A 52,905-nucleotide genomic window follows, 5' to 3' on the forward strand; every position below is an offset into this window, starting at 1 on the left:
ACACCGTCACATCAAAGGAATGCGCCAACTACTTCACCGAGGCCGGCTATGTCCCAACCTAAAATCATCGCGCTCTAGCGCGCCGCTTGTCTCTTGGCTTGCACGGCGACGGCGGTAAGGAAAGCCGTTGCGGCAGTATCGCACGCCGCTCGGGACGGGCTATAGGCGAAAAGGATCAGTTCGGCAGCCCTTGTCGTAAGGCCGTGCTTTTTAGCGAAAGCAGTTATTTCGTAAGGCCTGTCGTGGTCTATGGCCAGTTCGTAGTCCTCATTCATTGCTTCCTCCCGTTGCGACGTTCCTCGCCTTGGCCCCCTCCGCGGCGCAAGGATTAACTTCCCCGGCCTTGAGAGAGTCTACCAATTAGAGATTGCAAAAGGCCTGCGGCGCAAGTCCGCTGCTTTTTTCGCGGCCATTCTGCCAACGGAACCAAGAGCAGCGGGCCAGCATGGATGATCACTTCGGCGCTAGCCGTGTCGATCTGTTCATCAATCCGCCTGATACGGCCGTCTTGAGGGGCAGCCCCATTTTGTCCGCTGCACATCAAAAAAGATTATATGATGGCGCTGATATCGCAGGTGGTCGACGCAAGCCAATGCCGATCTTTTCAGTCAAGCACACGACCGTCTATCGCTATACGCAGCCGGTGACGTTCGGCGAGCACCGGCTGATGTTCAGGCCGCGCGACAGTTTCGATCAGCGACTTCTGGATCACGCCCTGTTTGTCGACCCCGAGCCGAAAGAGATTGGCTGGATCCATGACGTTTTCGGAAACTGCGTTGCGGTAATCGATTTCAACGGCTCGGGCGACGAACTGCGTTTCGTGACAGACATCCGGCTCGATCACACGCCGCAGCATGCGCCTGATTTCCGTATCGATGACGCAGCACTCAGCTATCCATTTTCCTATGATCCCGACGAGGCAACCGACCTCAGCCAAACCATCGAGCGCCATCACCTCGATGACGGCGACGAGATCGGCAAATGGGCACGACAGTTCGTGAGCGCCAAAGGGCGCACCGAGACCGGCAAATTGCTGATGACGCTTTGCTACGCGATCCACGAGAGCTTTGTTTATTCGCGTCGAACTGAATCAGGGACGCAACCGCCTCTGATGACCTTGCACCTGCGTCGAGGCACATGCCGGGATTTTGCGCTGTTCATGATGGAAGCGGTTCGTTCGCTCGGTTTTGCCGCCCGTTTTGTGACCGGATATGTCTATGTGCCGAACCGCGACAGCGGTTCTGTCGTCGGCGGCGGGTCGACGCATGCCTGGTGCCAGGTCTATTTGCCTGGCGCGGGTTGGGTCGAGTTCGATCCCACCAACGGCATTGTCGGCAACCGGGATCTGATCCGGGTGGCTGTGGCCAGGCATCCTGGGCAAGCCATCCCACTTTCGGGAAGCTACTGCGGCAGCGCGTCGAGCTTTCTCGGCATGACGGTGGAGGTCAAGGTGGTGAGGGGGGCCGGCAATCACCAGCATCGATAAAAATCAGCATCTTCCAATATATTCGGAACTGTTCGCGGGAGTTTGCTCGCCGGTGTCTGTCGGGATTTTACGCATTTCGCAATTCCACGCCGTTGCATGACTGTTCCAGCGCGATATTGCACCTTCTATCTCTGCCATCGGGATATCGGGAAGGCGCCAGCCCGCCGCGCCTTTCGGCATGACGGGCTTCAGCGCGAGGGGTCACGTCAGTCGTAGACCTTCACAATCTTGCGGGTACCTGGATCGACCAGGACAGTTCGGCCCTCGATGACGACGTAGCGGTACTGAACGTCCGGCACCTCGTAAAGCTCGACTGTTTCGGGCAAAGCTGTGCCGATGTTGAGTTCGACGCCAGGAAGGCTGAGTGATGCCACCGGTTTCTTTTTCACGTATTCGCGGATCACGGTGTCATGCTCGGGTTGAATAATGACGTCCTGAGCGGCAGCGGCGCTGACACCGACGAGCAGAAGCATGCCTGCCGCAGCCAATGTAAGTTGCTTTCCCATAATAGCCTCCAAGCAACCTTTAGCTGCGGTGCTTAATTGCTGCCGCGGCGGGTTGCCTAATCATCTCAACGATGCGGAGCAATTCTTGTTCCACCGGCGGTGCGCGAACCGGCTGCCACGGCCTATCGACGCCGATGTTTGGCAGCGCCCGGGAACGCCCGCTCAAGGCCTGGTTTCTTCTTGAGGCGGCGCGTTTGGGACTGGACAATCAGACTGTGGCCATTCTTCACACGCAGAGGGCCTGTCGCCGGCGTCGCCATAACGTTCCACGAGTTTTGCGAAGCCGTAGGCGAAGGCGGAAAGCAGCGCCAGGATAACCACTATGCGAGCGGCCATACGGGATTATAGCAGGCTCCCGCTCAGGATGATCCAGCATAAGCTGCGCTCGGCAGGCCGGCGACGCGCAAGTCCGCTCGGGAACCTGCGGCCCCATCGTCGCGGACGATGTGCGCTACCAGCCTGGTTCCGCCGTGAGACCGAGGCGCCGCTATGCTGCTGCCCAGAGGCGTCTAGGGGGCCGCATCGAAATCGATCGCAAATCCCGCGTCGATGGCGCTTCGCGCAATGAGATCGCCAATTTGCCAATCCGTGAGTTCGCAAAGTGGAAACATCTTCTTTACGACGATGGTCACTTCGACTATCGAGACGCTCGGATTGTCGACATGATCGATCAGGTAGCGGACAATCGCCTGCCGAACATCCAATGAATTTGGCTTCTGCAGCGGCGCGGACATTTCCGGCCTACGAATGGAGCCGTGGTTCTGGGCCATCAGCTGTTTTGGCGTCGAAAGCGACGGGCACACCGTGCACCACGCATGCTGCCGCCAGCATCTCCTCCAACTCGTGGTTTGTGGCCTTGCAAGCCGGCATGAGTGTTCGAATGGCGCGGATCGCCTGCGCGATCGAGAGATACCGAGCCTTGCCTCTGGAAAGGACATAGGCCTCCGCCGCGCCTTCAACGGTGACTGTGTGAAAAGTGTGGCTCATCAACAGTTCCTCCCTGCCAACACTACGACTTTCGTCTAACATGCGGCGGCCTTCAAGCTTATGTCTGATTTCGGACAATCAGGCAGAGCGCGTCGCGTTTGACCGGCCCCCATGCGACGCGCGTCAGGTTGTTGTTTTCATGCATGTGGTAATCGGAAAACCGCTGCACGCCCTTGGGTCAGGCCCTGGGTCAGTCCCGGAGGGGCATGCTTTTGCGCGACATGCATTAGCCGAAGTGACGGTGCTCCTCGTCGCCATAGGCACCGTGTGTGAGCTTTATCATTCCGGCACGGTCGACGATCGTGATCTCGCCGCGCCTGGCGTGAACCAGCCCCCGATATTCCAGCATTTGCAGGGCGGTGGTAACGCCGGGGCGCCGAGAGCCGAGCATGGTCGCCAGAAATTCATGCGTCAGCTGGATTTTGTTTCCCTCGGTCCGGTCGTGGACCATCAGCAACCAGCGGGCCAGCCGTTCCTCGATCTTGGAATGGCCATTGACCAGTGCCGTCCGCGACGACTGGACAAGGAAGGCGTGGGCATAGGCAAGCAGCGACGCGCCAAGCGACTGGCTCTTTGCCACCTCAGACCGAAGATTCTCAACCGGCAGGCACCACCCATTGCCTGCGACCTGGATGTAGGTCTCATTGGGAGAACTGTCCTGGCCGAGAATGACGGCAACGCCTGTCATGCCATCATAGCCAATGATCCCGACTTCACTCTGCCGCCCTCCAGTCATGGTGGCGACCACCGAAGCGATACCCGCTTCTGGAAAATACACATGCTCAATCGGCTGATACGGAACCTCCAGCTGGGCTTTGAGGTCCAGTTGGACATGATGCATCGACGGCAGCAGCAGCGCGAAATCCTCTGCGGAGAGGGCTTTCAGCAGATGATTGCGAGGAAGCGACACGGCTCTCTCCCGGACGGGCAAGAGCACGTACCCTCTTACTGTCGGCTGCATCCGCAGCACTGGCGGCCGATATCGAAGCATAGGCTGCAAACACGCGATTGGCAAAACCTTCGCCACCCGCGGCCGAACTCCAAACTGAGACAAGGTGGCGGCGGTCGATCCGGCGCACTCGCGCATCCCCGTGCGCTGGCCCCGCGCAGATGCGCCCAGGGCGGCATAGAAGCCCTTCCAGAAAGCCTTGAAACTGGTGCTGCGAGAGAGGATCGAACTCTGAGTCGCTGTAATGGAATCAAAAGCAACAGTTTACGAGCTTTTGTAACACTGTGACGTTCATCAAATGACCCAGGCATCAGATCGAACGCTGAGCGGCGCGAAGCGACTGGCATGACCCGGAAATGAGAGCCGGTCAGAGAACTCGATCGAGCCGCCGCTGTGATCTCGCCTCTACCAAACAAGTGAGCATCCCCTAATTATTCATCATGAGACTCCTCAGGTTCTCTCCCTCCGTCTACGTGAAGGCGAAACGTGTCGAGGGAGCCGCTCAGGAACTCGTGGCGTGGGACACAAAGGCTCGAAATGGACGAAGGCGGTCTAATCATGCGTTGACGCGTTCGAGGGCAGAGTGTCCCCCCAAGAGGTCCGTGAAGCCTTTGAGGCGGCGGCCAAGGAGGCGAGCGTATATCTCTCGCCTGAGTAGGAGGTATCATGGCAACCCTTTGGTTCGTCCCTCCGGTGTTCGTGAAGACTGAAACGGAAGGTGCCAGGCATGGCTGCAACAATGCGAGGGCAGCCCTTGAGCAGCTCAAGACGTGGACCCGGAGAGGACCTCACTGGCACAAGGCGTGGACCCTCTGCCTGTCAGCACTGGAGGGCGATCCGATTGACCCTCACGTGATCCGAAAGGCTTTCGTGGCTGCCGCTAAAGAGGCGGAGATGTATCTCTCGCCTGAGTAGGAGGTATCATGGCCATCCATTGGTTTCACCCTCCGGTCAACATCGAGACCGACCGACCTGGGCTGACATACGGCTGCAACAACGTCTAGGGTGCCGCTGCGGAATTCATGAAGTGGACCAAGCGGGGACCTAAGTGGAAAAAGGCAGTTAAGGCCTGCATGGCCGTCCATGAGGGCGAGGGCACAGCCGACGACGTAAGGAAGGCCTTCGAGGTTGCTGTCAAGGAGGAGGATTTGCTACGCTCCTCATTGGCTCACTTTGCGTGGACGCTGTTGAACACCGGATGCCGCAGAGTGAGCTGCGCTATTTGCGTGCGAGCACGACGTGAGCCTCTTGGGGGAACATCAGCTCCCCTCCAGTTGAATAGATTGCCAGCGAACAACTTACATCTCCCATAGTCGCTGCGATGACTGCGTCGCGGTGTCCGGCATCGATTCCGCTGACCAGCCCTGCCTGCGGAGTCGCTGCCAGCTGTAGTCGCACATATTCCTTTGACGAGGGGAATCGGATGTTCTGAGTCGTCGTGTGGATGGTCACCTGACGAAATCCCGCCCCGGCCACCAATCGGTAAAGCTCGTCCGCATCGGCGAGTGAATGCTCGGACCGTTTCGTTGCCGAAGCGCCTGGACCGAGGTGTCGATCCAAGGCGTCCACCAGCGCCTTTGCCGCAGGAGTGCGCTCAATAGCGCTGAAAACGCTAAGGCCAGTCGGCCGTCAGGCACCAGCACCCGGAACATCTCACGCAGCGCACTCGACCGGTCCGGAAAAACTGCAGTCCGAGCTGGCAAAGAACCAGATCGAAGGTGGCGTCAGGGAACGGCATTTCGAGCGCGCTTCCCTCGTGCCAGTCGATACGCGGTCCAGCGCCTGCCGGGAGGGATCGAGCAACGGCAAGCATGCCCGTGTTGATGTCGAGGCCGACGACCTGCCCACTTCCCATACGCTCGGCCGCCAAGCGTGCCACCACGCCGGTGCCGCAAGCTACGTCCAGAACCCGCTCACCAGATTGAGGCGCAGCACGATCCACCAGGTCGGCAGCCCACAGGGCTGTGATTGCCGGGACCAGGTAGCGCTGGTAGAGTTCCGCGGCGCTGCCTTGCAGCTGCCACTGCTCCTGCTGGGCCATAGCGTCCCTCCCGCACAACGAGCCGCTGCAAAGGCCCAATCGGCGCTTCAAGCAGCCAACATAAGCGCGTGTCTGTCAAACAAGCAACCGGGCCAACCGCCGGTTGGTAGACGCGACGCAGCCGGCCGCCTAGGATTTTTCCACGATCCGCGAACCGGGCAAATCCCGACGCACCCGCGCTCGGTGACCGCTTGATCGCCCCGTCGCTCTCCTGTGCGGCGGGTTTTTTTGTTTCCTATGGAACACCGGCATAGGCAGGACGTTCACCTCCTGCAGCATCTTCTGTGCTGCGAGACCGGTGTCCCCTCCCGATCAGCCCGCGTCCTTCCCCTCCGTGGGGCGCGGGCAACTTCAGATGGATTGGAGTAGTCACGTCATGCCGTCGACCTCGATACACAAAACGGAATCCGGAGCGCAAAGTCCTCTCGGTGTGGTTCGTGGCCAGCGGTAAATGCTACCAGTTTGACGACGTGCCGCCGGAGACCTTCGCCGAGTTCCAAGCCGCCTTCGCCAAGGGCCGCTTCTTCAACGGCCACATCCGAAATCACTTCCGCTACCGTCTGGTTGGACCCGCGGTCGACTGAGCTGCATCAGCGGACGATCTCTCTTTTGGCAGGGATGCGGCTCATTCGTCGCGGCCGTCCGGCCAGCTTTTGCGAGGGCAAGGTCGGACATCGGAACGAAAGGCGGATTCGCGAATTTCTACTGCTAGATAATCGGAATCGTCGCCCATGAGGCTCGCGACCCTCCACCTTGAAACTGCGAGATACGGCGATGTATATCGCGCGGAAAGGCTCGCGCGGTTGAGGCAGCAAATGATCCGGCACATCAAGCGCACTGACGCCTCGGCTCAAAAAGTCGAGCTTGCGCTGGCTAGTTTGGCCGAAGCAAACGCACGCATGGACCGGCTCGCGCGGCATCAGTAGGGCCGCGCTCATGCGGGCCTCCGCATCGGCACGACGTGCGGCGGGTTCGGTTGCTGCATGTGGCGCTCTCACCGCATCCGTTTCGTGATGCCTGTCCTTAGCCCCTGGGGCCGCAGAATTGTAGACATGTGGACACGACCGCACGTCCACATGTCATTATCTATCGGTGTTGGGGGCACTCAAGCGTCCGCTGTTAGACTAGGCGACACCTTGTAGATTGGAACGACACCCTGGAGATTCGAAACATGGCGCTCAAGCGGATGGACAACGTAGGAATCGTCGTCGAAGATCTCGGAGGGACGATCGATTTCTTTCGCGAACTCGGCCTCGAGCTCGAAGGGCGGTCCACGATCGAAGGAGAATGGGCCGGACGTGTCACTGGACTGGGCGATCAGCGTGTCGAGATTGCCATGCTGCGCACACCGGACGGCCACAGCCGGCTCGAGCTCTCCCGCTTCCTCACGCCGCCTGTCGTCGCAGATCACCGGAACGCCCCGGTCAACGCCTTCGGCTATCTCCGCGTCATGTTCGCCGTGGACGACATCGACGAGACGCTTGAAAGGCTCCGCACGCGCGGCGCGCAGCTCGAAGGCGAAGTAGTCCAGTATAAAGATGCGTATCGGCTCTGCTACATCCGTGGGCCTGAAGGGCTCCTCATCGGACTAGCCCAAGAACTCAGCTGAGCGCAATACGAAGACAAATGGCCAAGAGTGACCAATGCCAGGGAGCGCGTCCGAGGCCGACCCGCCTGTTCGACGTCCATCCCTCCACGGTCGGCCGCGTTACACGCATGCAATTATCGCAACGTGGGCATGCTGCCACGAAACGGCGCCTCGCGGGCTCGACCGCATCGACGTCCTTGGATCTTGGCGGCGGTTAAGGCCTGCATGGCCGTTCGCGTCGGGCAGCGGCGCCCTGAATTCACAATGATGCAACCACCGCCACGTCTTCGCGTTTAACCGCCTTCACTCCTGGGGAGCGACGAAAGTGACGGCATTTGTCCCGATTACAATCTACCTGAATCACAGGCCGATGGTGGTCGCGTCGATAGCCGACGCTGCGAAAGCGCTTCAGCAACCATGGCCATTCATGGACAAGCCGTCCCGGCTTGAAGCAGTCCGAATGATCGAGGAATGCCTGGCCGGGCATTGCAGTCACCAAGCTGCGTTCGCCGCCTTCAAGGCGGCCGCAACTGAACAGGGACTTCATAAGCAGAAGCCCCCAAGCGAAGGCCTCAAGAAATTCGACGGGGTTGCTGAAGATCTGATGTCTTGGAACCGCTGACAGGCCTCACCCGGGCGGACTTGGTCAGCCGGGATTGCGGACCACCCGCAAATCGAGGAATGGCGGTGGTCTCTTGCTGCGCATTCCCTAGCTAACGACCATTCCAATTGCCAGGAACGCGATGGAGACGGCGAAGACCGGAGCGAGTGACCAGCGGGCTTGATGGACGCTATTTTCCATGGGCTCCTCCCGTGAACTCACAGTGAGCAACGACTACGGGCAGCCGCGGTTCCGGATGGTGCGATGTCCAGTCTGTTACGCGAACAGGTGAGACTTGGGTCCTGTCTGAGATCCGCCCGAAGCTCCCAGCCAAAGGAACTTTTGCAGCTGCCGCGGGTTCGATGAGTATCGCGCGAAGACGATGCTGTTCGGCGCGACAGGACTCACATAGGAGGCAACTATGAAAATGCGACTTTCCACTGCAGCCGCGGGTTTTCTGCTGCTGGCAGGTATCGGCGCTGCTGCCGCTCAGGACGTAGTCATCGAGCCTGAACAGGAGACCGTCATCCGGGAATATGTGAAGAAGCAGCCGCTCGCATCGGTGAAGGTCCCTGGGATAGAGCTCAATATCGGCTCAACGCTGCCCGAGACGGTCGAACTCCATGAAGTCCCTAACACGAAATACCGCACCGTTGTCGTCGACAACCGGACCGTTGTCGTTGATCCGGGCACGCGCAAGATCGTCAAAGTCATCGAATGACCTAAGCGACTGCGAGGTCAACCCGCCGGCCGAAAGGTATAGCAGGACACTAAATCTGGAAGTCCCTCTGATCCAACAGACCATTGCCTGTCTTCTCCCGTAGGCAATGGTCTGTCGGCCATCCGGTAAATCAAGTTCTGTTCACACGGGAGAATGCCAGCACTGCCGGACCTCACTTTGTTTCGGAACCGATTCGAAACGGAGATATTGATTCAAATCGAAGTGTCTGGAGTGCGGGTGCATGCTTACCGAGCCTGGCGTTGGCCGGCTTTCTTTCATTGAATTCCAAATGCCCACGCTGGTCGAGAAGCCGCCCAAGGGCGATGGATGGATTCACGAAATCAAATACGATGGCTATCGGACCCAGCTGATCATCCAGCGGGGCAAGGCGCAGGCCTTCACCCGAAGGGGCTTCGACTGGACCGACCGATACGGCCCGATCGTCCGCGCTGCGGCTGAGCTGAAAGCAAAGCGCGCAATCCTCGATGGCGAGGCGACTGTGTTAGGCGCTACCGGGCTTCCTGACTTTCAGGCACTACGCCGCGAGCTTGGAAAAGCTGAGTCAACGAAGCTGATCTTCCACGCTTTCGATCTGCTTCACCTCAACGGCAAGAATCTGCGGGACGCTCCGCTGCTGGAGCGCAAGCGCGCCTTGCAACGTCTCTTGGAGGGCGCGCCGCCGGCGCTGGTCTATGTCGATCATTATGAGGGCGACGGCCCGACAGTGTTCGAGCACGCCTGCGAAATGGGCCTGGAGGGGATCGTGTCGAAGCGTGCAGATTCCCGCTACCGCTCCGGCCGGCAGGAGAGTTGGCTCAAGCTCAAATGCATCAAGAGCGACAACTTTCCGATCGTCGCCTTCGTCGAGAAGCTGGGGGCGAAGCCGCGCAGGATTGCCTCGCTTTATCTCGGCCGCCGCGAGGGGAATCGCGTCCACTATGCCGGCAAGGCGCAAAGCGGCTACAGCCTGCGCGATGCACGCGAAGTGCGCGAACGATTGGACCCACTGATTGTGGCGAAATCTCCACTCTCGGAACCGATAGACAAGCCCAAGGCAACTTGGGTGCACCCAGCAGTCGAGGCCGAAATCCAATATAGCGGGATCACCGATGACGGATTGCTGCGTGAGGCGGTGTTCAAGGGGCTGCGCGATGATCTGAGCCCACCAGCCCGCGCGCCGCGTTTAGCCCGCAAGCGGCCGCCGTCCGATGAAAGTTTGGGCGTCCCGCCCGAAAACATTCTGCAATTGCTGCCCGACGCCGTCGTGCCCTCGAAAGAGGATCTGATCGGATATTGGACGAAGGTAGCGAGGAAGGCGCTCGTCCACCTTGGCCGACGCCCGCTCAAGCTGGTTCGCCACTCCCACGGCGTCACGTTCTATCACAAGGGCAGATTGCCCAAAGTTCCGGATGCCGTGCATCAGCTGCGAGTTCAGAAACGCGAAGGTGGCGAAGGTGTGAGGCTGTGGGTCGATGACCTTGATGGGCTTCTTGGCTTGGTGGAAATGGGCGTTGTCGAATTGCACCCATGGAACGCCACCATTGATGATATCGAGCATGCCGACCACCTCGTAATAGATCTGGATCCTGGCGAAGGAGTCGAATGGGAGCTAGTTGCCGGCACGGCTTTGGCGCTCCGCGATATGCTGCGTTCAGCAGGACTCGACAGCTGGCCGAAGGTGACTGGCGGCAAAGGCGTGCATGTGATGGCGCCGCTGAACGCTGCGATCACCCACGATGCGGCCCGGCAGTATGCACGCAGGCTGGCGCAGCAGCTGGTCAACAAGTATCCCGATCGCTACCTGTTGGCGGCTGCGCCGTCCGCCCGCGTAGGGCGGATCTTCCTGGATTATCTCCGAAATGGGCGAGGAAACACGGCGGTCGGTGCGTATTCGCCAAGAGCCGGACCACACTTTCCGATAGCAGCTCCCGTAACCTGGAGCCAGGTCGAAAAGGGAATTCTGCCAGACGCGTTCACGCTGCAAAGCCCATTTCGACCGACGCCGCAGACAAGCCTGCGGAAAGCGGGTCGCGCTCGTGCCAATTTTTCAGATCGCCCAACGTGAACGAAGACCAGAGACTCTATAATCAGTCGGCGGATCTGGAGATCGTGGCTCGACCAACGCCAATCTTCCGCACGCGTCAAAGTGGATTGGAATAGGGTCGCAGATTGTCCCCGAAAACCGCTCCTCCGGACCCGAAATGAAGGCAAGTAGATAGTCCTGGTCACCATGTGTAAGAAGGCGCCCGGTATATATCTCGCAGTCGGGTGTGCCGTATAGGAATGGACCGTCCGCCGGTTTCCATGGCCCCAAGGGATGATCGGCAGCAAGATAGTGGATGCCCGCTACCGGCTCTCCCGGATAGTTGCGTTTGAATTCTTCCGACCAACATTGTGAATGTGTGCAGAAGAGGCAGAACCATTTGTCGCCCCGCTGGAAGATTTGGGGGACCTCGATTTCCCCGAAAGATCCGACAAAAACCGGAGGCTGAAGCTACCAATTTACAAGATCGTGCGAATAGGCAACGCCAATTGCACCAGAGGCATTGGTATCCGATGGCATCGGCGATCGGGCCGTGAAATACATCAGCCAGCCAGAGCCCTCGGGCTCACGTATCACCCAAGGATCCCGCAGCGAGCAGTCCTTCCAGCGCCGCGGAACGCAACCCTCGTAATACTCGGCATTCTCACCGGTGCGCTCGAGCGCAAGGCCCTGCCTTCTCCAATGGACTAGATCGGCGCTACTAGCGCGTCCGATCCGTTGTATTTTGCCCTCTTCAGCGCGTGATGTCCCGGTATAGAAGAGGGTCCATGAATTCCTGTCGTTCCGCACAACGCAGCCGGTCCAGATCGTCAGATCATCAAAAGACGGAGTTTTGCTCGGCCGGAAAACCGTTCCCCGATACGTCCATTTGCGCAGGTCAGGACTTGTGGCAAGGCCCCAGGTAACATTCCAGTGTCGCAGTTCGGGATTCCCTCGCGAGCGACCGGCCTGCAGAAAGAAGGCATGCCAGAGTCCCTGATCATCCCGGCAATACCAGCTGTCCCATATCCATTTTCCTTCGACGGTCAACATTGGATGCCTCTGACGTCGCATTGCCAACCACTGCTGAAAGAAAACCATCAGCGCACGCTAACGTTCCGCTTCAAGGCTTACGGCCGGGGAGGCAACCGGACTAATCTTCATTCCAAATATCGTGCGAACTTGGTTTCGGACTTGGTTGCCCAACGCGCGGTTCAGGTTGACCTTGTCGGCGGCCTGTCTGCCGGCCTTTAGCCGTCGGTCGCTACGCGGGCCGATGCTCGACACACCAGCCGTATTTCGGGATGGGTTCGCGCGAACTCTTTCTCGTGTGGTGGGTCTTGACCAGGATCAGGCCCCTTTCCACGGGGGCGAGCTCTTCCAGGCGGTCGTTCAGACTGGGCCAGGCCGACCTGGAACGATCGGGTCAGGTGCCGACGGCGAAGCGATCCCCGATAGGCGCGCCTCTGCTTGAAGCGCCGGCTTTCGACGTCGCGGTAGCGGGGTCGGTCCACCTTCACGCGGTGGACGGGGGCGCAAGTGTAGGTCGTTGCAGACCCGCGTTCAGGGCGATCTGGCGATCTTCTAACTACCGTCATAGGACCCAAAGGGGAGAAACCTAGCAGGCCCGCGCCGAACCAAGGTGTGAGCGTTCACCTCGATACGCAAACGGAATACGATCCGGAACGCAGAACCCTCTCGGCGTGGTTCGTGGCCAGTGGTAAATGTACCAGTTTGAGGACGTGCCGCCGGAGACCTTCGCCGCGCTCAAAGCCGCCATTGTGAATGCTTCAAGACCACATCCGCAATCCCTTCCGATCCGGTGTGGTTACGACCGGCGACGGTGCAGGATGACATCGTATGGACCAAGCGCGTCATTCAGGCTGGTGGCGACGCTATGTGGTGGTAGAAGACTCGTCCGACGACCCCGGCAAACGATCGCGAATGGCTTCCTCGGTTCGCTTTGCGGTCGATTCAACAACTTTGCCGACCTTGCCTGCTACGGTGCCGGCATCTCCACCCGAGCCTTGCCGGTCGGCCTCTTCCTTGACCGTTTCGTAGGCCTCGGCGGCAACTTGCTTTGCTTGCTCCAGGCCCGTTTCGAAAACCTCCTCCGCACTGTCGCGAATTTTGTCGCGGTAGGCGCCAAGTTGCTCGTCCTCTGTGGCTGTGTGGGGCAGCATCACCCCGATGGCAGTGCCCAGCGCAAGGCCGACTGCGGCGATAGCCAGCGGTTCGCGCTCGAAGAGGTCTTGTGCCGATTGGCGCGTTCGAGCCGCCATCTCGCTGGCGCTTGAGCCGAGCTGGCCGGCGGTGTTTGTCATCCTCTCCTTGGCGCCCGTTGCAGCGTTTGCCGCAGCTTCGGCCGCGCCGCTTGCTGCCGATGTAACCGAACCGGCGGTATCGGAAAGCATCGCCCCGATTCCGGACCCTTCGTTGCCCTGGCTGAAATCATCGCCGCGCAAGTTAGAGAAAGCGTCAGGAGCTGTGCCTGTCCGATAGGCGGCGGCAGCTGAGTTGGTTGCCGACGTGCCGTCGCCCAGCATCAGCCAGGCCAGGCCGGCTCCAATCAACGTCAATGGCAACGGGTTGTCCCTGACTTGCGACTTGAGATTGCCAAGCATGGCAGATCCCTCGCCACCGGCGAACATCCCGGTAAATTCGTCGATCAATTGACCCGGTGTCATCTTGCTGCGGATCGAATCGGCGGTGTCTGCTACTTTAGCACGGGCGATGTCGGCATCGCGTTCGAGCTCGGCTGCGGATTTTTCGCTCATCTTATTTGATCCTTGATCACGCGCGCGTCGCGCTTGAGTTGGTCTTGTGTGCGATCAGGCGTTAGCTCAGAAGGAGCCATGCTTTTCGTGCCGGAGCGCAAGAGAATGGTCCCCAGTATCGCGACGACGATTCCAACCAGCAGCGAGGACCATCCCGCTCCCAGGCCGGCACTCGCCAGGGCGATTACGAGCGCTTGCAAAAGCACCATCAAGGCCGCGAGAAGGCATATGGCGCCGGCCAGAACCTCGGCGGCGCCTGCGCCGGCCTTGCTGATTTTCTCCGACATTTCCGCTCGCAACAGCCTACTTTCGGTTTGAAGCAGGCTTGTGACCTGCTGTGCCAGATCGCTGACGAGGGTTGCGAGGCCGCGACTTTCCTGATTGTTGGTCATGGGTTCTGCTCCAGGCTTGCGCCTGCCAAATCCCTGTCGTCTCTGGGCTGATTGAAGGGGGGCGGCGTAGTGTCAGGTGCCTCTGCCGATCGCGTAGCGGACTGATCCGAGTTCGAAACCGTTTCTGAACCCCCGTCTGTTTGCGATCGACTCGGTGTCTCGGTCCGGGCAGATGGCGGCGTGCTCTTGATAAACCGCCCCAGCGCCAAGCCTGCCAATACTGAGCCGGCTATCAGCGCCCCTGAGTTTTCGCGGCCGAAAGACCGCATCTCGCCAAGAACATCTTCGAATGGTTTGTCTTTCAACGAAGATGAAAGGCGTTCAAGCGAGCCGGCGGCATCGAGGGTGAACTTCGAAGCGGTCCGTTGATTGTTATTGGCCAGATGCTCGCTTGCTGCTCGCAAGGCTCCGCTAAAGGCCGTAAGGTTAGAGCTGATATCGCGCTGTGTTCCCTCGGCTTTGTCGAACAACGCCTGCTTCGCTTCAGCAGCGTAGTCGCCCGCCTTCCTGGCGAGTTCGTCGCGAGCGTCGTGTAGCGCCTCTGTCGCGGTCTGCGTTTCCTGCTGGAACCGTTCGGACAGTTCGCTTTTGGCTGTTTCGAAATCGGCCGGCTTACGGCCCTGATCGTCTTCGCGCTGCATGGTATCTCCTAATGGAATCCGAGGAAGGAGAGGATCGCAAGCACGACTACGACAAGGCCAATGAGATAAATTACACTGTTCATGGTGGCAATCTCCTCCATTGCCTAACGAACTTGGCGGGGGCAAACAGGTTCCATCACTTCCAGCTAAATTAGCAGTAAGAATTCGGTGCCATAACCGGCGTCCCTCGCATGGACTTCTAGCGACAGCGCGCCTATGGCGTGGGTCCATGGGAATATCCAAATGAACCAGGGCATCAATAGGCACCTCCGAAAGCTGACCTGTTCAAGATGGCTGCCGGGAACCAGCCTTCGCAAGACACGTTGCTGAGTCACCGAACTTCTCAAAAAGGATGCTTGCTATGGCGAAAGAGATACCTCGCGAGGAAGAGCAACGCGGCACAGGAAGGGTCCTCATGTGGGGCGCCGTGATCGCCGCTGTGCTTTTTGTTGCCCTACTGGCCACATTTGTCCTCGGGCCACTCTGATCTGAGATACTCACCGCCCTAACCTCTGGAGCTTGTTCCTGCGGCGACCCAAAGCTGCCGGCCGGCGCCTACCAGGCAACAGCCACTGCTCACAGAGCACTATTAGCTGACGCTAATGTTGCGCTTCAAGGGGCTTTTGGCCGGGAAGGCAGCGACCTGCGGGACGGGTTGTCGTGGTCACCGCCGGGTATCGACTGCGCTTTGCAGGCGATCGGAACTAACGGTCTGTGGCGGCGTTGCGATGGCAGTAAGACAATGCTGACCAACGGAGAAAAACATGACAGACTCCAAGGAACGTCTGGTGCAGTGGCTTCGCGACGCTCACGCCATGGAAGAACAAGCCGAGACCATGTTGAGCGGCCAAATCGAGCGTCTCGAAAACTATCCCGAGATTCGCGATCGGATGAACATGCATCTCGAAGAAACGAGGCAACAGGCAAAACGTCTTGAACAATGCCTCGATCGGATCGGCGACGGATCTTCGACGCTGAAGGACGCCGGCGGTAAGCTAATCGCCATCGGACAGAACATCAGCGGCATGTTTGCAGGCGACGAGGTGATGAAAGGATCACTGGCTAGCTACACATTCGAGCATATGGAAATCGCCAGCTACAAAATGCTCATTGCCGCAGCCGGCGAGGTCGGCGACTCCGAGACCCAAAGAGCGTGTAAAGAAAACCTCCGCGAAGAAGAGGCGATGGCAGATTGGCTGGAAAACCAACTCGGCACGGTCACCAGCGAGTTCCTCAGACGCGACGAGCGGGATGCTGACACCGCGAAACGGTGACATGCCTAAAGTCTTGCCATCGCGTTGTAGAAATCGTTCGGCGGCACGAGGCTGATCGACGTCAAACCCGGTAGGGCTTCAGACGCGAAGGAATGGCGGATTGGTTGACGTTCTAAAAGAAACCGCTCCCTCTCGGCGCGATGTTCGAAGCAGAACCTGCGCGAGGCTTGCCCAAGCCTCGCGAAAATCCCAGCCGGCATGGTTTGTGCAGCCAGGATGTTCGCACGCATGGCTAATTCCCGGGCGCTATGACCTGTTCTGGCCGTGGGAGCCTGAATTTCGTCGCACATCACCTTCATCGTACGGGAATGGATACACGTCGATGTCAAGGCGCTGCGCTTGTCGATCTTGTGCCAACCAATTCCGTTGAAGGAATCTGCAGCGATCACGAGACCCTTGCGTGTCAAGGGCTTGAGCGATTTCAAGGGGATAAACTGGTGCTGCGAGAGAGGATTGAACTCTCGACCTCTCCCTTACCAAGGGAGTGCTCTACCACTGAGCTACCGCAGCCGCTGATGGCGGGGCTTCTGCCATATCGAACCGGCAAGCGCAAGGCCAAGTGCAAGCCATCTGTGAAAGCCCGCTCCGACGGCTTTTGCGGACATGGCAGCGCCACAATGTTGGCTATCCCTGAATAGCGGGTCAGCCGGGACGGAACCATGAACGACAAGGCAATTCCATCTGACAAGGAGGGTCCACCCGACAAGGAGGGCCCATTTGACAAGGGCGGGCCGTCGACAAAAGCTGACCGCAAGACCCGGCTCGCCGAGCAATTGCGCGCCAATCTGCAGAAGCGCAAGGCGCAGTCGCGCTCGCGACGCACTGGCGGGGCCGACAAGCGGCCGGACGGGCTCGAAAGGCAAAAGGATTGACCTATTATCGACAGCCACGGCGCAGGAACCCTGTTTCTTGAACCAAGCCGGCCAATGGTTTAGACCGGCCGGGGTCTAGACCGGCCACAACAGACTCAACCGATTAAACCGGCCTTTCGGCCGAGGGGACGTTCTTCCATGGATCGCATCAGAATTGTCGGCGGCAACAAGCTTGCCGGAAGCATCCCGATCTCGGGCGCGAAGAACGCCGCGCTGCCGCTGATGATCGCTTCGCTGCTCACCGACGACACGCTGACCCTGGAAAACGTGCCGCATCTGGCCGATGTCGAGCAGTTGATCCGCATCCTCGGCAATCATGGCGTCGACTACTCGGTCAACGGACGCCGCGAAAAGCAGCAGGAGGGCTATTCGCGCACCGTCACTTTCTCCGCCCGCAACATCGTCGACACAACGGCCCCCTACGAACTGGTGTCGAAGATGCGCGCCTCGTTCTGGGTGATCGGCCCGCTGCTTGCCCGCATGGGCGAGGCCAAGGTGTCGCTGCCCGGCGGCTGCGCCATCGGCACGCGGCCGGTCGATCTTTTCCTGGAAGGCCTCCAGGCGCTGGGCGCCGATATCGACGTTGACACCGGCTATGTCATCGCCAAGACCAGGAACGGCCGTCTTGTCGGCAATCGCTACGTCTTCCCGAAAGTGTCGGTCGGCGCCACCCATGTGCTAATGATGGCGGCGTCCCTGGCCAAGGGCGAGACAGTGCTCGAAAACGCCGCCCGCGAGCCCGAGATCGTCAACCTCGCCGAATGCCTCAACGCCATGGGCGCCAGGATTTCCGGCGCCGGCACCGCGACCATCACCATCGACGGCGTCGAGGCGCTGTCGGGCGCGCGCGTGCGGGTGATACCCGACCGGATCGAGACCGGCACCTATGCGATGGCCGTCGCCATGACCGGCGGCGATGTCGTGCTCGAAGGCGCGCGGGCGGACCTGCTGCAGAGCGCGCTCGACGTGATTTCCCAAACCGGCGCCGAGATCACGCAGACCAATTCCGGTATCCGCGTCAGGCGCAATGGCGCCGGCATTGCGCCGGTCGACGTGACGACAGCGCCGTTCCCGGCGTTCCCGACCGACCTGCAGGCGCAGTTCATGGGCCTGATGACGATGGCCAAGGGCAAGTCGCGCATCACCGAGACGATCTTCGAAAACCGCTTCATGCACGTCCAGGAACTTGCCCGGCTCGGCGCCCACATAACATTGTCCGGCCAGACGGCGATCGTCGACGGCGTGCCGAAGCTGAAGGGCGCCCCGGTGATGGCGACCGACCTTCGCGCTTCGGTGTCGCTGGTCATCGCCGGCCTGGCGGCCGAAGGCGAGACCACGGTCAACAGGGTCTATCATCTAGACCGCGGTTTTGAGCGGCTGGAAGAAAAGCTGTCCGGCTGCGGCGCGGAGATCGAGCGGATTTCGGGGTGATAGGTGACAACTGCGCGAATTGTCGATCTCGGCGCCGCCCCTCATCTGCCTGCCGGCATCTTCTCCCCGTATAGTGACGGGGAGAAGGGGCTGGCCGCAGCCTCAGCGCCCTTCCTGCAACGCTGGTAATTGCCGAATCCTCTGCAGGCGTCTTTCTCCCCGTCACCATACGGGGAGAAATGCCCGGCAGGGCAATGAGGGGCGGCGCCGACCTCAGCGATTGCCCAGCCGAACCTCAGGCGCGGTTGCACGAGCTGGAAAGACCGCCTAACAGAAGGTCGAATAGTCAACTCGCAGGTGCGAACTCCGCATGAACCTTCTCAAGCTTGTCGCGCTCGACGATCAGGATCTGAGCATCGTCTCGGCCCATGTCCAGGACGCCGTGCTCAAGGTCGGCGACCTCGAATACATGCCGGCGGTCAAGCGCTTCGTGATGACGATGAACCGCTTCGTCTGGGAGGCGAAATCGGGGCTGTTCCGCCAGCACAATGAACGGCGGCAAAGCGTGCTGCATTTCGACCGGGTGCTGGGCGCCAAGACCAGCGGCATTGCCCGCGACAAGCCGGACGAGGTGCTGTCGCTGCTGGCGATCAGCTTCGTCGCGCTCGACAAGCCGGCCGGCATTGTCGAGCTGATCTTTTCAGGCGGCGGCGCGATCATGCTCGATGTCGAGTGCATCGAGGCGCGGCTGGCCGACACTGGCGGCGCCTGGGAAGCGACGTCGCGCCCCTTCCACAGAGCCTGAGCACACAAGATGGCCATCACGCTTCGTCTGTCCGATGCCGATTTCGAGCAGCGGTTTGCCGCGTTCCTTTTGACCAAGCGCGAGGCCTCGGAAGACGTCGACGCGGTGGTGCGCGCGATCATCGCGCGGGTCCGCGCCGAGGGCGACGCGGCGCTCATCGACTACACGCAGAAATTCGAAAAGGCCGACCTGAAACGCCTCGGCATTGCCGTGTCGAAAGACGACATCGCCAAGGCCTACGATGCAGCCGACCCGCAGACGATCGAGGCGCTCAAATTCGCCCGTGACCGCATCCGTTCGCATCACGAGCGGCAGCGGCCGAACGACGACCGCTATACCGACGCTGCCGGCGTCGAGCTCGGCTCGCGCTGGACCGCGATCGAGGCGGTCGGGCTCTATGTGCCGGGCGGTACGGCGAGCTATCCAAGCTCGGTGCTGATGAGCGCCGTGCCGGCCAAGGTCGCCGGCGTCGAGCGCGTCGTCATGGCGGTGCCGGCGCCCGGCGGCATCATCAATCCGCTGGTGCTGGTGGCGGCGGACCTGACCGGCATAACCGAGATCTACCGCGTCGGCGGCGCGCAGGCGATCGCAGCGCTTGCCTACGGCACCGAAACGATAAAGCCGGTCGCCAAGATCGTCGGCCCCGGCAATGCCTATGTCGCGGCGGCCAAGCGCCAGGTGTTCGGCACGGTCGGCATCGACATGATCGCCGGGCCATCGGAAGTGCTTGTCGTGGCCGACGGCAATAACGATCCGGACTGGATCGCCGCCGACCTGCTTGCCCAGGCCGAGCATGACGTGTCGGCGCAGTCGATCCTGATCACCGACGATCCTGTCTTCGGCGCGGCGGTCGAACAGGCGGTCGAACGCCAGTTGCAAAACCTGTCGCGCGCCGGGACGGCGGCGGCGAGCTGGCGCGATTTCGGCGCCGTCATCCACGTCCCCCGAATCGAGGCGGCGCTGCCGCTGGTCGACCGCATCGCGGCCGAACATGTCGAGCTTGCCATCGACGAGCCGGAAGCCTTCCTGGCGCGGATGCGCAATGCCGGCGCCGTCTTCCTCGGCCGCCACACGCCGGAAGCCATCGGCGACTATGTCGGCGGCTCCAACCACGTGCTGCCGACGGCGCGCTCGGCGCGCTTCTCGTCCGGGCTTTCGGTGCTCGATTTCGTCAAGCGCACCTCGATCCTGAAGCTCGGGCCGGAGCAATTGCGGGCGCTGGCGCCGGCGGCCATCGCGCTGGCCACAGCGGAAGGCCTCGACGGGCATGGACGCTCCGTCGCCATCCGGCTGAATATGTAGCTGACATGGCGGACTACGATCGAACCCGTGCCAGGCTGATCGATGTCGAACTCGACGAATCGATCGGCCGTTCGACGCCCGACGTCGAGCATGAGCGGGCGGTGGCGATCTTCGACCTGATCGAGGAAAACAGCTTCCAGCCGGTCAATGACGACGGCGCCGGGCCCTACCGGCTAAAACTGTCGCTGGCCGAATCCCGCCTGGTCTTCGCGGTGACGCGCGAGGATGGCGCGGCGGTCGTAACCCACATCCTGTCGCTGACGCCGCTCAGGCGCATCGTCAAGGACTATTACATGATCTGCGAAAGCTATTACGATGCCATCCGCAGCTCGACGCCCAGCCAGATCGAGGCGATCGACATGGGCCGGCGCGGCCTGCACAATGAGGGCTCGCAGACACTGATGGACCGGCTGGCCGGCAAGATCGACATCGATTTCGACACGGCGCGCCGGCTGTTCACGCTGGTCTGCGTACTGCACTGGCGAGGCTGAACTGTCAGTCCCTCTGCCCCGCTCGATCCTGCCTCGCTCGATCCTGTTCGTCTGCGCCATGAACGCCGTGCGCTCGCCGATGGCCGAACTGCTGGCGCGCAAAGTGCTTCCGGCCGCGACCTTCGTCGCGTCGGCCGGGGTGCGCGGCGGCGAACGCGACCCGTTCGTCGACGCCGTGCTGGCCGAGGACGGGCTTTCGCTCGGCGACCGGCACCCGAGGACACTGGACGATCTCGAGGACGACTATTTCGACCTGATCATCACGCTGTCGCCGGAAGCCCATCACACCGCGCTCGAGCTTACCCGCTCGCTTTCCGTCGACGTCGAATATTGGCCGATGCCGGACCCGACTGGCGTCGGCGGCACGCGCGAGCAGATCATGGCCGCCTATCGCGAGGTGCGCGAACGGCTGAAGGCGCGGATCGGCCGCCGTTTTCTGGCGCCGGAAGCAGAGAAACCGGGCTGATTTAAGCATGTTCACAAGCGCACGATTATCATATAGGTTCCGCCCAAATTCCGGCTAGAGTCGGATGATTTCAGGTCTGTTCGACCTGAAATCTGAATCCGCCTCTAAATCCAAGACGTAGAGCATGATGTCGTCCGAAAACCGCTTCACACTTTTCGGCATCATGCTCTAGGCGCTGGGAATCCATCCAAGCAAAGGTATCGAATGCCGAAGGAAGAAGTCCTCGAGTTTCCGGGTGTCGTCACGGAATTATTGCCCAATGCGATGTTCAGGGTGAAGCTTGAAAACGAACACGAAATCATCGCCCACACCGCCGGCCGCATGCGCAAGAACCGCATCCGCGTGCTGACCGGCGACAAGGTCCTTGTCGAGATGACACCCTACGACCTGACCAAGGGCCGCATCACCTACCGTTTCAAGTAAGATCGTCAGAGCTCGGCCGGGATCGCGATGAGCATTTTGCAGAAGCTCGTGCTTGCCTCGGGTTCGCCGCGCCGAATCGAGCTGCTGCAGCAGGCCGGCATCGAGCCGGACCGCGTGCTGCCGGCCGGCGTCGACGAAACGCCGTTGCGCGCCGAGCATCCACGCTCGCTGGCCAAGCGCCTGTCGAAGGAAAAGGCCGAAAAGGCGCTGGCCTCGCTGCAGACGGAAGAGGATTATGCACCGAGCTTCGTGCTGGCCGCCGACACGGTGGTCGCCGTCGGCCGGCGCATCCTGCCCAAGGCCGAAACGTTCGACGACGTCGTCAATTGCCTCGGACTGCTATCCGGCCGTTCGCACCGGGTCTATTCCGGCATCTGCCTGGTTACGCCGAGCGGCAAGCTGCGCCAGCGGCTGGTCGAGACCAGGGTGCGTTTCAAGCGGCTGCCGCGCGCCGAGATCGACGCCTATGTGGCCTCGGGAGAATGGCGCGGCAAGGCCGGCGGCTACGCCGTCCAGGGTCTGGCCGGCGCCTTCGTCGTCAAGCTTGTCGGCTCCTACACCAACGTCGTCGGCCTGCCGCTCTATGAGACGGTGGCGCTGCTGGCCGGCGAGGGCTTCAAGGTACATGCCAACTGGCAGTCAGTTCGGCCATGAACTCGGGTGCGGACGACAAGGTCACGCCGCTGCGCCCCAAGCGGCCCTGCCCCGAATGCGGCAAGCCGTCGGCGCGCGAGACCTACCCGTTCTGCTCTGTGCGCTGCAAGGACATCGACCTCAACCGCTGGCTCAAGGGCGCCTATGTCATTCCGGGCCGCGACGACGAGGACGAAACGGACAACGACCCTCCCAAATGAAGCTGTTCGGCACGGCTTGGTGACTTCGACCGCGTCCCATGAATCGAGCTGTCCAGTGATTGCTCGTTTGCCGCTTGAAATCAACGCTTAGGCGCTGGACAGGCCGGATTCCCGTGCTATAACCCACGCGCTTTCAAGGGGCGCCTGCGGCGCTTTCAAGAAATCCGGCGTGCAGAACTGCCCGCGTGCCGGAACAGGCCCAGATAGCTCAGTTGGTAGAGCAGCGGACTGAAAATCCGCGTGTCGGTGGTTCGAATCCGCCTCTGGGCACCATCCCCTCTTCTCCCGAGACTCGCTTCCGCCGAACCTTCTACGCTTCAGTCTCCGCAAATCGCTGAATTTGCGTATGTTTTCGGCACGAAAGATGCGCTTGGGCGAATTTCATCGCGGTTCAGCAAATTTCGTCAAACGGGGCGAGGTGTTGGTATTTTTGTTGGTATCGGAGAACCTGTTGGTATCGAAGCGCCCAACAGGAGGTCCCACAATGGCTCTCTCCGACGTGAAATGCCGCAACACCCGGCCCGCGTCCAAGCTCCTGAAACTATCCGACGGCGGCGGGCTTCAGCTGTGGGTCCAGCCATCGGGAACAAGGCTATGGCGCCTCGCCTATCGGTACGACGGGAAGCAGAAGCTGCTGTCCCTGGGCAGCTACCCTGTCATTTCTCTCGCAGATGCCCGCCAAGCGCGCGATGAAGCCAAACGCCTCCTCAAGGCTGGTGCCGACCCAGCGCAGGAGCGCAAGTTTCACAAAGCCAATTCGCAAAAAGACACCTTTCGCACAATAGCGGACGAATATGTGGACAAGCTGAAGAAGGAGGGACGTGCCGACCGGACGATCAGCAAGGTGAAATGGCTGCTCGACTTTGCCTATCCGACAATCGGCGACAAGTGCATTCGGGAGATCGATACGGCCACCATCCTTACTGTCCTTCGTCGCGTAGAGGTTCGCGGTCGATACGAATCGGCCCGGCGACTGCGCTCCACCATCGGCAGTGTGTTTCGATACGCAATCGCGACCGCACGCGGCGAGGCAGATCCGACGATCGCTCTGAGGGGCGCGCTCATTAGTCCGACGGTTACGCCGCGAGCTGCGGTTACCGATCCCGAGGACTTGGGCGGCTTGCTGAGGGCGATCGATGCATTTGATGGACAGCCTACAACCCGAGCCGCCCTGAAGCTGATGGCGCAGCTGTTTCCCCGCCCCGGCGAGCTACGCGCGGCCGAATGGAAAGAGTTCGATTTCGAAAGCTCGGTGTGGACCATCCCTGAAGGACGCATGAAGATGCGACGGCCGCACCGCCTACCCCTTTCAAGGCAGGCCGTCAGCGTTCTGACTTCACTTAGAGAAATCTCTGGTGGTGGATCGCTGCTGTTTCCTAGTGTTCGATCGGGTTCACGTCCGATTTCCGACAACACGCTTAACGCCGCCCTGCGCCGCATGGGCTACGGTAAGGAAGAAGCTACCGCGCACGGTTTTCGAGCAACGGCATCAACTCTGCTAAACGAATGCGGAAAGTGGCATCCGGACGCCATAGAGCGGCAGCTGGCCCATGTTGAGAACAATAACGTTCGTCGCGCCTACGCCCGGGCAGAGCACTGGGAAGAGCGCGTAAAGATGATGCAATGGTGGGCCGATTATCTGGATGAACTCGAGAGCAAAAATGCGCGGGTGAAAATTCCCGGCGGTTGAAGACCCCTAAACTGGTCGACCTATGGTCTGGCGAACCCATGACAAAGACGAATGGTGACTTGAAGCGCTATACCACTGCACTGAATCAAACTCTGCGAGAGGATGGCCCCTCCCGCTTTCGGGACACATTAACACTGCCCAAATTTCCAGTGAAGCCAAGCATTCCTCCTCGAATTTCGGCCCATGCATGGCGAGAAGTGAAAATGACCTTTGCGCCTCATGCCAGCCGTATACGCAAACATGCCTATGCCTGAAAGCGGACGTTCCGGCTGACTGGATGGCTCAGCAATGCGCAACAAACTAGCTATCTGACAAGTCAAACATCGGGACGTAGCTCAGTTTTCATAGGCGGCACGAGGGCGCTGCGCCAAAAGTTCGCACAGGTCGCACGCCGTGCTGGCGCGTGCTCAAACAACGGCCAACCACTGCTCGATCAGTGATGCAGCCTGAAACGCGGTTTGCTCAGCCCGATCATCGTCAACGATAGCGCCGAGCGCGCTGCGAAGCCCGCCGGGGATGCGATGGCGAAGGCTTTCCACCTGCTCGATAGCGGGCGCATAGCTTGCTTGCTGCTCAGTTCGTGGCACCTTGCCGGCGAGATCCATCAGGCCACGCGCGATGGCGACATCGCGCGCCGCACCGCCAAACGCGCCGAGGACGATCAGCGGCTTGCCCGCATCCAGTGTCAACACCGCCTCCTCTACGATCCCCGGCATCGCCCCGCCATACCAATCGGCTGGATCGGCCAGCACGCCCATCTTTCCGCCCAAAATCACGCGCGCATCGGCGCGTGCCGTCACCATACGCCGCGCACCGCTGTGGGCTTGTGCGGGCGAGAGGTTTGGAACTGCGGCAAACCAGGCGGCAAGCTGCGCATGGTTCTTTACGATCTCCTCGCCGATCCGGATGCCACCACCGCCGGGTCGGGCCGCAACGAGTGCGTCCCCGCGCGCAATAGCCGTCCGCACTATGCTCCGCCCCTCGTTCAGGATTGCGTAGAGGTCCTCATAGCGTGTCAACCGCGCCACAGGGTCGGGGATGAAATGGTGGAACGGCGCATCAGCCGGCTGTTATTCGAGCAGCGATCTCGAAGCTCGAAGCTATTGATGCCATCACGATCCCGATCGATATAACGGCAGAAGAGATACGGAGGGCCAACTACGCATGGCTGTCGCGGTTTGTTCATGTCGACTATGCCGCTCATGTGGTCGCAGCACATCCTTCATATCCCGATGGAAGCATGCAGCGACTGGCGATGCTGGGCAATGTCGGTGAGACATCGAAAGCCAAGCTCGCGCATAGCCTCGTGTACCTCTGGGTCAGCTTGCTCCGGCTTGAGAAGCTGCTGTTCGAGAAGCACGGCTGGGGACGACTGCGACGGGATCGCAGCCGCTCGTGGTTTCAATACCGCTGCCGTGCGCTCGACAAGCTCTTTCTTGCCTATCTGCCGAGGTTCTGGGAAGAGAACCCACCGCATGGCCTAGACTAACAGTGTGGCGCCCGCTGATGAGATTTGTCTCGGCATTGCTCAAAACTACGGTATACGACAGATGCGTGAGGCGTGGATTTTCACTGTTGTAGGAGCGAATACCTGATACCTGACCGATCAAAACGGAGCCGAAACGGCCGATCTGGTAGGCCTGACTGCAGATATTGTCTCAGCCTACGTTAGCAAAAATCCACTACCCGTCGCCAAGGTTTTCAGAACTAAAATACTTGCCGTTCCAGGATCAAGAGGCATACAGCGCGCTCCAACGTTCGGCTGCCTCGGCATGGGCACGGCGTCGAGCCTCGCTGCGCCAGTAGCTATTTCAGGAGGTCTTTCAGGCTCATATCCAATTTGACGCTGAAGACCTTTGAAATCTTCTCCAGCAAGCCCTCCGCCGGCCGGACGCGCAATGTACTGCGCACCTTTCGACCATCAGAAGTCAGGTTTTCGCTTTCGAACTCGGCCTCTAATGTCAAACCTTTCGCGCGAAGCTCTTCCATAATATCGGGGATTTCCGCAACGTCGGGAATGATGGCGTTCTGTGACAGCTGGTGACCATCTCGCTCAGCAAGCTCTAAGCCGCGCGCAACCATCTCGGGGGTGTTCATTCCGCGATCGATAAGACCGAGCGTCAGCGTGTCCTTTGGCGGGAAAAAGTATTGATAGACGCCGAGCGCTCGCAAGCGCTCCTGTACATCCTCAATTCTCTTGCCCTGCAAAAACATCTCCCAATCTGCATCACTCAGCTCGTAGATCGGGATCGGGCAAATTCCCTGCTCGCGGTCTTCGGCCAAATTGTCGAGATGCTGAAGCTGCTCGAAGAAGAATTGTCCGAAGCGAATTAGCCCATCGGTCTCTTCCGTGGCCGGCATGTCCCTCAGCCTCATCCAGTCAATCGATGCGGCTTGCTGAATGCCGTTCATAATGTGAGAGAGGATCGGCAAGTTGCTCCGGCCCATGGCATGCAGAAAAGGCGCCAAGGCCGGGCCATAGGTTTGCTTTAGCGTCTCCGTACCTGCGTCACCCATGGCAAGCATGCTCAACGCGGTTACGACGTTGGCTATGTCCAACTCGCCGTTCCCGTTTCCGAAAACGGTACGGGCAGTATGCGCTAGGTCAACCGCTAATGGCCGGGCAACTAGCACGCGGACATCGGGCATCGTCACCTGGACATCAACGCGCATCAGAGCTGCCACGCGCGGATTCGGTTCAGCCGATACCAAGATGAGCCGCTTGTCCTTGTCATCTACCGCTATGGCCTGGACGGCGTGTTTAAGGCCACTGCTGCCTTGAATTTCCTTGTGTTCGCGGTATGCCGCGCCAAGAGCGGTGCAGAACGATTTCCAGATGTCCCCATCCTTTTCTCCAGCCATTTCCATCCTCGTGCGAAGCGATCCCGTCGCTGATAATATAGGTAATCCGTTCGGCCCAAAGGCACACAAAACGTAGAGGCCCCTGGAAAACCGAGGCTTATTCTCAACGCTTCCTAGAGTTGGCACAGCAGCAATCTTATTTGGCGGATTCGAATGCCAGCCACCGCACAATTTCGGTTTGTCGAGCCACGGTCCGCCGCCGCGACACACACCGCTTGCTCAATTTCAACGGCCGAACTTGCAGCCGAGAGGTGGCGAGGGATGCAACTGTAAGATAAGAGCGGGTATGCATCTCACCACTAATGCGTCCACAAAACACATCAACCAGGCTGAGGCCGGCGAACTAATCTCAATCCGCCTTGGCGGCGATCCTTATATTGGAATCGTCCTTGCCAACGAAAACAATCGAGTCATCCTCGGGATTGTCAGCGGATTCAAAGCGGATTTGTACGCGTTCCACATGCAGCTAAACAGCGGCGGGAAGTGCATCTCCTTCGGCAAAGATTGGTTACTTGAGCCGAATTTCGGTCCTCAGACATGGGTAGGAAATCGAGAGTTCTCGGAAACGCCTGGCGTTGTGCACATAACACCGAGTGGCACCATGATCACATTCGCACCCCGGAGGGAGGACTGGCACAGTTCGGCGTTGAGCTTTGATCTTCGGAAAAGCGCGATCGACCAATACGACTACAACACTGCAGCGCCTGTGCTCGCCTGGAGCATTTGGGAAAACGCGGCTTCACGCGAGCGCAAGGGCGCAGAGCCGCTCGCAACTTTTCTGCTGAAGGTCTAGCTCCACTGAGATATCCGAACCGGCACTAGCGGACATGCTGCAGCCGGTCGATGAAGCGGCTCCAAAGATAGTTCGCCATCGTATCGGCATCCATCTGCTTGATGTTGTTCGCCCTTTCGAAATTTGAGAAACCCATCGCCATGGTGGCAACGAAATGCAGCTCATCCGTCTCAGCCAAGTGTATGATCTCGTTGCAGCTATTATCGGAAAAATGCTGCCCCTCAGCGTAGCAAATGGTGTCATTGGAATGCATGCCGCCAATCCACACGCGGCAACGCGAGACACTTTTGCCATCGACGAAAACTTCCGCGCGGAGGTCGGCATTGGTTCGCATTTCGATCTCTATGTGAATGCGTGGCTCGCTTGCTGCAATCTCTTTTGCGCCATCTTCAAACAGGTTCTGGATGGTCTCGAAGCCCTGTCGGAGGAACCGTCGCTTATCGATGTCGGTCGGCGCGACCTTGAGCTTTGTAAACGACGCCGGACGCGACGCTCGTATTGGGGTCTGATCTCCGCTTGGGCCGGGGAACTGTTTGTGATCCACGTGATTGGTGAAGGCAGGAAACGAAGGGCGCATAGAAGGTTTTGCACGGCCCTCCCGCAAGCCATCCAATAGCGTTATGCGGGCTGCCCTCTCATCAAGGTCGGCAACGCGGATCTGAACGATGGAGGTCAATAGACCCTTTGGCTCGCACGATCGAACCATCACGGGCACCAGTTTGCGAGACACTCCGCGAGGATCTCCGCCAAACGCTGCCGCCCATTCGGGTGACGCGAACTGCGACTTCAAATAGTCCGGAGACAGGACCATGATTGTTCTCGAAGCGGTCTCGGAGGCCTTTTGCATCTCGAGGACAAAGTTGGCACCGGGGCGAAAATCCCAAGCTTGAATGACGACACTGCGACCCTCCTCCTCGATGACGTATGCGATCCACTCCGCCCAACGTTGGTCGGCTCCTGTGTAGCTAATGAAAAAATCGGTCATCTGAACTCTCGTGAAGTTAAATCAATACCCTTCGACACCGTCGAGCGCCACTTTAAGTGTGATGCTCTCTGGACAGAGAATCTCTCATTTGCGCGGCCAGGTTCGTGCGATCAAAAGGCCGCTATGCGCCAAAGTGCGCAGATGAACGGGTCCATCCGCGGAGCGCCACTTAGAACGGTATCTCATTGTCATGCTGACGCTGTGGCTCGGGCGTTGCCTTCGCCGGCAAGGCGACGCGATTGACGATGTAGAGGTCGAGGATGTCCTTCCGCTCGATGAACATGATCTGGCTGCGTTGCGTCGCATTGAGCTTTTCCGCCAGCCAGTTGCGCGCGGCCTTGGTGATATCGCCGCCAGCGACGATAAACGCATGGTCGACCAGGACTTTGCGATTAACCTCCGGATCAAAGATGGCGTGGCCCAGCATCATGGTAACCTGGTTGTAGATCTCGCCGATATTGACGTTGCTGCCTTTTCCCATCCCGGCAGCGTCAAGCTTGCCACGCTTTGCCTGGATGCCGAAATACAGCCAATGCATCGTCGGCAGCCGGTACTTCATCCAGACGTCTTTGCCATATTCAAGCGCCTTGTCGGCGTGTCCGGCAGGCGAAATACGCAAGAATCCGATCTGGCGGAACAACGGCAGCAGCACCTCCTCAATCAGCTCGTCTTCCGAGCAGCGATCGAGATAGGCCTCGAGCAGGGCGCGCCGATCGAGCTCCTCCTTCGACATCGGCCGATGCGGATTGGCATCGAGCGCCAAAACTGTCTTTGTTCCTAGATGCCTGAGATAGCATTTGCGATCCTCAGCGTAGAACGCTTCGAAGCCTTCTCGACGCAGTGCATCGTTCAGCATGGAAAGCGCCTTTGGACGATCGGCGGCCTCGTTGCGGGCATCCTCCTGGTCCATCAACCTCGCGATGACGGCCAAGAAGGTCATAGGCACCATGTTTGCGCCTCTCACCGGACCCTCTAGGATGTCGCGAAGTCTATCGGCAACCCAGTACATGCGGGTCGAACCGTCATGGACATAGTCGGTATCGCAATCCTCGAAGAACTCCGTAAGGGCGCTGCTGCTGCGATAGACGAACACCGACTCCGGCGCCTCGAAGTTGCCGCAGATGAGGTTACCGAGCTCTTTCAGGGTGCGGGGTTTGAACTGCATGTCATGCCGCTGCTTCGGGCTTGTAGAGTGCGACGCCGTCTTGGGGATAAAGCTGAGTGAACCGCGAACAATCGCGGCACCACTCAGCGGCCATCGGCGACAGCCATGTGGTCAGTTGCAGGATAGCCTCGTAATGCTTGGGCAGTGACCAGTAGAGTATAGGCTCATGATGCGCGATCCGGTTGCGCAAGGTGCGGATCGGGGCGAGCGGCTTGGAGAATGCCTTGCGGGTCAGGCCTTTGCCATCTTCACGCCGGGCAATGTCTTTCAGGGTCTGTTGCCAGAGGTCCTCGTATTCCTTGCCGAGCAAGGCAGTCCAATAGCCGAAGGTCAAGGCGGCCACGACGCGGCCGGGGGTCTCCTCCTTCTTGGCATCCTCAATGTCTTGGCGTGCCTTGGCGAGCATCTCCGCCTGCACCGGGTTTGCTTGGTAGGCCTGAAGGTCATACCAGGTATCGCCATGGGTAGCCGCCATTACCTGATGGATGCGGTTACGCAGAGCGACCTCAAGCATATGCAAGGGGGTATAGAGGCTCTCACACAGGGCAGCGTTGAGGGTATAGAGCTCTATGGCCCTATTGCGGTCGCCACCGGCCCAACCCAAGTATGTGCCGAACCTGTCTGCGGAAAGGGTGTCCTCCAGAGAGGGGTATAGGGGTGGCTGCTTGTCCATAGTCACTCTGGGGTGTCACTCTGGGGTTGATTCCTCCCCACCCTTGGTTATATTGCAACTGTAAACCCCGGTACCGTCTCTGCCCTAGGCATGCGGCCGGGGTGACTCTTTTCTGGGGGTAGGCGTAGGGGTAAGCCCTGGCCTACCCCTTTGCTTTGGTGCGCTTGCCCCTAGGGGTCTCGGCCTTCTTCCTGGCCTCCTCCCTCTCCTCACGCTCCTTGGCGAAGTCCGGTTCAAGAGCCTGGACCTTGGCAATGAGTCCATCGAGGACATAGGTGTTAGCGCCCCAGTCACCTTGGCTGGTCTTATGCTGCTCCCGCTTGATGAACCCTGCCTTCTCCAGGGTCTGCATGTTGGCCTTGACCGTGGAAGCCTTGATGCCGATCCGGTCGGCCAATTGTTGTTTGGTCGGGAAGGGGTCGCGGCCGGGGATGCGCAGGTACTCAATCAGCTGCACCAGAATGCAGAACTGGGTGGTGTTGATACCTAGGCGGCGCTGTGCACGGACCATGATGCTCGGGACGGCAGCATAGCCGTGCAGCTTGACTTTCTTGCCCCAGATCTTCTCGAAATTGCCGGACGGGGTTTCTTCCACCGGGGCGGGAAAGGGAACGACTGTAGTGGATGGTGTGGTCATCGGAATACTCGAGTTGGTTGCTTGACCCGAGAAATAAGGGCGACTGCCGTGCTGGCGCAATGGGTCGGGCAGCTTGAGGCAGGCGATATTTCTAGCCGACCCTTCTACCGTGCTTCCGCTGCTACCGAATAGCCCTACTTCCGTTATGCTATTTGGTGGCTAGGTTGCGAGACCCACCTGGGTCGATATTTCAGCCCACGGTGGGCTATGCTTCTCACCCACCCGCTTCGCCATATCTCACCATATGGGCCTGCCGGCAGGCCTCTTGAATCGTAGGTGCGCTCGATTTTTGCCGCGGCCGCGACAGCCAAGCTAGGACAATTCCTTGTCTAGGCCGACGTGCGCAAGGCCTGCCCAGTACCGTCACGTTTGCCGGCCTCAATTGCCTGTTGTGTAGCGCGCGGGCCGATCCAGGAACGAATGGCGGCCTCCTTGGCGATTATGTTGCCTAAGGCCCCAAATATCGTGCTGCTGATTGCCTGTTGCTGCGCGCGCAGGTGATCCTCGAGGAGCTTATGACGAGAAAGGTAACCTGCGTTGACGCCTGGAATGGCATGGTTCATCAGCAACCGCGCATCGAACTCCGAAACACCAGCCGGCGTTGCCAAGGTCCGGAACGTCTGCCGCAAATCATTTCCCCACTTCGCTAGGGTGTCCCGGTGTTCCTTCTGTTCGGCTAGGTGCCGGCTGTCGCTATCCGCAGGGAACAGCCAGTCATTGGCCTGAAGAGGGATGGCAGTGCCGGGCAAACCGGATCACCCGGAGAAGGCACTGGATCATTTGGCGCGACAGCGGAATGTCGAAGGCACGATCCGCGCCGCCCTTCGGACATGGGATGTGCAGCACCCGGCGGCGGAGGTCGAGATGCTGCGGCTTCGCCTCCATCAGAGCCGCGGGCCGGCATCTTCTTGAGCCGAGCGTTCTCGTCTTCCAGAGCCTTCGGCCGGCGGGCGTCGGACACGTCCATCCCGCCATACTTGGCCTTGAACTTGCAGAACGTCGCTGCCGAGATGCCGTGCTTGCGGCAAACATCCGCCGTCTTCGCACCGGCCTCCTGCTCGTTCAGCATCCCGATTATCTGTTCTTCCGTGAACCGCGAGGGGCGCATCGTCCGCCTCCGTGATCGACGGACTCTACCCAAATCTGGATGAAGTTCAGGGTCTCAGGTCACCTCCCCCCGTCCGGTCTGCCGAAAGACCATATACAGCACCCCACCTAATAAAATATCCCTGTCGATTCCAAACGCAAGTAGTTGACAAAGGTGCGAAAGGTTATTCTACCTTAAACAAAAAATTAAAAATCAGTGTAATCGCCAAATGTTGGGGGCAAGGGGCACAGTGGTGAAGCTGGTTTTCGCGAAAGTCGTGTGCATTCCCGCGCTTCTTTGCGCATGCGCAATCCGCCCGGACATCAAGGATGTAGCACGCGTTGATACCTATGAAGTTGTAAAGCGGGTTCGATGCGAGCTTCGTGATGCCGTCAGGGATGTGGCGAGACGAGCGATCTTAAGACGACACCCCGATGCCACAGACCGGTTTACGAAGGACAGTGATTTTGTGGGATTTGACTACAGAACTTTAGGCAAGGAAACAGAGGAGATTTTCTCAATATACGCCGATACGGTAATAGGTACAGAGTTTACGTTTGACGCTACGGAGAATAATAACATTGGAGGCGGGTTGGATGTTTTGAATACATTTTCAAGAGGAACATTAGGCATTGGCGCAGGAGCGAGCAAAAAGCTAAGCCGTAACAATGTCGAGAAGTCAAGATCAATCGATACATTTGAGAAGATTGCCACTAACCCGAGCACTAGCAACAGATATTGTGGCGAATATGGACTTCCTCCGTCCAATTTTACGTATCCCATAACAGGGAAGATTGGACTTGAGCCTGTCGTCACCAAATTTTTCGATTACAATCAATCAGCGAATCTCGCAGCGCCACCCGGAAGCGCCTCGCAGGCAGAATATTCTGTAACACTAAAATTTACCACGACACTCAGCGCAGACGTCGCAGCCGTCGCAAAATTTACGCCCTTAGATAAGCGCTGGCAACTGGCTGGAGTAGATGGTGTCGCTGACGTAAGTCGCAGTGACATACACACTTTGTCGATCGTCTTCGTCCTACCATCTAAGAAGACGCCCGACGGCGTCACTATTGCAGAGCAGCGCGCGGTGGAAGAGCTTAATTATCTGCGACAGCGTGATGATCTGCGGACATTTGGGCAAGATTTGCAACGTTTCTGACAACCGCTTTCGTGTGGAGGGAGGCATGACTCGAACCAAAGTCAAAATTCGGAAAGTCGAGGTCGCGCTGAAGTTTCTTAGCGCGCGTTCCGTGTTTGAGATCGTTGATGAGATACGAAAGACAGGGCTGGCTGATGAGTTTTTGAAGCAATGCGACAATCGGCAAAGCGGCGTCGTAATCAGCAGAGAGGATGCGAATTTCGTAAAGAAGTTCCTTGCGGACTACGCCAACGAACATCTTTCGGATGACCGCGGCGGCAAGGAGACGGCAGAGCTTCACTCAATGATCGTTCGAACTGCGGGTTCTCGGCCCAGGTGCTAAGCGTCGATCGTCGATTTAGGCGCGGTTGCTGTTCCAAGGGTGATCGGGATCGATCGGCCGACCATTGATGTCAGAGCCGATGACATAACCCCGCGCTTCTTCCTTCTGGATCAACGTGTCGTGGTCGCGCTTGCAGACCGTCTCGACGTTGTCCAGGTCGAAGAACAAATTCGGATCGCCGCCATGCTTCATCTTGTGGTGCGCGACTGCGGCTTGCGGATGATGCCCATCGCCTTCGATCACGATGCACTGGCAACGCTGACAGGTGTAGAGATCGCGGAGGAAGGCTTGCCGGCGGATGCCGTGGTTGTCGCGGCCGGCGATCGACTTCCTTTTTCAACTCGACCTGTCGAACACCTGTGTTTTCGAGTACGGCGGCGGCGCTTCCACCTATTACTGGGCGCGCCACTCCGGGTCGGTCACCTGCGTCGAAAGCAGCCGGCGTTGGTTCAAGCAACTTCGAGCAGACCTGGGCGGCAGCGCGACGCTTCTTTATCGCAAGCGCCAAGGCGAATTTTCCCGAGCAATACTGGAAACCGACGGTGTCTACGACATCATCCTCGTCGATGCTGCGCCGGCCAGAGCGGCCAGAGGAATGGTCGCGAGCTTGTTGGCGCCCTTGGCGAGCAACTTTTCAATCTCGTCCGATGTCATCCGCACGGCGAGCTTTAGCGCTTCATCGATGTGGACGTAATCCTGCGTAACGTTTTGCGATGCGTGGCCAAGCATGGCGCGGATGGTCAACTCCGAGAAACCGAGATCACCTGCAACGCTGCCGAAGGTGTGCCGGAGAGTGTGCGGCGTCACTCCGCTGATGCCGGCGAGCCTGCAGACGCGATCCAGGCATGACCTGACGGCCGTAAAGGGCCCGTCCGCCCCCGCGGACGGAAACACATGCGGATTGCCGATGACGCAGGGCTGAGCTTCGATGACGCGGATCGCCGCCGGACCGAGTGCACGGAGTTGCGCATCACCCTTGGTGTCCGGGAAGGCCACGTAGCCCCCTTCCGGATGAACCCATATGCGGTGCATGGCTTGCGCTTCTTCACGCCGAAAGCCAGTCAACAGGAGTAGGCGCACGACACCGAGAGCGGTTGGGTTTTCGCCGTTACGTTCAGCATAGGCGATAGCCGTGCCGAGCGCTTCGATTTCCGCGACGCCCAAACGGCGGTCCTTCTTCTTGCTCTTAAGCTTTTTCGCTCCCTTCGTCGGGTGCTCGGCGAGAAGTCCCTTGTGCTTGGCATGGCCGATGACGGCTTGAAGCGTGCCCACGCACCGGCCTGCGACGCCGGCACCGCCAGAGGTCTTGCCACCACGCCCCTCGGGGCGCGGCTTCGCGGTCTTTCCGTTCCTGACGTCGGCCTGCATCTGCTCCACATCTGCGATCGTCAGATGGCGGACCACGCGCTTTCCGAGGAGAGGCTTGATGTGGGTCCTGATGCAGCTTTCGTCCATGTTCAGCGACGACGCCTTGATTGGTCGGTTCTTTCGGCCGAGGATGTTTCCGGTACGCGCTTCTGTAAGATACCAGTCGCACATCTCTGCTACCGTCATGCCCCTCCGGGCTTGGCGTGCTTGGTCAGCGGGATCCTCACCGGCCACGACCAACCCGACCTTGATCTTGGCCAAATCGCGTGCCTGCTCGACGGTCACGATGCCAGAGCGGCCGAGATTAATGCGGCGCTTGATCCCCTCGGAATTGCGGTACTGCAGGATGAACGTCCTGAGGCCCGATTTCAGGACACGGACGCCAAACCCGCGAATTTCGCTATCCCAGTAGACGATCTGCTTGTCGGACGCCGGGGCGAATGAGTCGACGGCCCTCTTTGTCAGTTTGGTGGTCGGCATGCCATTTTCTCCTGGAGACAAAATTCTGAAGACAGGCCAGTGTCTCCAAAATGTCTCCAAAAAAAAGCGTTTCGTCGGTTATGGAAGGATAATCCATCGTATGCTCATGTCAATAACTATCTGTATAATAGGCATTTTTCGCACTGTAGCGTACCGTTGTGTACCCTGGCCATAAAGTTCGTAATGATGGGGTCAAGTGTTCGAGTCACCTAAGCGGCACCAATAATCCAAACAAAATCAATGCGATTTGGCGATTGGCAGTTGGTACCACGTATTCTTTAGGCCGGTGTGGTACCGCTATGGCACCTACGTGGAGCATAGATCCACAACTTTGCTCAGCCTACGAAAAGGGATGTCACCTGAATCGCAATCCCTGCGATGGCGATTCCCGTCGCTTTAGCGACGGCTCGGCTTGATTTGCCGGTCGATATCTTCGCATCCAACGAATTATATGTACGAACCGCATCAGTAAGATCAAGCTGGATTTGGTGCCAGAGAATGATCTCCCTGACCTCCCCTTGCAATTGCTCATGTGTCACTGGCGGCAGGGCTCTGCCTCTCGCGGCGTCAATAAGCTTCACCATCTCAATCTGCTTATCTGCCATTCGCTCACGAAGTCGCTTTTCGCTGGACTGGATGCCGCCGGCCTTGACGTTGTGAATGTCAGCGTGAACTCGTCGGATATCGGCCGCCAAGATGAACAGTGAAAGCACAACCAGGGCTTGACCGATTACCGCCAATCCCCGTTCTGACCAAATAAGTAAGGCTAAGTTTGCAAAATCCTGGGAGGGGCTGACCAGATCCATAGTGAACGGAATCCTGCTTTGGCGGTTCTTTCCCAGATAGCAGGTTTTTGTTGGGCATGGCCCAATTTCCAAGTTTGTGATCTTATCCGAGCCACATTGTTTCGAATCGGGGGGGCGAAGATGTCTGCGAAAAGATGCAAAATTCACTACCGAAAGCTGCGCCGTGACAACGCGCAGTTTCCGACAGAGACCTTGAGTGTGAAGATCCGGCAGGCTCTCAATACCACCAAAGGTGCTTCCCGGATTGGCGATAGGGTCAATCATCGAATCGCCAACGTGCCAAAATCCGAGGGCGCTCAACGTTTCCTGAACGACTTTTTTGAAACTGACGAATATGTCTTCGGTGACATTTGCCTTTTCTCACCGGGTCAAATGCAGGCGCTGCTTCAACTTTCAGCCGACCCTACTCATCCGACGCTCGATGAAGTGATGAGAGCCTGGGCCATCGCAGAATCGAAGGCGCCGGCCGGCCACGAATATCTTCATGGCATCGCCTATTGGTTGGCGATAGGCGACCATTTCTACCAGATTCAGCATACCTCGCTGCAGGCAAAGTCGATGGAAGAATATTTGACTTGGCTGCTTCGCGATCAGTCAGGCGTCATATCAACCGACCAGTATGTGGAATTGCAGGCTGAGTTTGATCGAGACCAGGTTGGCGGAGACCTCGGAGATGTAAAGTCAGTCGAAATCGGCGGTCTTGTGCCCGAGACCGTGCGGCCCACATTGCCACCTGTTGCTGTGCCCGGAAAGGTTGTTGAATTTGAAACGCATGAGAGCCTGGGCGACAAGATCGCGGCAGGGTGGGGAAAAGCCAGAAAAATTATCGAGGATCTCCTAGGTCCGGTTGAGGCTCAAAAGTTGATAGAGTCCATGCCTCCGGATGCTTCGTTGGAAGTCACCGTCAATATCGGCTACCGTGCCACCAAAAGAAAATTCGGTAAGGAGTTTATGGGCAATATAGCGGCGGGATTGCGAAACGCGCCTGACGGCGAGTTGAGAGTACGCGGACGCGACGGGGAAATCAAAGGCGACGATGCACGTCTCTCTGCTGACATGACGGTGCGAAAGATGTCTGATACCAGCGGCCTTCTTGATCTTGAACACGCACTGTCACAGATGCTCGAAGTCCATAGGCGTTTCCTACATGATGGAAAGATCGTCGGATAATCGCCATATCTTAGGTTATGAAAATAGGTTGGAGCCACATTATCATTCCTGTTGCCGGCGCAATAGCTGCGGCGGAGCTTGGGTCTGTGGCCTTTTGGGAAGCGGCGAAGCCTTCTCTGCTGACCGCGTTGTCGGTAATCGCCGCAGGGGTCCTTGTCCGACTGGCAAGAGGCTTGCCGTTTAGTAATCCAGATCAGTTTGAACTTGCCGAGGTCCGCCAGGTAGCTGCGGCCATAAAGCACTCCATTCGGGCTCTACGCGCACTCATTGGCGTCGTGTTTCTGGCGATGGGATCGCTGGTTTTTGGCAAGTCGATCTATACCGCTTTGACCTCCTCGATCGCATCCATTCCCGCTAGCGCGTTGCCTCGCGTGGAGCAGGGCGTGTCCGCAGTTATCGGTCTGCTACTCACCTATGTTTTCGTTCGCATTTTTGCTGTAATCAAGGGCGACGTCAGCCTTGTTGACCTTCAATCAGAGCTTCTTGTCAAATCCGTAGAGCGGAAACAAGCGGTGCGTTTCGATAATGCCTTGAAAAAATCTGACACCGCTCCGATGAAAAATCCAGAAGGCTACGGAAAGATCATTCAATAGGCGCTTTAAGGGCTGCCAGGCTCGACGTCGATCAGCCCGCCAGTTTTGTCGCCCGTGCCCGCATGTGCAGTCTAAGCGCGGTCAGTCGGGCTTCGGTCTGCAAGTATGGCATGTCCATATAGTCGGCCAATTGACCAACGAAACGCTCAATCGAGGCGGAAAAATACCCGATCCGATAGGTATTGATCGGAAGGCGCCGCACCGGCTGTTCCGCCGATCGCCCCGCTAACACTGGTCGACCCTAAAAGATCATGGATTGTCAACTTGTCGTTGGTCCCGTCAAAATCCGCCGCCGCGGCGACCCATCCGCCAATCCGGACAGGCGTCGGAATCAGCGCGGCCTGATGCTTGAGGCAGGTGGTGGCGTTGAGAAGCCGGGCGACCTCGGCTCGGCTTAGGACCACGGGTAGCTTGCGCGGGTGCGCCAGTCGGACGAGCCTGCGCGCCAGATCCGGGCGGTCGAGCGTATGGGTGAAGAAGAAGCGCAGCGCCGACACGATGCTGTTCATCGTCGGAACGGGAACGCCGTCCTCCTGCTGTTCAACCCGGAATCGTCGTAGGTCGTCGGCCGTGATCGGCCGAGGAAGCTGGCGAACCTTCCGACATCGCGGAGATAGTTGCGCTGCGTCTCCTTGCCGAACCGGCGCAGGGTTATATCGTCGATCAGCCGCTGGCGCAGCGGGCTGATCGGAGCTTCGAAAACAGGATGGGTCATGGTCAGGCTCCGTGTTGAAGAAGCCCGTCATGCTCTGCCGCCGCCGAACAACGCTCAATGCAGGCGCGACGACCGGTTCCTGATCTCTACCTCAACCGCCAGGCGCCCTCCCGCGCAGCGGGTTCGTTCTTCGGCCCCGAACGCGACGTCTGAGTAGTGGCTCGCTGGTCGCCAGCTCAGCGAAAAGCCGTCCGCCGACTTGCCCACGGATTGCTCTCCTGCCGGAATGCCCCCGTTCACACGTTGCTGCCATTTTACGCCGAACGAACTAGTCAGGTCGCTTCCGCTTGAGCAGGCCTCTTCTTATTTTGGCCCAACATGATCTCCTCGCTACGAAATGGCAAATAGGATGTGGCTTTGTGCTTGAGACCAACACGACCGGAATATCAGCCGAGGCAGCGTCCATGAAGAGTGACGCAATTTCGTATGCCCCACGAGGGCTATCTCGTGAGGAAGCAGCTCGTTACATCGGTGTCGGATCGACGCTTTTCGACGAGATGGTTGCCGATGGGCGCATGCCGAAGCCCAAGCGCATCAACAGCCGCGCTGTCTGGGATCGTGTGGCCCTGGATATCGCTTTCACCTCATTGCCTGACAAAGATAGCGGCCTTCAAGAGATGTTGGAACGAAGCAAACGGGACGTAGAAAAAAGATAGCAACTACGCTCGTTGCGTATAAGCTGCCGGCGTAGTACGATGATAACCCGTGCGGAAGGGCATGACGTGAACGAGAATGAGAAACTTGCCCAAGACGTGAAAGCATGGCGGGCCAAGGAAGGGTTCACTGCCGAAGCCGCGGCCAAGGTGCTGGGAATACCGAAGCGCACCTTTGAAGGTATAGAGCAAGGAAGAGGCTTTCCTTACCCGGTGCTCCTGCGGGTTGCCATTGAAAGCAAAGCCCTTTCGCTACGGGCAAATCTCAAAGGGTCCCGCACTGAAAGGAGCATTTGATGGCTCGGCCTTTTAAGGACGCCAGTCACCCTGGGGTATCTTCGCGCCTCAAGAACGGCAAACTAATCTATCGCTACCGCGCAAAAGGCATGCCCGAAATCCGCCTTCCCGGTAAGCCCGGGGATCCCGAGTTCGAGGCGGCTTACGAGAAGGCCACGCAGGGTCAAGGCAAGAAGGCAGTTATCATCGATTTGCCCGGTCGAGCACTGCCAAAAACCTTTGGCCATGCCGCGCGCCGGCTTGAAACGACAATGGAGTGGCTGGATTTTGATGAAGCCACTCAGCAGAAGAATGCGCGACTGATTGAGCGTTTTCTCAACCTGCGGGTCGATCCCAACTACCCACTCACCTGGCGCGATACTCCTGTCGAACACCTCGACGCGGATCGGCTTCGCGCCATCATTGAAGGCATCTTCAGGACAAACCGCGCAGTCGCCAAACACATGTTGGTCGCCATCAAGAAGCTTCTATGGGTCGCGACCGATGTCGAAAAGTGGATCAAGCCGCAGGATGATCCATCGCTATCTGTCCGTGTGCGGGTGCCCAAATCGACCAAGAACCCAGCTTGGCCAATTGCGATGCGCGAAAGGTTCGAGGAGCGACACCCAATCGGCACAGCCGCACGCACCTGCTATGCACTCGGCTTCTGGCTTGGAAATCGGCGCGGCGATATCGCTGCTCTTGAGTGGGACGATCTTTTAACGGAAGAGATCGAACTGTTCGACGGCTCGCTGGTGCTAATCGAGGCCTTTGATTTCCGCCAGAAGAAGAACCGCAACCGCCATGGCGGGCGGGAGATGTTCATTCCAGTCGTAGACAAACTAGCAGCGGCCTTGGACCCGCTCGATCGCTCGAAAGGCGGCACTGTCTTAAAGAACGCCTATGGCAGGTCATTCTCGGAAAAGAGCCTGACCGGCATGATGCAGCACTGGACGCGGCAGGCGGGAATTCCTAGCGGCTACACGCTCCATGGCCTGCGCCGCACCTTCGGCACCTACCTCGCTGAATGCAACATCCAAGCGCGGGCCATCATGGAGGCGATGGGCCATTCCTCAATGGCCGTGACGGATGAGTATGTCCGCGAGGCCAATAAGAAGCGGATCGCGGTGGATATTGCTCGTGCCATCAACGAGCGCGAGGCCAAACGCGACGCCATGAAGCGGCGGACAAACCTCCGCATTGTCAAATAACCAAATCGAGTCGGAACAAACCGGGGCCACGGCCTTACCTTGGGCCCATAATGGGCCCAAAACGTTTTGGGCCGAGGCCACTTTTTATCAATGGAATCAAAGGTTATGGTGGGCCCGGAGGGACTCGAACCCCCAACCAAGCGGTTATGAGCCGCCGGCTCTAACCATTGAGCTACAGGCCCCACACGCGGCTGGATTAATGTTTTTCCCCGAACCGCACAAGGCTTTCCGGATGGGCTGGCCGAAATCGTCCAAATCAGCCCATATTCAGACATTAGAGCGAGGTGCGTCCACTTAGACGCGCAAAATACAAAATACGCTCTACCGCTTTGAATCTAGGCATCGAGCTTTCCGAAAATCGATTCCGATTTTTATGCCGATGCGGTAGTCGACAAGCGCGACTGGATCGCAGACCGAGGAGATTTTTATGACCAGACATCTTTTGCCCTTGGCGCTCGCCGCCGCAATCGCTTTTCCGGCGATGGCCGGCGCGGCCGATTCGCCGCCGCCGGCCCGCATCGTCGTCACTGGCGAAGGCGAAGCGACCGCGGCCCCCGATCTGGCGCTGCTGACGCTCAGCGTCATGCGCGAGGCCAAGACCGCGCGTGCCGCGCTCGATGCCAACAACGACGCCATGGCCTCGGTGATCGCCGCAATGAAGTCGGCCGGCATCAAGGAGCGCGACCTGCAGACAGCCGGCATCCAGATCAGCCCGCGCTACAATTATACCAACAAGCCGGACGGCAGCCAGGAAGCCGAACTCATCGCCTACCAGGTGACCAACACGCTTTCGGTGCGGATCCGCGACATCGACAAGACAGGCGAGATTCTCGACAAGGCGGTATCGCTCGGCGTCAACCAGGGCGGCGGCATCTCGTTCTCCAACGAGGATCCAACGGCAACTGTCACCGAAGCCCGCAAGAAGGCGGTCGCCGACGCAATGGCCAAGGCCAGGACGCTGGCCGAAGCCGCCGGCGTCAGCATCGGGCGGGTGCTGGAAATCACCGACCAGAACGTCGCGCCGCCGCCGATACCGATGACCGCCAAGGCCTTTGATGCGGCCCGCGAATCGGTTCCGGTGCAGGCTGGCGAGAATTCCTACACGGTGCAGGTCACAGTCACTTTCGAGTTGAAGTGACCGCCCGCTGAAGCGCGGGTAACCGGCAACATTGACTTTGCTGCATTAAAAAACCCCCGAGGACTGGTCCTCCGGGGTTTTTTCGAGCCGCACCCTTCTATCTCAGGGGCTCTACTCCAGACCGACCTTCTGCGAAGGTCGTGTCTCCAGTCCGACCTTCGCAGAAGGTCATGTCCCTAAAGCTGACCTTCGCAGAAGGTCATACTGCCAGGCAGGCCGTGCCGGTAGGCAACGTGCGAACGCTTACCGGTAGAGGACCGGGCAGCCGCGCTCATTGGCGAACACGACCACGACGCGGTCGCCATACTGGCGGCCCGCTACTTTCACGGTGCGGCGGCCGACGTCGATGATACGGGCACGGCGCAGACCCATGCGCTCTGCCTTGCCGAGAGCACGGTTTGGCGAGCAGGACCGGCGCCAGTCGCGTTCGCGGCGGCGTTCGCGGTAGTAATCATCGCCGGAATAGACGCCGACGCGCGGATCGTCATCGTTGCCGAAGCCGAGGTAGATGCTGTCTGCATGGGCTGTGGCGGGGATGGCGGCAAGCGTGCCGAGGCCGATAAGCGCCGAAAGGGCCGCCGTCTTGATCGTGTTGAACATGTCTTCTCTCCTTGTTCAGGGCTTCCGCCCGCCTTTGATCGAACCAATGTGTCTTACCGATGGCGAGGAGAATGCGCTTGCGTATCTGAACTTTCTACGAACCGGCCGTTCATTTCTGGTTCATGTAGCAACAAGCAATTGCGCAGTCTTCTCGGCTTCCGGTTCTGAACAATCCGGTCGGTTCTGAACCATTGGATAGAAAACGCGGTGTCGGGCAGCCGGTTCCGGGTCCTGAAGGCCCGTCGCTAAGGCTCGTCGTCCAGCATGTGCTCGAAATATTCGTCGGGCTCGGCAAGATCGGTCTCGCTGGCGCTGACCCGGCCCCGCATGGAGATGCCGGCCTCATGCACCGTCTCGGCACTGCCTGACACCAGCCTGTGCCACCAGTAGAGATCGTGGCCCTCGGCGACCAGCCGGTAGGCGCAGGTTTTGGGCAGCCAACTGATGGTGCGCACATTCTGCGGCGTCAGACCGACGCAGTCCGGGACGCGCGCCAACCGGTTGGCATAATCGGAACAGCGACAGGTTTCGGCGTCGAACAGCCGGCAGCCGACGCTCGTCCAGTAAATCGCGCCGGTGTCTTCGTCCTCGAGTTTCGACAGGCAGCATTTGCCGCAGCCGTCGCAAAGCGATTCCCACTCGGCCGGGGTCATCGCCTCGAGCGTCTTGGTTTTCCAGAACGGCGTTTCCATCGACGGGATGTGGCCCCTGGCCGGGTGAAGGTCAAGCACCGCAACAGACGCAGGCCCGGCCAGCCCCATAGGCCGGCACCATAGGAATAACACGAAGTCGCCTTCAAAACGCCGGCCAATTGCCCTTCGTAGCCGTTAATGCCCGCTAACCGGAACCAATCCGGTTGATGAACAGTTTGGGCCGGGATGGGACGCCAAAGGAGGATTTTTAATGAAACGCCAACCACGGATTCTGGCAGGCACGGCACTTGGCCTGCTGATGGCGTCCGCGCCGTTGGGCGCATTCCCGTTGCAGGGCAGCGCCGCGTTCGACCCACCGCAGAGTACCGCCACGCCGTTGATCCCCGTGCAATCGAATTGCCCCGAAGGCGAGTCGGCGGAAGGCTGCGCACCGCAGGCGGATCCGGAGCAGAAGCCTCGCAAGAAGCGCGAGGAACAGGCCGCGCCTTCCGGCGAGGAGCAGCAGGGCGGTCAGCGCAGGAAGAAGCGCGAGCAGCAACAGCAAGAGGCCGAGCAGGCCGCACCTGCCAGCGACGAACAGCCCGAGCCGCGCAGAAAGAAGCGCGAGCAGCAACAGCAGGAGGCCGAGCAAGCCGCACCGGCCAGCGATGAACAGCCCGAGCCACGCAGAAAGAAACGTGACCGGCAACAGCAGGAGGAAGCCGCACCGGCCGAACGACCCGCCGAGCAGGCCGCACCTGCCAGCGACGAACAGCCCGAACCGCGCAGAAAGAAGCGGGAGCGGGAGCAGCAGAAGGAAGCAGCACCTGCCGAAAAGCCCGCCGAGCAGGCCGCGCCTGCCAGCGACGAACAGCCCGAACCGCGCAGAAAGAAGCGGGAGCGGGAGCAGCAGCAGGAGGCAGCACCTGCCGAAAAGCCCGCCGAGCAGGCCGCGCCTGGCGAAGAGGCCGCACCTGCAAATGACAACGAGCAGGCCACGCCGCGCAGGAAGAAGCGGGAGCAGGATCAACAGATCGAAGCCGCACCATCCGAACAGCCAGCCAGGAAGGAAGCCGGCGAGCAGGACGAGCCGCTTCCGACCGACCAGCAAACGGCTCCCGCCGAGGGCGAAAAGCCCCGAGATCAGGCTAAGGACCGTCGCAAGAAGCCTATCGACGAACAGCCGGTGACAGGCGAGCAGCCCTCAACCGGCGAGCAGCCCGCCGAGCGCGAGCAGGCCGCGCCCGCCGAAGGGGAAGGTCCGGCCCAAGGCGAGGCTCCCGTGTTCGACAGCCAGAAGGATGCCGTGCGCAAGCGCAGGGGCGGCAGGGACAACGCGCAAGAAACCAGCGGCCAGGACGCGGGTGGACAGCCGACGCAGCAGAACGGCGAACAGGCGGAAGCCCCGAGGCCGGCTCCGGTCGATCAGGGACCGCCGCCCACCGATGACAGGGCGGCCCAGCAGGCGATCAAGCTTGAGAGGATGGTTCGGGCGACGGAGGAAAAGGGCAGACGCGTTGAGCGTGCGCCCGACGAGGAAAACGTTCGCCGCCGTCGTGAACGCCCGCGCGGGGTCGACGTCGTCAGGGAACTCGGCGACCGTGTTATCCTCCAGTTCAACAACCAGACGATCGTGGAAAGCGACGATGCGCCGCGCATGCGGCGTGGCGCGCGGAACGTCTACTATGAGGAGTTGTCGAGCAATCGCACCCGGGAAATCGTCGAGCGTGACAATGGTATCCAGATCGTCACCATCCGCAACCGCTACGGTGATGTCGTCCAGCGTTCACGCATCGCGCCCGACGGACGCGAATATGTGCTGAGCTATGTCGACGAGCGGCACTATGAGGACGATGGCGACTGGCGCGATCCAGGCGACGACCTGCCGCCGATTCGGATCGACATTCCTCGCGAGGAGTACATTCTGGATTCCGAGGAGGTCGAGGATCCGGACGACTACTATGCCTTCCTTGAACAGCCGCCGGTGGAGAGGGTGCAGCGCCTCTACTCGATCGACGAGGTCAAGCGCTCGGCCCGCGTGCGCGACATCGCCCGCCGTATCGACCTCGACACGCTGAACTTCGAATTCGGTTCAGCCTCGATCCCCGAAACCGAGGTGCAGAAACTGGAAGGCGTGGCCAGCGCCATGGAGAAGCTGCTGGAAAAGAACCCGGCGGAAACCTTCCTGATCGAAGGCCATACCGATGCCGTCGGCAAGCCGGAGGCGAACCTCGCTTTGTCCGACCGTCGCGCGGAGGCGGTCGCCGAAGCCCTGAGCAATGCCTTCAGCATCCCGCCGGAGAACCTGACGACACAGGGCTATGGCGAGGAGTATCTCAAGGTCGATACATCGGAGCCGGAGCGCGAGAACCGTCGCGTCGCCATCCGCCGCATCACCTCGCTGGTTGCGCCGGTCGCCAGCGCGAATTAACTCGCAGTTTCAGAAACCTGAACTGGTTTCTGGATTCTATGCGGGAAGACATTGCCCACCCCGGTTTATCCGGGTTGGGCAATTTCCGGCAATCAGCCGAGGTTGAAGGAGAATGTACGTCGCGATTTAACCAGGCATTGAATCGCGAGGTCGTCCACCCCAGATTCTGGCTAGGGCTTCCCTGCCCTGTCCCGACTCCAGCGGGACACATGAGCCCCGCCGGTACCCCCTCGCCGGCGGGGTTTTTGTTTCCTGCTTCGGTTGGGAAACGAGGGCTATGCCGGTGCCAGTCAGTAGATATTTTTCACGTTGGTTTTCGAATTCGCAAACACCTCGTCCGGCACGAAGAAATCGCCGGCAAGCGGACCTGTCGCGTCAGGCGCATAGATCGAAAAATCGCTGACGCCCTCGGCGCGCAGCACCTCCTCGTCAATGTAGAAATTGCCGGTCGCTTCGCGCGACGGCCTGAGCAGGATCGCATGCGCGGCATCGGCCATGATATCGGGCGAACGGCTCATCGCCGCCACCGTCGCCCCGCCCAGAAGATTGCGCACCGCTGCCGTATCGATCGTCGAGATCGGCCACAGCGAATTGACGGCGATGCCGTCCCTGGCGAACTCCGCGCTCATGCCCAGCGTGCACATCGACATGCCGAATTTGGCCATCGTATAGGCGACATGGTTCTTGAACCATTTGGCCTTCATGTCGAGTGGTGGCGCCAGATTCAAGATGTGAGGATTGTCGGCCAACTTCAGGTGCGGAATGCACATTTTGGAAACCAGGAACGTGCCGCGTGTGTTGATCTGGTGCATCAGGTCGTAGCGCTTCATGTCGGTTTCCAGCGTGCCGGTGAGTTGGATGGCGCTGGCATTGTTGATGCAGATGTCGATGCCGCCGAATTTTTCGACGGTTCTGGCGACCGCCTCGGCCACCTGCCCCTCCTCGCGTATGTCGCACAGCATCGGCAATGCCTTGCCGCCGGCCCGCTCGATCTCCTCAGCCGCCGTATAGATCGTGCCCGGCAGCTTCGGGTGGGGCTCGGCGGTCTTGGCCGCGATGGTCACATTGGCGCCGTCGCGCGCGGCGCGCAGCGCGATTGCCAGCCCGATGCCGCGCGACCCGCCGGAGATGAACAGCGTCTTTCCCTTGAGCGACATGTCTTGCGCCTTTCCTGTGCCGGCCTCTTTGCACAATCCTTGCCGCGTGCCGTCGCCCGACACAAGAGCGGGGAGCATCGAGAGATGGTGACGCTGCGGAGGATTCTCGCGGCGTTGCGCTGCCCCTCATCGCCCTGCCGGGCACTTCTCCCCGAATAGAGACAGAATAGAGACGGGGAGAAGGACGCCTTGATCGCAGCTTTCGCCAACTGGCAACGTCGCAAGAATTGAGCCGTGGCTGCGTTCAGCTTCCTTCTCCCCGTCACTATACGGGGAGAAGGTGCCGGCAGGCGGATGAGGGGCGGCGCAAACTTTGACAATGGTCGCCCCACATCTTGCCTTGGGACGTCATTCACTAAACCAGCACCAGGCCTAGTCGCATGGCGATGGCGATGGCGTCGGTGCGGTTGGCCGCACCTAGCTTGATCAGAATCGCCGCGACGTGGAACTTCGCCGTATGCACGGAAATGTTCAGGCGCCGCGCGATCACCTTGTTGGGCGCGCCCTCGGCCAAAAGCGCCAGCACTTCGCTCTCGCGCGGCGACAGCACTGGCCGGCTGGCGCTGTCGCCGACCGGCTCCTCGTCGGAGAGATCGTCGTCATGGAAGGCGAAATCGTCATGTCGATCGGACAAGGGGCGGCCCTCGCCCGAGATCCGATAGCCAGCCGCCGCCAGTCGCGCGGCGGCAGCGATCAGCAGATCGTCCACTGCCGGCGGCAGCACGGCAAACACGGTATCGGCCGGCCGCTGCCGGCTCGCTCGTTGCGACAGGAGCACCCGAGGTATCGCGGGATCGCTGGGCCCGCCTTCCACGCCGCCTCTTTCCAGGTAAACGCCATCGACGATCGCGACATCCGCTCTGTCGGCGCTATTGGTGCTACCGGCCACAATCGGCAGCAGATCGCCGGTCGCGGCAAGCGCGGTGGACAGGTGCTCGGCGCGCACGACGTCATCGAGCGCGATCAGCACCGTCAGCCGCCGCCCCGTGATCCTGTGACTTGCCATCGATCTTCTCAGTTTAGCGGCTTTTCGCCGATGGTCAGCACGACGTCGCGCCGTTCGCCGCCGCGCACCATGCCGAGCGTCACCGACGCGCCGGCGCTGTCCGGCCCGAGCCTGCGGATCAGCTCGCGCGGGCCGTGCACGGCCTCGCCGTTCCACGACGCGATGATGTCGCCAAGGTGCAGGCCGGCCGCCTTCGCCGGGCCATTGTCGTCGAGGCTCATCACCATCGCGCCATGCGTGTCGCCGTTGCGGATCGGGTGCAGGCCGGCGCCGAGATAGCCGCGCGCGACATGGCCCTTCTCGCGCAGCGTCGCCACCGCCCGTTCGATCGTCTCGTAAGGCATAACCAGCGCCCGCCGGCGCGGCCCGAACAGCAGCATGCCGATCAGTGCGCCCTTGGCGTCGAGCACCGGGCCGCCCTCGAAACGGCCACCGGCATTGACGGCCAGATTGATGCGCCGGTCGATCGTGCCGCCGCGCATCGAGCGCCAGGCCGGACCGACCTCACCAACCGTTCCGAATGCAGCGAGCGACGCACCGTCGCTATTGCCGACGGCAATGGCCAGATGGCCCGGCCGCGCCGTGCCTGCCTTGGTCAGCGGCGGCACGTCCGGCGCGCCGGTCGGCTTCAGAAGGGCGGTCCCGGTGGATGGATCGCGGCCGACCAGCTCAGCCTTCACCTTGTCGCCCGAAGAAAGCGTCAGCTCGATCTCCTCGCCGGCCTCCACCGCCTCCTCGGCAGCGACAAAATAGCCGTCGCGCCAATGGAAGGCGGTCGCGGTGCGATGCTGATGCGTGGCAAAGCTCGCCGTCGCCGGCGCCGCTGCGGCGGCGATATCGGCGATGGCGTTGGAAAATGCGCTTAGATTGAAGTCGCTCATGTCGGTCTCCTGGGTCTTTTTCGCCTCGGCCCGAAAATCGGCAACGATTTTCGGGAAACACGGTGCGAGAGCTCAAAGTCTTAGAGCGCACTTTGAGCGTCCAATGGACGCTCGTCGCTCTACCCCAGATATCGCTCGGCAGCGCGTTGGCGGGTACTCGCCTGACGGCTAGTTGGGCGTTGGACTGGCCATCTGGTCAGGTCGCGGCCGATCCGGCCGCTCCGCACATATAGGCATCCTTCATCTTGCTCTAAAGACACGGAGCCCTGCCATGTCCCTCCCCGCCCAGCAATTGCAGTTCGACGATGCGCTGCTCGACGATTATTCGGCAACGGTCGCCGATGCCGTGGACCGCATCGGTCCCGCCGTCTGCCGCATCGAGCGCATCGGTGGCGCCGGCGGGCTGGGCTCCGGCTTCGTCATCACACCGGATGGGCTGGTCGTCACCAATTTCCACGTCGTCGGCGATGCCCGCAGCGTCCGCGTCACCATGCCGGACGGCGTCTCCAGAGAAGGCCGCGTTCTCGGCCGCGACCCCGACACCGACATCGCGCTGGTGCGTGCCGACGGCAGCTTTGCCGATATCGCGCCGCTCGGCGATTCCAAGCGCCTGCGGCGCGGCCAGATCGCTATTGCCATCGGCAACCCGCTCGGCTTCGAATGGACCGTCACATCAGGTGTCGTCTCGGCGCTGGGCCGCTCGATGCGTGCCTCCACCGGCCGGCTGATCGACGATGTCATCCAGACCGACGCAGCGCTCAACCCCGGCAATTCCGGCGGACCGCTGGTGTCGTCGGCGGGCGAGGTTATCGGTGTCAACACAGCCATGATCCACGGCGCGCAAGGCATCGCCTTCGCGGTTGCCTCCAACACCGCCAATTTCGTCATTTCGGAAATCATCCGCTTCGGCCGCGTCCGCCGCGCCTTCATCGGTGTCTCGGCCGACACGACAACCCTGCCGCGTCGCGCCGCCCTTTTGTCGCAACTGTCGAGCAGCACGGCGGTGCGCCTGCGCAGTGTTGAGGCGAACAGCCCGGCCGCCAGAGCCGGCCTGAAAGAGGGCGACATCATCGCCGCCATCGACGGCCGCCCGGTCACCGGCGTCGACGATCTGGTGCGCATGCTCGACGCCGAGCGCATCGGCCGCGAAACGCTGTGCACAGTGGTGCGCCGCTCCGGCATTTCTCAGGTCACGCTGATGCCGGTGGCGCGGACGTAATAACTATCGCGGCGCAAACATCTGGCCAAGCAGCGAAACCAGCAGCACCGCCAGCTCGCCGGTCGGATCAAGGTCCGGATCGAAAATCGTCATGTCCATTCCAGTGCAGCGCGGATCCGCCACCAACGCCGCGAGGATGGCGACGAGATCGTCGGGATCGATACCGGGACTGCCCGGTGAATCCACCGCCGGCATCACGGTCTGATCGAGCGCATCGACGTCGAAATGCACCCAATAGGGCCAGCCGGTTCGCGCCAGCGTGGTCCAGGTCTTTTCCAGGACCTTTGCCGCGCCGAGCTCCCGCACGGCAAAAACATCGATCAGCGTCATCGCGGTCGAATTGATGTCGGGCCAGGCGAAGTCGGGGTCGCGGTTCTCGCGTTCGCCGATTTGAATCACCTGTTCGTCCGCGACAAGCGGGATCTTGATCTCAGGCCAGTCGGTCAGCAACGGCTCACCACGTCCGGTGGCGAGCGCAAGGTCCATGCCGGCGGCCGAGCCGAGCGAAGCATCGACGTCGTAATTGCCCGGATGGCGGAAATCGCTGTGGCCGTCGACATGGACCAGTGCCAGCGGACCGGATCGCCGTGCACCAGCCAGCGCGCCAAGCAGAACCGCGCAGTCGCCGCCGACGACCAGCGGGAACTCGCCTCGTCTCAGCGCGCCGGCAACCACTTCGGCGAGTCCGAGATTGAAGCTGCGTATCGCATTGCCGTTGCGCAGCCGGGTGCCCGGCTGCGGCTCCGTGTTATAGGCGGGCCGATCAAGATCAACCACTTTGAGGGGCGAAAGCGTCTCGATCAGCCCGGCTTCGGTCAACGCCTGCGGCGCACGCCACGTCCCCGGTATATGATCCGGCCTCAGCGGACGGAGGCCAAGGTTTGAGGGCGCGCGGACAAGGCAGATTTCACGCATGGAATGGGCCCAGGCTGATGAGCTCAGCATAGACCGCAAAGACATGACCGGCCACGCGGCTGAAGGCTTCAGGTGATATCTACAGACAATTCCTGCCAGCCCCTGTCTCGCTCAGGCCGCCGCGCCTTCAACAAACTGCTCCAGAAACTCGGCGCTCGGCGGGATCGGCTTGATCACGTCGATCAGCACGCCATTGGGGTCTTTTGTGATGAAATGGCGCTGGCCGAAGGCTTCGTCGCGCAGGCTGCACAGGATCGGCAGGCCGGCGGCGGTGATCCGCTCGTAGATAGTATCGGGGTTCTTGACCTCGAAATTGATCAGCAGGCCGGAGGTCCGGCCGCGCCCTTCCTCAGGAATGGTTTCATGATCGCCGTGGACGATGCCGAGATTGACGCGGCGATCCTCGGTTGATTGCAGATGCACATACCAGTCGCTCTCGAACAGCGGCTTGAAGCTGAAATGCGCGACATAGAAGGCCTTCGTGCCGGCAACGTCGCCGGTCATCAGCACCGGGTAATAGCTTGTCGTCTTCATCTTTCCTTCTCCCGTCAAATAACATACAGTCTGCATGCAAATACGTATTAACATACAGGCTGAATGTATGCAACAAAGAACCGCGCGCCGCTCCAACCGCGATCGCACCGAAGCGACGCGCGCCGACCTGATATCAGCGGCGCGAAAACTGTTCACCGAGAAGTCCTATGCGGAGACCGGCACGCCCGAGATCGTGGCTGCGGCCGGCGTCACCCGCGGCGCGCTCTATCACCACTTTGCCGACAAGCAGGCGCTGTTCGCCACAGTGGTCGAGCAGGAGGCGGCGGCTGTGGCGGAAGAGATCGAGCGCGCCTCGCCGCCCTCGCTGTTTGCCCGCGACGCACTGATCGCCGGCTCGGATGCCTATCTTGCCGCCATGCGCGCACCCGGTCGCACCCGGCTGCTGCTGCTCGACGGGCCGGCCGTGCTCGGCCGCGCCGCCATGGACGAGATCGACGACCGCCACGGCAACCGCTCGTTGCGCGAAGGCCTGGTTGCCGCGATGCGCTCGCAGTCCATGATGAGATTGCCGGTGGAAGCGCTGACCGCGCTGCTTGCCGCCGCCTTCGACCGCGCGGCGCTCGCCATCGAAGCAGGCGCTTCGACCGAGGACTACCGTGCCGTTCTCATGGCGCTGATTGATGGTCTGTCGCCCCAGGCCCCTGGTTCGGCTCGAACTCGTTGAAACAGCCAAGCTGGCGCTTGAACTGGTCGATCAGCCAAGCCGCAGCCGGCTTCGGGCTGCGGTCGGCGCGGTGCATGGCATAAAGCGGCGCGCGGACTTCGCGATACGGCTCCAGATCGAGTTCCACCAGCCGGCCGTTGGCCACATCGTCAGCAATCAACCATCGCGGCAGTCCGCCCCAGCCCAACCCTTCGCGCATCAGCGCATGCTTGGTTCGCATATCCGTAAGTCGCCAGGTGCGGTAGGCATAGACGCCGTAGTCGCGCCCTTTGGTGCGCTCGGACTGGTCGCTGACGACAAGTTGGATGTGTTCGCGCACCTCCTCCAGCGGCACCGGCTTGGGAAGCAGCGCCAGCGGATGGCTTGGCGCGGCCGCCGGCACCATCGACATGAAGCCAATGCGCACAAGATGCGCGTCGACCTCGCCCAGCAGGCCGCCAATACCGAGATCGGCATGTCCATTGACGACATGATCGGGGATCAGCCCGA

At 60.1% G+C, this 52,905-nt stretch carries 64 protein-coding genes, 3 tRNA genes and 1 pseudogene (1 of these 68 only partly in view); 34 read left to right on the forward strand and 34 right to left on the reverse strand.

The features are described 5' to 3' along the window. Positions 1-74 precede the first annotated feature (74 nt). Positions 75-275, reverse strand: a complete 201-nt coding sequence (locus AC0L3H_RS23660) for a hypothetical protein (protein ID WP_473587071.1) — start codon at positions 273-275, stop codon at positions 75-77. Between the two features lie 317 nt (positions 276-592). Here AC0L3H_RS23660 and AC0L3H_RS23665 point away from each other — a divergent pair, with 317 nt between their 5' ends. Continuing rightward, the gene (locus AC0L3H_RS23665) at positions 593-1,486 is read left to right on the forward strand and encodes a transglutaminase family protein (protein WP_473494504.1); all 894 of its coding nucleotides are present in this window, start codon (positions 593-595) and stop codon (positions 1,484-1,486) included. A 206-nt stretch (positions 1,487-1,692) separates the two neighbouring features. On the opposite strand, the gene AC0L3H_RS23670 is transcribed toward AC0L3H_RS23665, so the two are convergent. The 4 genes from AC0L3H_RS23670 to AC0L3H_RS23685 all read right to left on the reverse strand — a co-directional run bounded on the left by AC0L3H_RS23670 (position 1,693) and on the right by AC0L3H_RS23685 (position 4,006). Beyond that, entirely contained in the window at positions 1,693-1,992 is a 300-nt protein-coding gene (locus AC0L3H_RS23670; RefSeq protein WP_077379707.1) for a DUF1236 domain-containing protein, read from the reverse strand. A 509-nt stretch (positions 1,993-2,501) separates the two neighbouring features. After that, positions 2,502-2,726 carry a hypothetical protein gene (locus AC0L3H_RS23675; protein ID WP_473587072.1) on the reverse strand — a complete coding sequence of 75 codons (225 nt, stop codon included), beginning with the start codon at positions 2,724-2,726 and terminating at the stop codon, positions 2,502-2,504. A 7-nt stretch (positions 2,727-2,733) separates the two neighbouring features. After that, positions 2,734-2,979 carry a hypothetical protein gene (locus AC0L3H_RS23680; RefSeq protein ID WP_287056042.1) on the reverse strand — a complete coding sequence of 82 codons (246 nt, stop codon included), beginning with the start codon at positions 2,977-2,979 and terminating at the stop codon, positions 2,734-2,736. Positions 2,980-3,205: 226 nt separating this feature from the next. Next, entirely contained in the window at positions 3,206-4,006 is an 801-nt protein-coding gene (locus AC0L3H_RS23685; RefSeq protein ID WP_473587073.1) for a Crp/Fnr family transcriptional regulator, read from the reverse strand. Positions 4,007-4,511: 505 nt separating this feature from the next. On the opposite strand from AC0L3H_RS23685, the gene AC0L3H_RS23690 reads away from it, so the two are divergent. The 3 genes from AC0L3H_RS23690 (at position 4,512) to AC0L3H_RS23700 (ending at position 5,241) form a co-directional block, all read left to right on the forward strand. Next, positions 4,512-4,586, forward strand: coding sequence for a hypothetical protein (locus AC0L3H_RS23690; RefSeq protein ID WP_473587121.1), 75 nt, complete (start codon positions 4,512-4,514; stop codon positions 4,584-4,586). 8 nt (positions 4,587-4,594) lie between these two features. Beyond that, complete coding sequence (locus AC0L3H_RS23695) at positions 4,595-4,843, forward strand: DUF982 domain-containing protein (RefSeq protein WP_027155572.1); 249 nt, start codon at positions 4,595-4,597, stop codon at positions 4,841-4,843. Between the two features lie 107 nt (positions 4,844-4,950). Beyond that, positions 4,951-5,241, forward strand: coding sequence for a DUF982 domain-containing protein (locus AC0L3H_RS23700; RefSeq protein ID WP_473587074.1), 291 nt, complete (start codon positions 4,951-4,953; stop codon positions 5,239-5,241). Between the two features lie 299 nt (positions 5,242-5,540). Here AC0L3H_RS23700 and AC0L3H_RS23705 read toward each other — a convergent pair whose 3' ends face one another. Then, the gene (locus AC0L3H_RS23705; RefSeq protein WP_473587075.1) at positions 5,541-5,969 is read right to left on the reverse strand and encodes a methyltransferase domain-containing protein; all 429 of its coding nucleotides are present in this window, start codon (positions 5,967-5,969) and stop codon (positions 5,541-5,543) included. Positions 5,970-6,406: 437 nt separating this feature from the next. On the opposite strand from AC0L3H_RS23705, the gene AC0L3H_RS23710 reads away from it, so the two are divergent. The 5 genes from AC0L3H_RS23710 to ligD all read left to right on the forward strand — a co-directional run bounded on the left by AC0L3H_RS23710 (position 6,407) and on the right by ligD (position 10,944). Next, positions 6,407-6,553, forward strand: a complete 147-nt coding sequence (locus tag AC0L3H_RS23710; RefSeq protein WP_473587076.1) for a KTSC domain-containing protein — start codon at positions 6,407-6,409, stop codon at positions 6,551-6,553. Positions 6,554-7,140: 587 nt separating this feature from the next. Further along, positions 7,141-7,578, forward strand: a complete 438-nt coding sequence (locus AC0L3H_RS23715) for a VOC family protein (protein ID WP_027155573.1) — start codon at positions 7,141-7,143, stop codon at positions 7,576-7,578. Between the two features lie 304 nt (positions 7,579-7,882). Then, entirely contained in the window at positions 7,883-8,179 is a 297-nt protein-coding gene (locus tag AC0L3H_RS23720; RefSeq protein WP_473494511.1) for a DUF982 domain-containing protein, read from the forward strand. A gap of 400 nt (positions 8,180-8,579) precedes the next feature. Beyond that, positions 8,580-8,879 carry a DUF1236 domain-containing protein gene (locus AC0L3H_RS23725; protein WP_473587077.1) on the forward strand — a complete coding sequence of 100 codons (300 nt, stop codon included), beginning with the start codon at positions 8,580-8,582 and terminating at the stop codon, positions 8,877-8,879. Positions 8,880-9,120: 241 nt separating this feature from the next. Further along, complete coding sequence (ligD, locus tag AC0L3H_RS23730; protein ID WP_473587078.1) at positions 9,121-10,944, forward strand: DNA ligase D; 1,824 nt, start codon at positions 9,121-9,123, stop codon at positions 10,942-10,944. Between the two features lie 429 nt (positions 10,945-11,373). Here the strand turns inward: ligD and AC0L3H_RS23735 are convergent, their stop codons facing one another. The 4 genes from AC0L3H_RS23735 to AC0L3H_RS23750 form a co-directional block, all read right to left on the reverse strand. After that, positions 11,374-11,955 (reverse strand): glycoside hydrolase family protein, encoded by a 582-nt coding sequence (locus AC0L3H_RS23735; protein WP_473587079.1) that lies wholly within the window; start codon positions 11,953-11,955, stop codon positions 11,374-11,376. Positions 11,956-12,797: 842 nt separating this feature from the next. Further along, complete coding sequence (locus AC0L3H_RS23740; RefSeq protein ID WP_473587080.1) at positions 12,798-13,679, reverse strand: hypothetical protein; 882 nt, start codon at positions 13,677-13,679, stop codon at positions 12,798-12,800. Continuing rightward, positions 13,676-14,071, reverse strand: a complete 396-nt coding sequence (locus AC0L3H_RS23745; protein WP_287177822.1) for a phage holin family protein — start codon at positions 14,069-14,071, stop codon at positions 13,676-13,678. The genes AC0L3H_RS23740 and AC0L3H_RS23745 overlap by 4 nt, the downstream gene beginning before the upstream one ends. After that, positions 14,068-14,712, reverse strand: a complete 645-nt coding sequence (locus AC0L3H_RS23750) for a hypothetical protein (RefSeq protein ID WP_473587081.1) — start codon at positions 14,710-14,712, stop codon at positions 14,068-14,070. Before AC0L3H_RS23750 ends, AC0L3H_RS23745 begins: the two co-directional genes overlap by 4 nt. Positions 14,713-15,476: 764 nt before the next feature. On the opposite strand from AC0L3H_RS23750, the gene AC0L3H_RS23755 reads away from it, so the two are divergent. Beyond that, complete coding sequence (locus tag AC0L3H_RS23755) at positions 15,477-15,986, forward strand: ferritin-like domain-containing protein (protein WP_027155497.1); 510 nt, start codon at positions 15,477-15,479, stop codon at positions 15,984-15,986. Between the two features lie 5 nt (positions 15,987-15,991). On the opposite strand, the gene AC0L3H_RS23760 is transcribed toward AC0L3H_RS23755, so the two are convergent. Together AC0L3H_RS23760 and AC0L3H_RS23765 are read right to left on the reverse strand one after the other, a co-directional pair. Further along, positions 15,992-16,411 (reverse strand): hypothetical protein, encoded by a 420-nt coding sequence (locus AC0L3H_RS23760; RefSeq protein ID WP_473587082.1) that lies wholly within the window; start codon positions 16,409-16,411, stop codon positions 15,992-15,994. A gap of 10 nt (positions 16,412-16,421) precedes the next feature. After that, positions 16,422-16,496, reverse strand: a tRNA-Thr gene (locus AC0L3H_RS23765). A 149-nt stretch (positions 16,497-16,645) separates the two neighbouring features. Here AC0L3H_RS23765 and AC0L3H_RS23770 point away from each other — a divergent pair. The 11 genes from AC0L3H_RS23770 (at position 16,646) to AC0L3H_RS23820 (ending at position 24,260) form a co-directional block, all read left to right on the forward strand. Beyond that, complete coding sequence (locus tag AC0L3H_RS23770; RefSeq protein ID WP_473494868.1) at positions 16,646-16,858, forward strand: hypothetical protein; 213 nt, start codon at positions 16,646-16,648, stop codon at positions 16,856-16,858. Positions 16,859-16,996: 138 nt separating this feature from the next. Continuing rightward, entirely contained in the window at positions 16,997-18,289 is a 1,293-nt protein-coding gene (gene murA / locus AC0L3H_RS23775; protein ID WP_473587083.1) for a UDP-N-acetylglucosamine 1-carboxyvinyltransferase, read from the forward strand. Positions 18,290-18,599: 310 nt separating this feature from the next. Continuing rightward, positions 18,600-19,034: a DUF2948 family protein gene (locus tag AC0L3H_RS23780; protein ID WP_023803275.1), complete on the forward strand. Its 435-nt coding sequence runs from the start codon at positions 18,600-18,602 to the stop codon at positions 19,032-19,034. Between the two features lie 9 nt (positions 19,035-19,043). Then, complete coding sequence (gene hisD, locus AC0L3H_RS23785; protein ID WP_473587084.1) at positions 19,044-20,336, forward strand: histidinol dehydrogenase; 1,293 nt, start codon at positions 19,044-19,046, stop codon at positions 20,334-20,336. Positions 20,337-20,341: 5 nt separating this feature from the next. Beyond that, on the forward strand, positions 20,342-20,827 hold the full coding sequence (locus AC0L3H_RS23790; RefSeq protein WP_473494865.1) for a UPF0262 family protein: 486 nt from the start codon (positions 20,342-20,344) through the stop codon (positions 20,825-20,827). Between the two features lies 1 nt (position 20,828). Further along, positions 20,829-21,293 carry an arsenate-mycothiol transferase ArsC gene (locus tag AC0L3H_RS23795; RefSeq protein WP_473494877.1) on the forward strand — a complete coding sequence of 155 codons (465 nt, stop codon included), beginning with the start codon at positions 20,829-20,831 and terminating at the stop codon, positions 21,291-21,293. A gap of 204 nt (positions 21,294-21,497) precedes the next feature. Then, positions 21,498-21,716, forward strand: coding sequence for a translation initiation factor IF-1 (gene infA, locus AC0L3H_RS23800; RefSeq protein WP_006200926.1), 219 nt, complete (start codon positions 21,498-21,500; stop codon positions 21,714-21,716). Between the two features lie 27 nt (positions 21,717-21,743). Then, a complete protein-coding gene (locus AC0L3H_RS23805) occupies positions 21,744-22,370 on the forward strand; it encodes a Maf-like protein (protein WP_023803279.1) in 627 nt (208 codons plus the stop codon). Further along, on the forward strand, positions 22,367-22,570 hold the full coding sequence (gene yacG, locus AC0L3H_RS23810; RefSeq protein ID WP_023803280.1) for a DNA gyrase inhibitor YacG: 204 nt from the start codon (positions 22,367-22,369) through the stop codon (positions 22,568-22,570). The genes AC0L3H_RS23805 and yacG overlap by 4 nt, the downstream gene beginning before the upstream one ends. A 197-nt stretch (positions 22,571-22,767) precedes the next feature. Next, positions 22,768-22,843: transfer RNA gene (locus AC0L3H_RS23815), tRNA-Phe, on the forward strand. A gap of 211 nt (positions 22,844-23,054) precedes the next feature. Further along, positions 23,055-24,260: a tyrosine-type recombinase/integrase gene (locus tag AC0L3H_RS23820; RefSeq protein ID WP_473587085.1), complete on the forward strand. Its 1,206-nt coding sequence runs from the start codon at positions 23,055-23,057 to the stop codon at positions 24,258-24,260. Positions 24,261-24,667: 407 nt separating this feature from the next. Here the strand turns inward: AC0L3H_RS23820 and AC0L3H_RS23825 are convergent, their stop codons facing one another. Further along, positions 24,668-25,288, reverse strand: coding sequence for a hypothetical protein (locus tag AC0L3H_RS23825; protein WP_473587086.1), 621 nt, complete (start codon positions 25,286-25,288; stop codon positions 24,668-24,670). Between the two features lie 212 nt (positions 25,289-25,500). On the opposite strand from AC0L3H_RS23825, the gene AC0L3H_RS23830 reads away from it, so the two are divergent. After that, complete coding sequence (locus tag AC0L3H_RS23830) at positions 25,501-25,749, forward strand: hypothetical protein (RefSeq protein ID WP_473587087.1); 249 nt, start codon at positions 25,501-25,503, stop codon at positions 25,747-25,749. A gap of 317 nt (positions 25,750-26,066) precedes the next feature. Here the strand turns inward: AC0L3H_RS23830 and AC0L3H_RS23835 are convergent, their stop codons facing one another. Continuing rightward, positions 26,067-27,122, reverse strand: a complete 1,056-nt coding sequence (locus tag AC0L3H_RS23835) for a hypothetical protein (RefSeq protein WP_473587088.1) — start codon at positions 27,120-27,122, stop codon at positions 26,067-26,069. A gap of 286 nt (positions 27,123-27,408) precedes the next feature. Between AC0L3H_RS23835 and AC0L3H_RS23840 the strand changes: the two genes are divergently transcribed. Beyond that, positions 27,409-27,915 carry a hypothetical protein gene (locus AC0L3H_RS23840; RefSeq protein WP_473587089.1) on the forward strand — a complete coding sequence of 169 codons (507 nt, stop codon included), beginning with the start codon at positions 27,409-27,411 and terminating at the stop codon, positions 27,913-27,915. Positions 27,916-27,940: 25 nt separating this feature from the next. On the opposite strand, the gene AC0L3H_RS23845 is transcribed toward AC0L3H_RS23840, so the two are convergent. From AC0L3H_RS23845 to AC0L3H_RS23870, 6 genes and pseudogenes are all read right to left on the reverse strand, one after another. Next, on the reverse strand, positions 27,941-28,900 hold the full coding sequence (locus AC0L3H_RS23845; protein ID WP_473587090.1) for a toll/interleukin-1 receptor domain-containing protein: 960 nt from the start codon (positions 28,898-28,900) through the stop codon (positions 27,941-27,943). 169 nt (positions 28,901-29,069) lie between these two features. Next, positions 29,070-30,065 (reverse strand): hypothetical protein, encoded by a 996-nt coding sequence (locus tag AC0L3H_RS23850; RefSeq protein ID WP_473587091.1) that lies wholly within the window; start codon positions 30,063-30,065, stop codon positions 29,070-29,072. A 1-nt stretch (position 30,066) separates the two neighbouring features. Then, the gene (locus tag AC0L3H_RS23855; protein WP_473587092.1) at positions 30,067-30,738 is read right to left on the reverse strand and encodes an Abi family protein; all 672 of its coding nucleotides are present in this window, start codon (positions 30,736-30,738) and stop codon (positions 30,067-30,069) included. Positions 30,739-30,880: 142 nt separating this feature from the next. Then, a complete protein-coding gene (locus AC0L3H_RS23860; protein WP_473587093.1) occupies positions 30,881-31,375 on the reverse strand; it encodes a helix-turn-helix domain-containing protein in 495 nt (164 codons plus the stop codon). Between the two features lie 329 nt (positions 31,376-31,704). Further along, positions 31,705-32,124, reverse strand: coding sequence for a site-specific integrase (locus AC0L3H_RS23865; RefSeq protein WP_473587123.1), 420 nt, complete (start codon positions 32,122-32,124; stop codon positions 31,705-31,707). 146 nt (positions 32,125-32,270) lie between these two features. Continuing rightward, positions 32,271-32,483 (reverse strand): annotated as a pseudogene (locus AC0L3H_RS23870) (transposase); the annotation flags it as partial. A gap of 232 nt (positions 32,484-32,715) precedes the next feature. Between AC0L3H_RS23870 and AC0L3H_RS23875 the strand changes: the two are divergent. Beyond that, positions 32,716-33,624 (forward strand): hypothetical protein, encoded by a 909-nt coding sequence (locus AC0L3H_RS23875; protein ID WP_473587094.1) that lies wholly within the window; start codon positions 32,716-32,718, stop codon positions 33,622-33,624. A gap of 25 nt (positions 33,625-33,649) precedes the next feature. Then, a complete protein-coding gene (locus AC0L3H_RS23880; protein ID WP_473587095.1) occupies positions 33,650-33,946 on the forward strand; it encodes a hypothetical protein in 297 nt (98 codons plus the stop codon). Positions 33,947-33,961: 15 nt separating this feature from the next. Here the strand turns inward: AC0L3H_RS23880 and AC0L3H_RS23885 are convergent, their stop codons facing one another. The 3 genes from AC0L3H_RS23885 to AC0L3H_RS23895 form a co-directional block, all read right to left on the reverse strand. Then, the gene (locus AC0L3H_RS23885; RefSeq protein ID WP_473587096.1) at positions 33,962-34,189 is read right to left on the reverse strand and encodes a hypothetical protein; all 228 of its coding nucleotides are present in this window, start codon (positions 34,187-34,189) and stop codon (positions 33,962-33,964) included. Between the two features lie 303 nt (positions 34,190-34,492). Continuing rightward, on the reverse strand, positions 34,493-35,794 hold the full coding sequence (locus tag AC0L3H_RS23890; RefSeq protein WP_473587097.1) for a tyrosine-type recombinase/integrase: 1,302 nt from the start codon (positions 35,792-35,794) through the stop codon (positions 34,493-34,495). Between the two features lie 335 nt (positions 35,795-36,129). Continuing rightward, positions 36,130-36,600 (reverse strand): hypothetical protein, encoded by a 471-nt coding sequence (locus tag AC0L3H_RS23895; RefSeq protein ID WP_473587098.1) that lies wholly within the window; start codon positions 36,598-36,600, stop codon positions 36,130-36,132. Between the two features lie 120 nt (positions 36,601-36,720). Here AC0L3H_RS23895 and AC0L3H_RS23900 point away from each other — a divergent pair, with 120 nt between their 5' ends. Both AC0L3H_RS23900 and AC0L3H_RS23905 read left to right on the forward strand, forming a co-directional pair. Then, positions 36,721-37,770 (forward strand): hypothetical protein, encoded by a 1,050-nt coding sequence (locus AC0L3H_RS23900; RefSeq protein ID WP_473587099.1) that lies wholly within the window; start codon positions 36,721-36,723, stop codon positions 37,768-37,770. Positions 37,771-37,856: 86 nt separating this feature from the next. After that, entirely contained in the window at positions 37,857-38,363 is a 507-nt protein-coding gene (locus AC0L3H_RS23905) for a hypothetical protein (RefSeq protein ID WP_473587100.1), read from the forward strand. A 146-nt stretch (positions 38,364-38,509) separates the two neighbouring features. Here AC0L3H_RS23905 and AC0L3H_RS23910 read toward each other — a convergent pair whose 3' ends face one another. Together AC0L3H_RS23910 and AC0L3H_RS23915 are read right to left on the reverse strand one after the other, a co-directional pair. Then, positions 38,510-38,872, reverse strand: coding sequence for a hypothetical protein (locus tag AC0L3H_RS23910; RefSeq protein WP_473587101.1), 363 nt, complete (start codon positions 38,870-38,872; stop codon positions 38,510-38,512). Next, positions 38,869-39,078, reverse strand: coding sequence for a hypothetical protein (locus AC0L3H_RS23915; protein ID WP_473587102.1), 210 nt, complete (start codon positions 39,076-39,078; stop codon positions 38,869-38,871). Before AC0L3H_RS23915 ends, AC0L3H_RS23910 begins: the two co-directional genes overlap by 4 nt. Positions 39,079-39,482: 404 nt before the next feature. Here AC0L3H_RS23915 and AC0L3H_RS23920 point away from each other — a divergent pair, with 404 nt between their 5' ends. From AC0L3H_RS23920 to AC0L3H_RS23930, 3 genes are all read left to right on the forward strand, one after another. Continuing rightward, positions 39,483-39,734 (forward strand): helix-turn-helix transcriptional regulator, encoded by a 252-nt coding sequence (locus AC0L3H_RS23920; protein ID WP_473587103.1) that lies wholly within the window; start codon positions 39,483-39,485, stop codon positions 39,732-39,734. 66 nt (positions 39,735-39,800) lie between these two features. Beyond that, entirely contained in the window at positions 39,801-40,028 is a 228-nt protein-coding gene (locus AC0L3H_RS23925; RefSeq protein ID WP_473587104.1) for a helix-turn-helix domain-containing protein, read from the forward strand. Then, on the forward strand, positions 40,028-41,218 hold the full coding sequence (locus tag AC0L3H_RS23930; protein WP_473587105.1) for a site-specific integrase: 1,191 nt from the start codon (positions 40,028-40,030) through the stop codon (positions 41,216-41,218). The genes AC0L3H_RS23925 and AC0L3H_RS23930 overlap by 1 nt, the downstream gene beginning before the upstream one ends. A gap of 106 nt (positions 41,219-41,324) precedes the next feature. Here AC0L3H_RS23930 and AC0L3H_RS23935 read toward each other — a convergent pair. Continuing rightward, a tRNA-Ile gene (locus tag AC0L3H_RS23935) sits at positions 41,325-41,400 on the reverse strand. A 245-nt stretch (positions 41,401-41,645) separates the two neighbouring features. On the opposite strand from AC0L3H_RS23935, the gene AC0L3H_RS23940 reads away from it, so the two are divergent. Beyond that, positions 41,646-42,356 carry an SIMPL domain-containing protein gene (locus AC0L3H_RS23940; RefSeq protein ID WP_473494849.1) on the forward strand — a complete coding sequence of 237 codons (711 nt, stop codon included), beginning with the start codon at positions 41,646-41,648 and terminating at the stop codon, positions 42,354-42,356. A 243-nt stretch (positions 42,357-42,599) separates the two neighbouring features. Here AC0L3H_RS23940 and AC0L3H_RS23945 read toward each other — a convergent pair whose 3' ends face one another. Together AC0L3H_RS23945 and AC0L3H_RS23950 are read right to left on the reverse strand one after the other, a co-directional pair. Then, entirely contained in the window at positions 42,600-42,956 is a 357-nt protein-coding gene (locus tag AC0L3H_RS23945; protein ID WP_473587106.1) for a hypothetical protein, read from the reverse strand. 245 nt (positions 42,957-43,201) lie between these two features. Further along, positions 43,202-43,648, reverse strand: a complete 447-nt coding sequence (locus AC0L3H_RS23950) for a YcgN family cysteine cluster protein (protein WP_473587122.1) — start codon at positions 43,646-43,648, stop codon at positions 43,202-43,204. 211 nt (positions 43,649-43,859) lie between these two features. Here AC0L3H_RS23950 and AC0L3H_RS23955 point away from each other — a divergent pair, with 211 nt between their 5' ends. After that, the gene (locus tag AC0L3H_RS23955; protein ID WP_473587107.1) at positions 43,860-46,019 is read left to right on the forward strand and encodes an OmpA family protein; all 2,160 of its coding nucleotides are present in this window, start codon (positions 43,860-43,862) and stop codon (positions 46,017-46,019) included. A 290-nt stretch (positions 46,020-46,309) separates the two neighbouring features. Here AC0L3H_RS23955 and AC0L3H_RS23960 read toward each other — a convergent pair whose 3' ends face one another. The 3 genes from AC0L3H_RS23960 to AC0L3H_RS23970 all read right to left on the reverse strand — a co-directional run bounded on the left by AC0L3H_RS23960 (position 46,310) and on the right by AC0L3H_RS23970 (position 49,063). Further along, a complete protein-coding gene (locus AC0L3H_RS23960; RefSeq protein WP_473587108.1) occupies positions 46,310-47,176 on the reverse strand; it encodes an SDR family oxidoreductase in 867 nt (288 codons plus the stop codon). 355 nt (positions 47,177-47,531) lie between these two features. Further along, on the reverse strand, positions 47,532-48,182 hold the full coding sequence (locus AC0L3H_RS23965) for a helix-turn-helix transcriptional regulator (protein WP_473587109.1): 651 nt from the start codon (positions 48,180-48,182) through the stop codon (positions 47,532-47,534). Between the two features lie 8 nt (positions 48,183-48,190). Next, positions 48,191-49,063 (reverse strand): S1C family serine protease, encoded by an 873-nt coding sequence (locus tag AC0L3H_RS23970; protein WP_473587110.1) that lies wholly within the window; start codon positions 49,061-49,063, stop codon positions 48,191-48,193. Positions 49,064-49,334: 271 nt separating this feature from the next. Between AC0L3H_RS23970 and AC0L3H_RS23975 the strand changes: the two genes are divergently transcribed. After that, positions 49,335-50,282 (forward strand): S1C family serine protease, encoded by a 948-nt coding sequence (locus tag AC0L3H_RS23975; protein WP_473587111.1) that lies wholly within the window; start codon positions 49,335-49,337, stop codon positions 50,280-50,282. Positions 50,283-50,285: 3 nt separating this feature from the next. Here the strand turns inward: AC0L3H_RS23975 and AC0L3H_RS23980 are convergent, their stop codons facing one another. Next, on the reverse strand, positions 50,286-51,197 hold the full coding sequence (locus tag AC0L3H_RS23980) for an arginase family protein (protein WP_473494843.1): 912 nt from the start codon (positions 51,195-51,197) through the stop codon (positions 50,286-50,288). A gap of 111 nt (positions 51,198-51,308) precedes the next feature. Further along, positions 51,309-51,731, reverse strand: a complete 423-nt coding sequence (locus AC0L3H_RS23985) for a VOC family protein (protein WP_473494842.1) — start codon at positions 51,729-51,731, stop codon at positions 51,309-51,311. A 67-nt stretch (positions 51,732-51,798) separates the two neighbouring features. Between AC0L3H_RS23985 and AC0L3H_RS23990 the strand changes: the two genes are divergently transcribed. Continuing rightward, positions 51,799-52,416, forward strand: coding sequence for a TetR/AcrR family transcriptional regulator (locus AC0L3H_RS23990; protein ID WP_473587112.1), 618 nt, complete (start codon positions 51,799-51,801; stop codon positions 52,414-52,416). On the opposite strand, the gene AC0L3H_RS23995 is transcribed toward AC0L3H_RS23990, so the two are convergent. Continuing rightward, a protein-coding gene (locus tag AC0L3H_RS23995; RefSeq protein WP_473494840.1) for a LysR family transcriptional regulator crosses the window boundary here: on the reverse strand, positions 52,358-52,905 show its 3' portion. 400 nt of this gene lie beyond the right edge of the window; 548 of the gene's 948 nt are visible here — the last part of the coding sequence; the start codon falls outside the window, past its right edge; it ends in the stop codon at positions 52,358-52,360. The two genes, AC0L3H_RS23990 and AC0L3H_RS23995, sit on opposite strands and share 59 nt — an antisense overlap.

The organism is Mesorhizobium sp. WSM4816 (assembly GCF_055811535.1).

What these genes read in the sequence shown, in the direction of transcription:
- AC0L3H_RS23660 (WP_473587071.1), bottom strand. Translation starts at nt 275, where the DNA reads ATGAATGAGGACTACGAACTGGCCATAGACCACGACAGGCCTTACGAA.
- AC0L3H_RS23665 (WP_473494504.1), top strand. Translation starts at nt 593, where the DNA reads ATGCCGATCTTTTCAGTCAAGCACACGACCGTCTATCGCTATACGCAG.
- AC0L3H_RS23670 (WP_077379707.1), bottom strand. Translation starts at nt 1,992, where the DNA reads ATGGGAAAGCAACTTACATTGGCTGCGGCAGGCATGCTTCTGCTCGTC.
- AC0L3H_RS23675 (WP_473587072.1), bottom strand. Translation starts at nt 2,726, where the DNA reads ATGTCCGCGCCGCTGCAGAAGCCAAATTCATTGGATGTTCGGCAGGCG.
- AC0L3H_RS23680 (WP_287056042.1), bottom strand. Translation starts at nt 2,979, where the DNA reads ATGAGCCACACTTTTCACACAGTCACCGTTGAAGGCGCGGCGGAGGCC.
- AC0L3H_RS23695 (WP_027155572.1), top strand. Translation starts at nt 4,595, where the DNA reads ATGGCAACCCTTTGGTTCGTCCCTCCGGTGTTCGTGAAGACTGAAACG.
- AC0L3H_RS23700 (WP_473587074.1), top strand. Translation starts at nt 4,951, where the DNA reads ATGAAGTGGACCAAGCGGGGACCTAAGTGGAAAAAGGCAGTTAAGGCC.
- AC0L3H_RS23705 (WP_473587075.1), bottom strand. Translation starts at nt 5,969, where the DNA reads ATGGCCCAGCAGGAGCAGTGGCAGCTGCAAGGCAGCGCCGCGGAACTC.
- AC0L3H_RS23715 (WP_027155573.1), top strand. Translation starts at nt 7,141, where the DNA reads ATGGCGCTCAAGCGGATGGACAACGTAGGAATCGTCGTCGAAGATCTC.
- AC0L3H_RS23725 (WP_473587077.1), top strand. Translation starts at nt 8,580, where the DNA reads ATGAAAATGCGACTTTCCACTGCAGCCGCGGGTTTTCTGCTGCTGGCA.
- ligD (WP_473587078.1), top strand. Translation starts at nt 9,121, where the DNA reads ATGCTTACCGAGCCTGGCGTTGGCCGGCTTTCTTTCATTGAATTCCAA.
- AC0L3H_RS23735 (WP_473587079.1), bottom strand. Translation starts at nt 11,955, where the DNA reads ATGTTGACCGTCGAAGGAAAATGGATATGGGACAGCTGGTATTGCCGG.
- AC0L3H_RS23740 (WP_473587080.1), bottom strand. Translation starts at nt 13,679, where the DNA reads ATGAGCGAAAAATCCGCAGCCGAGCTCGAACGCGATGCCGACATCGCC.
- AC0L3H_RS23745 (WP_287177822.1), bottom strand. Translation starts at nt 14,071, where the DNA reads ATGACCAACAATCAGGAAAGTCGCGGCCTCGCAACCCTCGTCAGCGAT.
- AC0L3H_RS23750 (WP_473587081.1), bottom strand. Translation starts at nt 14,712, where the DNA reads ATGCAGCGCGAAGACGATCAGGGCCGTAAGCCGGCCGATTTCGAAACA.
- AC0L3H_RS23755 (WP_027155497.1), top strand. Translation starts at nt 15,477, where the DNA reads ATGACAGACTCCAAGGAACGTCTGGTGCAGTGGCTTCGCGACGCTCAC.
- AC0L3H_RS23770 (WP_473494868.1), top strand. Translation starts at nt 16,646, where the DNA reads ATGAACGACAAGGCAATTCCATCTGACAAGGAGGGTCCACCCGACAAG.
- murA (WP_473587083.1), top strand. Translation starts at nt 16,997, where the DNA reads ATGGATCGCATCAGAATTGTCGGCGGCAACAAGCTTGCCGGAAGCATC.
- AC0L3H_RS23780 (WP_023803275.1), top strand. Translation starts at nt 18,600, where the DNA reads ATGAACCTTCTCAAGCTTGTCGCGCTCGACGATCAGGATCTGAGCATC.
- hisD (WP_473587084.1), top strand. Translation starts at nt 19,044, where the DNA reads ATGGCCATCACGCTTCGTCTGTCCGATGCCGATTTCGAGCAGCGGTTT.
- AC0L3H_RS23790 (WP_473494865.1), top strand. Translation starts at nt 20,342, where the DNA reads ATGGCGGACTACGATCGAACCCGTGCCAGGCTGATCGATGTCGAACTC.
- infA (WP_006200926.1), top strand. Translation starts at nt 21,498, where the DNA reads ATGCCGAAGGAAGAAGTCCTCGAGTTTCCGGGTGTCGTCACGGAATTA.
- AC0L3H_RS23805 (WP_023803279.1), top strand. Translation starts at nt 21,744, where the DNA reads ATGAGCATTTTGCAGAAGCTCGTGCTTGCCTCGGGTTCGCCGCGCCGA.
- yacG (WP_023803280.1), top strand. Translation starts at nt 22,367, where the DNA reads ATGAACTCGGGTGCGGACGACAAGGTCACGCCGCTGCGCCCCAAGCGG.
- AC0L3H_RS23820 (WP_473587085.1), top strand. Translation starts at nt 23,055, where the DNA reads ATGGCTCTCTCCGACGTGAAATGCCGCAACACCCGGCCCGCGTCCAAG.
- AC0L3H_RS23830 (WP_473587087.1), top strand. Translation starts at nt 25,501, where the DNA reads ATGCAGCGACTGGCGATGCTGGGCAATGTCGGTGAGACATCGAAAGCC.
- AC0L3H_RS23835 (WP_473587088.1), bottom strand. Translation starts at nt 27,122, where the DNA reads ATGGCTGGAGAAAAGGATGGGGACATCTGGAAATCGTTCTGCACCGCT.
- AC0L3H_RS23840 (WP_473587089.1), top strand. Translation starts at nt 27,409, where the DNA reads ATGCATCTCACCACTAATGCGTCCACAAAACACATCAACCAGGCTGAG.
- AC0L3H_RS23845 (WP_473587090.1), bottom strand. Translation starts at nt 28,900, where the DNA reads ATGACCGATTTTTTCATTAGCTACACAGGAGCCGACCAACGTTGGGCG.
- AC0L3H_RS23850 (WP_473587091.1), bottom strand. Translation starts at nt 30,065, where the DNA reads ATGCAGTTCAAACCCCGCACCCTGAAAGAGCTCGGTAACCTCATCTGC.
- AC0L3H_RS23855 (WP_473587092.1), bottom strand. Translation starts at nt 30,738, where the DNA reads ATGGACAAGCAGCCACCCCTATACCCCTCTCTGGAGGACACCCTTTCC.
- AC0L3H_RS23860 (WP_473587093.1), bottom strand. Translation starts at nt 31,375, where the DNA reads ATGACCACACCATCCACTACAGTCGTTCCCTTTCCCGCCCCGGTGGAA.
- AC0L3H_RS23880 (WP_473587095.1), top strand. Translation starts at nt 33,650, where the DNA reads ATGACTCGAACCAAAGTCAAAATTCGGAAAGTCGAGGTCGCGCTGAAG.
- AC0L3H_RS23890 (WP_473587097.1), bottom strand. Translation starts at nt 35,794, where the DNA reads ATGCCGACCACCAAACTGACAAAGAGGGCCGTCGACTCATTCGCCCCG.
- AC0L3H_RS23895 (WP_473587098.1), bottom strand. Translation starts at nt 36,600, where the DNA reads ATGGATCTGGTCAGCCCCTCCCAGGATTTTGCAAACTTAGCCTTACTT.
- AC0L3H_RS23900 (WP_473587099.1), top strand. Translation starts at nt 36,721, where the DNA reads ATGTCTGCGAAAAGATGCAAAATTCACTACCGAAAGCTGCGCCGTGAC.
- AC0L3H_RS23910 (WP_473587101.1), bottom strand. Translation starts at nt 38,872, where the DNA reads ATGAACAGCATCGTGTCGGCGCTGCGCTTCTTCTTCACCCATACGCTC.
- AC0L3H_RS23915 (WP_473587102.1), bottom strand. Translation starts at nt 39,078, where the DNA reads ATGACCCATCCTGTTTTCGAAGCTCCGATCAGCCCGCTGCGCCAGCGG.
- AC0L3H_RS23920 (WP_473587103.1), top strand. Translation starts at nt 39,483, where the DNA reads ATGAAGAGTGACGCAATTTCGTATGCCCCACGAGGGCTATCTCGTGAG.
- AC0L3H_RS23930 (WP_473587105.1), top strand. Translation starts at nt 40,028, where the DNA reads ATGGCTCGGCCTTTTAAGGACGCCAGTCACCCTGGGGTATCTTCGCGC.
- AC0L3H_RS23940 (WP_473494849.1), top strand. Translation starts at nt 41,646, where the DNA reads ATGACCAGACATCTTTTGCCCTTGGCGCTCGCCGCCGCAATCGCTTTT.
- AC0L3H_RS23945 (WP_473587106.1), bottom strand. Translation starts at nt 42,956, where the DNA reads ATGTTCAACACGATCAAGACGGCGGCCCTTTCGGCGCTTATCGGCCTC.
- AC0L3H_RS23950 (WP_473587122.1), bottom strand. Translation starts at nt 43,648, where the DNA reads ATGGAAACGCCGTTCTGGAAAACCAAGACGCTCGAGGCGATGACCCCG.
- AC0L3H_RS23955 (WP_473587107.1), top strand. Translation starts at nt 43,860, where the DNA reads ATGAAACGCCAACCACGGATTCTGGCAGGCACGGCACTTGGCCTGCTG.
- AC0L3H_RS23960 (WP_473587108.1), bottom strand. Translation starts at nt 47,176, where the DNA reads ATGTCGCTCAAGGGAAAGACGCTGTTCATCTCCGGCGGGTCGCGCGGC.
- AC0L3H_RS23965 (WP_473587109.1), bottom strand. Translation starts at nt 48,182, where the DNA reads ATGGCAAGTCACAGGATCACGGGGCGGCGGCTGACGGTGCTGATCGCG.
- AC0L3H_RS23970 (WP_473587110.1), bottom strand. Translation starts at nt 49,063, where the DNA reads ATGAGCGACTTCAATCTAAGCGCATTTTCCAACGCCATCGCCGATATC.
- AC0L3H_RS23975 (WP_473587111.1), top strand. Translation starts at nt 49,335, where the DNA reads ATGTCCCTCCCCGCCCAGCAATTGCAGTTCGACGATGCGCTGCTCGAC.
- AC0L3H_RS23980 (WP_473494843.1), bottom strand. Translation starts at nt 51,197, where the DNA reads ATGCGTGAAATCTGCCTTGTCCGCGCGCCCTCAAACCTTGGCCTCCGT.
- AC0L3H_RS23985 (WP_473494842.1), bottom strand. Translation starts at nt 51,731, where the DNA reads ATGAAGACGACAAGCTATTACCCGGTGCTGATGACCGGCGACGTTGCC.
- AC0L3H_RS23990 (WP_473587112.1), top strand. Translation starts at nt 51,799, where the DNA reads ATGCAACAAAGAACCGCGCGCCGCTCCAACCGCGATCGCACCGAAGCG.